53 protein-coding genes and 1 pseudogene (1 of these 54 cut by a window edge) are annotated in these 55,696 nt (G+C 66.3%); 29 read left to right on the forward strand and 25 right to left on the reverse strand.

From position 1 onward, the window contains the following. Window positions 1-438: 438 nt before the first annotated feature. The 7 genes from AB3X98_RS31220 to AB3X98_RS31250 form a co-directional block, all read right to left on the reverse strand. Complete coding sequence (locus AB3X98_RS31220; RefSeq protein WP_069261820.1) at window positions 439-993, reverse strand: phosphonate degradation HD-domain oxygenase; 555 nt, start codon at window positions 991-993, stop codon at window positions 439-441. Between the two features lie 73 nt (window positions 994-1,066). Further along, window positions 1,067-1,750, reverse strand: coding sequence for a GntR family transcriptional regulator (locus tag AB3X98_RS31225; protein WP_368607018.1), 684 nt, complete (start codon window positions 1,748-1,750; stop codon window positions 1,067-1,069). Window positions 1,751-1,823: 73 nt separating this feature from the next. Beyond that, on the reverse strand, window positions 1,824-2,699 hold the full coding sequence (gene phnV / locus AB3X98_RS31230; protein WP_254320699.1) for a 2-aminoethylphosphonate ABC transport system, membrane component PhnV: 876 nt from the start codon (window positions 2,697-2,699) through the stop codon (window positions 1,824-1,826). After that, window positions 2,689-3,603, reverse strand: coding sequence for a 2-aminoethylphosphonate ABC transporter permease subunit (locus tag AB3X98_RS31235; protein WP_069261817.1), 915 nt, complete (start codon window positions 3,601-3,603; stop codon window positions 2,689-2,691). Before AB3X98_RS31235 ends, phnV begins: the two co-directional genes overlap by 11 nt. After that, entirely contained in the window at window positions 3,581-4,699 is a 1,119-nt protein-coding gene (gene phnT / locus AB3X98_RS31240; protein WP_321931419.1) for a 2-aminoethylphosphonate ABC transport system ATP-binding subunit PhnT, read from the reverse strand. Before phnT ends, AB3X98_RS31235 begins: the two co-directional genes overlap by 23 nt. Window positions 4,700-4,917: 218 nt before the next feature. After that, window positions 4,918-6,000: a 2-aminoethylphosphonate ABC transporter substrate-binding protein gene (gene phnS / locus AB3X98_RS31245; RefSeq protein WP_069261816.1), complete on the reverse strand. Its 1,083-nt coding sequence runs from the start codon at window positions 5,998-6,000 to the stop codon at window positions 4,918-4,920. 428 nt (window positions 6,001-6,428) lie between these two features. After that, window positions 6,429-7,184, reverse strand: coding sequence for a DeoR/GlpR family DNA-binding transcription regulator (locus tag AB3X98_RS31250; protein ID WP_069261815.1), 756 nt, complete (start codon window positions 7,182-7,184; stop codon window positions 6,429-6,431). Window positions 7,185-7,364: 180 nt separating this feature from the next. Between AB3X98_RS31250 and AB3X98_RS31255 the strand changes: the two genes are divergently transcribed. Continuing rightward, window positions 7,365-8,942, forward strand: a complete 1,578-nt coding sequence (locus AB3X98_RS31255; RefSeq protein WP_368607019.1) for an ABC1 kinase family protein — start codon at window positions 7,365-7,367, stop codon at window positions 8,940-8,942. Between the two features lie 203 nt (window positions 8,943-9,145). After that, a complete protein-coding gene (locus tag AB3X98_RS31260; RefSeq protein WP_368607026.1) occupies window positions 9,146-10,060 on the forward strand; it encodes a DMT family transporter in 915 nt (304 codons plus the stop codon). A gap of 34 nt (window positions 10,061-10,094) precedes the next feature. On the opposite strand, the gene AB3X98_RS31265 is transcribed toward AB3X98_RS31260, so the two are convergent. Next, entirely contained in the window at window positions 10,095-11,237 is a 1,143-nt protein-coding gene (locus tag AB3X98_RS31265) for a L,D-transpeptidase (RefSeq protein ID WP_368607020.1), read from the reverse strand. Window positions 11,238-11,530: 293 nt separating this feature from the next. On the opposite strand from AB3X98_RS31265, the gene nadE reads away from it, so the two are divergent. Beyond that, window positions 11,531-12,409 (forward strand): ammonia-dependent NAD(+) synthetase, encoded by an 879-nt coding sequence (gene nadE / locus AB3X98_RS31270; protein ID WP_368607021.1) that lies wholly within the window; start codon window positions 11,531-11,533, stop codon window positions 12,407-12,409. A gap of 17 nt (window positions 12,410-12,426) precedes the next feature. Here nadE and AB3X98_RS31275 read toward each other — a convergent pair whose 3' ends face one another. Then, window positions 12,427-12,696, reverse strand: coding sequence for an RNA-binding protein (locus AB3X98_RS31275; protein ID WP_069261810.1), 270 nt, complete (start codon window positions 12,694-12,696; stop codon window positions 12,427-12,429). Between the two features lie 352 nt (window positions 12,697-13,048). Then, window positions 13,049-13,645, reverse strand: coding sequence for a hypothetical protein (locus AB3X98_RS31280; protein WP_368607022.1), 597 nt, complete (start codon window positions 13,643-13,645; stop codon window positions 13,049-13,051). A 351-nt stretch (window positions 13,646-13,996) separates the two neighbouring features. Between AB3X98_RS31280 and AB3X98_RS31285 the strand changes: the two genes are divergently transcribed. After that, on the forward strand, window positions 13,997-14,503 hold the full coding sequence (locus tag AB3X98_RS31285) for a DUF1993 family protein (RefSeq protein ID WP_069261809.1): 507 nt from the start codon (window positions 13,997-13,999) through the stop codon (window positions 14,501-14,503). A gap of 90 nt (window positions 14,504-14,593) precedes the next feature. Here AB3X98_RS31285 and AB3X98_RS31290 read toward each other — a convergent pair whose 3' ends face one another. Then, on the reverse strand, window positions 14,594-15,220 hold the full coding sequence (locus AB3X98_RS31290; RefSeq protein WP_342946668.1) for a LysE family translocator: 627 nt from the start codon (window positions 15,218-15,220) through the stop codon (window positions 14,594-14,596). A gap of 135 nt (window positions 15,221-15,355) precedes the next feature. Between AB3X98_RS31290 and AB3X98_RS31295 the strand changes: the two genes are divergently transcribed. Beyond that, entirely contained in the window at window positions 15,356-15,820 is a 465-nt protein-coding gene (locus AB3X98_RS31295) for an Lrp/AsnC family transcriptional regulator (RefSeq protein WP_069261807.1), read from the forward strand. Window positions 15,821-15,857: 37 nt separating this feature from the next. Then, window positions 15,858-16,091, forward strand: a complete 234-nt coding sequence (locus AB3X98_RS31300) for a hypothetical protein (protein ID WP_069261806.1) — start codon at window positions 15,858-15,860, stop codon at window positions 16,089-16,091. 38 nt (window positions 16,092-16,129) lie between these two features. On the opposite strand, the gene AB3X98_RS31305 is transcribed toward AB3X98_RS31300, so the two are convergent. Beyond that, entirely contained in the window at window positions 16,130-17,317 is a 1,188-nt protein-coding gene (locus AB3X98_RS31305) for a pyridoxal phosphate-dependent aminotransferase (protein WP_368607023.1), read from the reverse strand. Between the two features lie 198 nt (window positions 17,318-17,515). Between AB3X98_RS31305 and AB3X98_RS31310 the strand changes: the two genes are divergently transcribed. Further along, window positions 17,516-18,262 (forward strand): IclR family transcriptional regulator, encoded by a 747-nt coding sequence (locus tag AB3X98_RS31310; protein WP_069261804.1) that lies wholly within the window; start codon window positions 17,516-17,518, stop codon window positions 18,260-18,262. Window positions 18,263-18,297: 35 nt separating this feature from the next. Here the strand turns inward: AB3X98_RS31310 and AB3X98_RS31315 are convergent, their stop codons facing one another. Next, entirely contained in the window at window positions 18,298-19,332 is a 1,035-nt protein-coding gene (locus tag AB3X98_RS31315) for a LacI family DNA-binding transcriptional regulator (RefSeq protein WP_368610367.1), read from the reverse strand. Window positions 19,333-19,594: 262 nt separating this feature from the next. Here AB3X98_RS31315 and AB3X98_RS31320 point away from each other — a divergent pair, with 262 nt between their 5' ends. After that, window positions 19,595-20,428: an oxaloacetate decarboxylase gene (locus AB3X98_RS31320; RefSeq protein WP_368610368.1), complete on the forward strand. Its 834-nt coding sequence runs from the start codon at window positions 19,595-19,597 to the stop codon at window positions 20,426-20,428. A gap of 5 nt (window positions 20,429-20,433) precedes the next feature. On the opposite strand, the gene AB3X98_RS31325 is transcribed toward AB3X98_RS31320, so the two are convergent. Next, window positions 20,434-21,405: a LysR family transcriptional regulator gene (locus AB3X98_RS31325; RefSeq protein ID WP_368605703.1), complete on the reverse strand. Its 972-nt coding sequence runs from the start codon at window positions 21,403-21,405 to the stop codon at window positions 20,434-20,436. Between the two features lie 103 nt (window positions 21,406-21,508). On the opposite strand from AB3X98_RS31325, the gene AB3X98_RS31330 reads away from it, so the two are divergent. Then, a complete protein-coding gene (locus tag AB3X98_RS31330; protein WP_368605704.1) occupies window positions 21,509-22,195 on the forward strand; it encodes an NADPH-dependent F420 reductase in 687 nt (228 codons plus the stop codon). Between the two features lie 202 nt (window positions 22,196-22,397). On the opposite strand, the gene AB3X98_RS31335 is transcribed toward AB3X98_RS31330, so the two are convergent. Together AB3X98_RS31335 and AB3X98_RS31340 are read right to left on the reverse strand one after the other, a co-directional pair. Beyond that, window positions 22,398-22,832 carry a hypothetical protein gene (locus AB3X98_RS31335; protein WP_069261799.1) on the reverse strand — a complete coding sequence of 145 codons (435 nt, stop codon included), beginning with the start codon at window positions 22,830-22,832 and terminating at the stop codon, window positions 22,398-22,400. A gap of 145 nt (window positions 22,833-22,977) precedes the next feature. Then, the gene (locus tag AB3X98_RS31340; RefSeq protein WP_368605705.1) at window positions 22,978-24,459 is read right to left on the reverse strand and encodes a methyl-accepting chemotaxis protein; all 1,482 of its coding nucleotides are present in this window, start codon (window positions 24,457-24,459) and stop codon (window positions 22,978-22,980) included. Between the two features lie 263 nt (window positions 24,460-24,722). Here AB3X98_RS31340 and AB3X98_RS31345 point away from each other — a divergent pair, with 263 nt between their 5' ends. Then, window positions 24,723-25,304, forward strand: coding sequence for a cytochrome b (locus AB3X98_RS31345; protein WP_083245009.1), 582 nt, complete (start codon window positions 24,723-24,725; stop codon window positions 25,302-25,304). Between the two features lie 12 nt (window positions 25,305-25,316). Here AB3X98_RS31345 and AB3X98_RS31350 read toward each other — a convergent pair whose 3' ends face one another. Continuing rightward, a complete protein-coding gene (locus AB3X98_RS31350; protein WP_368605706.1) occupies window positions 25,317-26,216 on the reverse strand; it encodes a LysR family transcriptional regulator in 900 nt (299 codons plus the stop codon). A 145-nt stretch (window positions 26,217-26,361) separates the two neighbouring features. Here AB3X98_RS31350 and AB3X98_RS31355 point away from each other — a divergent pair, with 145 nt between their 5' ends. The 6 genes and pseudogenes from AB3X98_RS31355 to AB3X98_RS31380 all read left to right on the forward strand — a co-directional run. After that, entirely contained in the window at window positions 26,362-27,816 is a 1,455-nt protein-coding gene (locus AB3X98_RS31355) for a M20 family metallopeptidase (RefSeq protein WP_368605707.1), read from the forward strand. 24 nt (window positions 27,817-27,840) lie between these two features. Continuing rightward, the gene (locus AB3X98_RS31360) at window positions 27,841-29,139 is read left to right on the forward strand and encodes an MFS transporter (RefSeq protein WP_368605708.1); all 1,299 of its coding nucleotides are present in this window, start codon (window positions 27,841-27,843) and stop codon (window positions 29,137-29,139) included. Between the two features lie 195 nt (window positions 29,140-29,334). Next, complete coding sequence (locus AB3X98_RS31365) at window positions 29,335-29,658, forward strand: helix-turn-helix transcriptional regulator (RefSeq protein WP_069261793.1); 324 nt, start codon at window positions 29,335-29,337, stop codon at window positions 29,656-29,658. A gap of 100 nt (window positions 29,659-29,758) precedes the next feature. Continuing rightward, window positions 29,759-30,820, forward strand: coding sequence for an alkene reductase (locus tag AB3X98_RS31370; RefSeq protein ID WP_069261792.1), 1,062 nt, complete (start codon window positions 29,759-29,761; stop codon window positions 30,818-30,820). Window positions 30,821-31,089: 269 nt separating this feature from the next. Then, window positions 31,090-31,290 (forward strand): DUF3562 domain-containing protein, encoded by a 201-nt coding sequence (locus AB3X98_RS31375; protein ID WP_028202533.1) that lies wholly within the window; start codon window positions 31,090-31,092, stop codon window positions 31,288-31,290. 265 nt (window positions 31,291-31,555) lie between these two features. Continuing rightward, a pseudogene (locus tag AB3X98_RS31380) lies at window positions 31,556-31,786 on the forward strand (DUF2866 domain-containing protein); the annotation flags it as partial. Window positions 31,787-31,975: 189 nt separating this feature from the next. Here the strand turns inward: AB3X98_RS31380 and dapA are convergent. Both dapA and AB3X98_RS31390 read right to left on the reverse strand, forming a co-directional pair. Then, window positions 31,976-32,830, reverse strand: a complete 855-nt coding sequence (gene dapA / locus AB3X98_RS31385) for a 4-hydroxy-tetrahydrodipicolinate synthase (protein WP_368605709.1) — start codon at window positions 32,828-32,830, stop codon at window positions 31,976-31,978. A 137-nt stretch (window positions 32,831-32,967) separates the two neighbouring features. Beyond that, a complete protein-coding gene (locus AB3X98_RS31390; protein ID WP_256094458.1) occupies window positions 32,968-33,093 on the reverse strand; it encodes a hypothetical protein in 126 nt (41 codons plus the stop codon). 189 nt (window positions 33,094-33,282) lie between these two features. Here AB3X98_RS31390 and AB3X98_RS31395 point away from each other — a divergent pair, with 189 nt between their 5' ends. Next, window positions 33,283-34,578 carry an aspartate carbamoyltransferase gene (locus AB3X98_RS31395; RefSeq protein ID WP_069261789.1) on the forward strand — a complete coding sequence of 432 codons (1,296 nt, stop codon included), beginning with the start codon at window positions 33,283-33,285 and terminating at the stop codon, window positions 34,576-34,578. A gap of 74 nt (window positions 34,579-34,652) precedes the next feature. On the opposite strand, the gene AB3X98_RS31400 is transcribed toward AB3X98_RS31395, so the two are convergent. Next, window positions 34,653-35,732, reverse strand: coding sequence for a zinc-binding dehydrogenase (locus AB3X98_RS31400; protein WP_368605710.1), 1,080 nt, complete (start codon window positions 35,730-35,732; stop codon window positions 34,653-34,655). 63 nt (window positions 35,733-35,795) lie between these two features. Between AB3X98_RS31400 and AB3X98_RS31405 the strand changes: the two genes are divergently transcribed. After that, window positions 35,796-36,764 carry a LysR family transcriptional regulator gene (locus tag AB3X98_RS31405; RefSeq protein WP_368605711.1) on the forward strand — a complete coding sequence of 323 codons (969 nt, stop codon included), beginning with the start codon at window positions 35,796-35,798 and terminating at the stop codon, window positions 36,762-36,764. Between the two features lie 292 nt (window positions 36,765-37,056). On the opposite strand, the gene AB3X98_RS31410 is transcribed toward AB3X98_RS31405, so the two are convergent. Further along, entirely contained in the window at window positions 37,057-37,248 is a 192-nt protein-coding gene (locus tag AB3X98_RS31410; protein WP_368605712.1) for a hypothetical protein, read from the reverse strand. A 20-nt stretch (window positions 37,249-37,268) separates the two neighbouring features. Between AB3X98_RS31410 and AB3X98_RS31415 the strand changes: the two genes are divergently transcribed. The 6 genes from AB3X98_RS31415 to AB3X98_RS31440 all read left to right on the forward strand — a co-directional run bounded on the left by AB3X98_RS31415 (window position 37,269) and on the right by AB3X98_RS31440 (window position 43,740). After that, on the forward strand, window positions 37,269-37,985 hold the full coding sequence (locus AB3X98_RS31415) for a 2Fe-2S iron-sulfur cluster-binding protein (protein WP_342946679.1): 717 nt from the start codon (window positions 37,269-37,271) through the stop codon (window positions 37,983-37,985). A gap of 16 nt (window positions 37,986-38,001) precedes the next feature. Next, window positions 38,002-39,018 carry a xanthine dehydrogenase family protein subunit M gene (locus AB3X98_RS31420; protein WP_368605713.1) on the forward strand — a complete coding sequence of 339 codons (1,017 nt, stop codon included), beginning with the start codon at window positions 38,002-38,004 and terminating at the stop codon, window positions 39,016-39,018. Continuing rightward, the gene (locus AB3X98_RS31425; protein ID WP_368605714.1) at window positions 39,015-41,246 is read left to right on the forward strand and encodes a xanthine dehydrogenase family protein molybdopterin-binding subunit; all 2,232 of its coding nucleotides are present in this window, start codon (window positions 39,015-39,017) and stop codon (window positions 41,244-41,246) included. The genes AB3X98_RS31420 and AB3X98_RS31425 overlap by 4 nt, the downstream gene beginning before the upstream one ends. A 142-nt stretch (window positions 41,247-41,388) precedes the next feature. Further along, window positions 41,389-41,976, forward strand: a complete 588-nt coding sequence (locus AB3X98_RS31430; protein WP_069261784.1) for an NTP transferase domain-containing protein — start codon at window positions 41,389-41,391, stop codon at window positions 41,974-41,976. Between the two features lie 121 nt (window positions 41,977-42,097). Next, a complete protein-coding gene (locus AB3X98_RS31435; protein WP_176732810.1) occupies window positions 42,098-42,247 on the forward strand; it encodes a hypothetical protein in 150 nt (49 codons plus the stop codon). 263 nt (window positions 42,248-42,510) lie between these two features. Beyond that, complete coding sequence (locus AB3X98_RS31440; protein WP_368605715.1) at window positions 42,511-43,740, forward strand: PepSY-associated TM helix domain-containing protein; 1,230 nt, start codon at window positions 42,511-42,513, stop codon at window positions 43,738-43,740. A gap of 17 nt (window positions 43,741-43,757) precedes the next feature. Here AB3X98_RS31440 and AB3X98_RS31445 read toward each other — a convergent pair whose 3' ends face one another. Continuing rightward, the gene (locus AB3X98_RS31445; protein ID WP_368605716.1) at window positions 43,758-44,858 is read right to left on the reverse strand and encodes a porin; all 1,101 of its coding nucleotides are present in this window, start codon (window positions 44,856-44,858) and stop codon (window positions 43,758-43,760) included. A 440-nt stretch (window positions 44,859-45,298) separates the two neighbouring features. Between AB3X98_RS31445 and AB3X98_RS31450 the strand changes: the two genes are divergently transcribed. From AB3X98_RS31450 to AB3X98_RS31460, 3 genes are read left to right on the forward strand one after another with little or no spacing between them, the layout of a single operon-like run. Beyond that, a complete protein-coding gene (locus AB3X98_RS31450) occupies window positions 45,299-46,186 on the forward strand; it encodes an N-formylglutamate amidohydrolase (RefSeq protein WP_083245007.1) in 888 nt (295 codons plus the stop codon). Between the two features lie 8 nt (window positions 46,187-46,194). Next, entirely contained in the window at window positions 46,195-46,965 is a 771-nt protein-coding gene (locus tag AB3X98_RS31455) for an IclR family transcriptional regulator (protein ID WP_368605717.1), read from the forward strand. A 23-nt stretch (window positions 46,966-46,988) separates the two neighbouring features. Further along, a complete protein-coding gene (locus tag AB3X98_RS31460; protein ID WP_368605718.1) occupies window positions 46,989-48,446 on the forward strand; it encodes a YfcC family protein in 1,458 nt (485 codons plus the stop codon). Window positions 48,447-48,509: 63 nt separating this feature from the next. Here the strand turns inward: AB3X98_RS31460 and AB3X98_RS31465 are convergent, their stop codons facing one another. The 3 genes from AB3X98_RS31465 to aepX are packed head-to-tail and all read right to left on the reverse strand — an operon-like array spanning window position 48,510 to window position 52,489. Continuing rightward, on the reverse strand, window positions 48,510-49,577 hold the full coding sequence (locus tag AB3X98_RS31465) for a 2-aminoethylphosphonate aminotransferase (protein ID WP_368605719.1): 1,068 nt from the start codon (window positions 49,575-49,577) through the stop codon (window positions 48,510-48,512). Between the two features lie 9 nt (window positions 49,578-49,586). Then, window positions 49,587-50,786 carry a phosphonopyruvate decarboxylase gene (aepY, locus tag AB3X98_RS31470; protein ID WP_368605720.1) on the reverse strand — a complete coding sequence of 400 codons (1,200 nt, stop codon included), beginning with the start codon at window positions 50,784-50,786 and terminating at the stop codon, window positions 49,587-49,589. Next, window positions 50,783-52,489, reverse strand: a complete 1,707-nt coding sequence (gene aepX / locus AB3X98_RS31475) for a phosphoenolpyruvate mutase (RefSeq protein ID WP_342946689.1) — start codon at window positions 52,487-52,489, stop codon at window positions 50,783-50,785. Before aepX ends, aepY begins: the two co-directional genes overlap by 4 nt. A gap of 417 nt (window positions 52,490-52,906) precedes the next feature. On the opposite strand from aepX, the gene AB3X98_RS31480 reads away from it, so the two are divergent. Both AB3X98_RS31480 and AB3X98_RS31485 read left to right on the forward strand, forming a co-directional pair. Then, window positions 52,907-54,454 (forward strand): methyl-accepting chemotaxis protein, encoded by a 1,548-nt coding sequence (locus tag AB3X98_RS31480; protein ID WP_342946691.1) that lies wholly within the window; start codon window positions 52,907-52,909, stop codon window positions 54,452-54,454. Between the two features lie 230 nt (window positions 54,455-54,684). Further along, window positions 54,685-55,696 carry the 5' portion of a peptidoglycan D,D-transpeptidase FtsI family protein gene (locus AB3X98_RS31485; RefSeq protein ID WP_368605721.1) on the forward strand. Its footprint extends 773 nt past the window's final position, so the window shows 1,012 of its 1,785 coding nt (coding positions 1-1,012); its start codon is at window positions 54,685-54,687; its stop codon lies off the right edge, out of view.

The following is a 55,696-nucleotide window of genomic DNA, read 5'->3' on the forward strand; positions in this document are numbered from 1 at the left end:
CAAAAACCTGACTTACTTTAGTGTGAGACTCTTGATACTTTTGCTGCTCCCGGCTTCATTCCGAAGAACAAGACCAGGTCGCCACCGCATCAAGCGCCCACACTTATCGGCTGTAAATTTTTAAAGATCGATCGCGAAGTTGCCGTTAAAACTGCTCAACTACCGGCTTCTTTCTGCGTTGCTGCGTCAGCAGCAGAGAAACGAGATTATGAAGACTGTCTGGCGATCTGTCAACAGGTTTTTTACTTCGTTCAACCTGCCGCTCAACTTCGAATCACCCGCAGACCCAGTCACCACAAGGCTTTCGCCCCGGGCTTCCCGTCTCCCCGCGCCTTCATCGAAAGCGCGAAAGACCGGAATTCTAGTCACGCAGATGACATCTTGCAAGCGGTTTTTTGACTCGCGTGAAAATCGGAAAAGCGCGGGAGCGCAATCGCCTCAAACGTGGCGTTGCATGACGCGTTCGACGAGCTGTAAATAGTGGTCGAGATCCGGCGTCGGTTTGCCCGCCACCTTCGCGAGATCGTCCCAGCGGCGCAGGCGCACCGCGTCTTCGGCGTGGGGGCGTGCAGCGAAATCGCGCGCCTCATCTTCATTGAAGATGCCACCCTGCAATTCGAGGCTGCGCACCGAGTCTGCGGAGAGGCAGCCGAAATACGCTTCATCGACGGCACAGAGGTAGCGCTTCGCATCCACATGCAGGCGGATCGGTTCCAGCACGCTATCGGGCAACACGGGCCGCAGGAACGGCAACGCATAGTACTGGTGCAGATCGTCGATGCCGCGTTCGGTCGGCGTTTCGCCCTGACGATTGAGCAGGTGACCCAGATCATGCAGGAACGCCGCGGCGGTCAGTTCTTCGGTCGCGCCATCTTCTTCTGCCAGCGCACCGCTTTGCAGCGCGTGTTCGAGTTGCGTGACCGGTTCGCCGCTATAAGCCAACGCACCATACGTCTCGAACAGCCCACGAATATCCGCGAGGCTCAGTGCCATCTTCTTCAACTCCTCTATGACGTGAATTCGGCGACGGCCCACACCTGAGCGCCGTCCATCGTTCCTTCCGCTCTCAGTCGCCGCAGGACTCGCGCATGCGCCTGGCCGATTCGTCGGCGTCGCGCGATGCGAGCGCGCTCAACAGCGCCCGATGCCCCGCATACGATGCATCCATTGCGCTGTGCGTCGGTGCTGCACGCTGCGAAGAGAGCCGCAATTCGCTCACGGTCCCCTCATAGGTCTCGCGCAGCCTGGCGTTGCCCGCCGCTGCGAAGAGCGACGCGCGAAACGCGTCGCGCGCTTGCAGAAACGCCTCACCCTTCTCGGCGACCACCGCGTCGCGCATCGCGTTGAGATGCTCGCGCAACTCCGCGACCTGCGCCGCGTCGATGCGCGGCGCCAGCATCCGGCACGCCGCTTCGCGCAACGCTGCGCACACTACGCCCAGTTCCTGAGCCTCAGCCGCGCCGACACTGCGCACGAACACACCGCGATGTTTCTCGTTGCGCACGAGACCTGCCTGCTCCAGCGCGCGAAACGCTTCGCGCACCGGTCCGCGCGAGACGGCGAGGCGTGCCGCCCAGTCGGCTTCGTTGAGTTTGTCGCCGGGTGCGAGCACGCCCGCCGCGATGCGTCGCTCGATCTCGTCGCGCACCAGGGCAGTCAGCGAATGCTGGCGCACCATGGCAAGCGGCGTCATGTCGGACAACGCCTCAGGATCGGCCGCGTTGCCGCTACTCGCACGCTCATCGCTCATCGGATCTTGCACGCCCTGCCTTGGCCGTCTGTTGCGCGCCTGCGGCGCATCGAACCGCATGGCATCCATCCGCTCAGTCCGCTCGCCGGCGCGGCACACGCGCCGCGATCAGCAGCAGCGCCCCCAGCGAGACGAGCAACAAGACCAGTGATAGTGCCGATGCCGGCAGGTAATAACCGCGCTCGACTGCGCCCACCACGACGATCGGCACCGTCGCGAACCCCGGCGGATAGACCGTGAGCGTCGCGCCCAGTTCGCCCAGCGACAGCGCGAAGCCCAGCGCGAGACTCGCGCGGATGGCCGGCACGAGCTGCGGCAGCACCACGCGGCGCAGCACCATCGAAGGCGGCGCACCGAGACTCGCTGCCGCTTCGCGCAGCACGGTCAGCTCGGGACGCAGCGCGGCCGAAGCGCATCGATAGCAAAACGGCAGCACCAAAGCCAGCTGCACGAACACGACGATCGCAGCAGAACTCGACAGATCCACAGGCGCCTTGTGATAGGCGATCAACACTGCGAGGCCGAGCACCACGCTCGGCACGCCGTTGGGCACCATCGCGAGCGTGTCGACGACCGCGCCCAAACCGCGCCGGTCGCGTCCTTCGAGCGCGAGTGCGAGCCACAGACCCAGCGCGGTGCCGAGCACCGCCACGCCGAAGCCGACTTCGAGACTCGTTGCGAGCGCATCGAAGTCTGTAGAGCCGAGGCGCTCGAACCAGCGCGTGCTGAAACCGTCGGGCAAGATCGTGCCCGACCAGTGCGACGCGACGCTCGACAGCGCGACGACGATCACCGGCAACACGAAGAGCCAGAAGCACAGCAGCGCCGCGAAGCCAAGCAGAGCCGCGCTGGCAATGCGCGAGAAGAGGCTGCGCTCGACAGGCCGCGCGCGAAGATGCTTGGGCGGCAGCGCGATACGGTCGGAACCGGCGACGGGATTAGTTGACATTGCGCGCGCCTCCATGACTGCGTCGATTCACGCGCCGATACAGCGCATACAGGGAAAGCGACATCGCGAGCATGACCACGGCGCCTGCGGCGGCCGTCGGCAGATCGAGGTCGACCGTGGCCGAACTGTAGATCGCCACCGGCAGCGTGATGAGGTGCGCGCTGCCGAGCACGAGCAGAATGCCGAACTCGTTGAACGTCAGCAGAAAACACAGGATCGTGCCCGCCGCGATACCCGGCCAAGCGAGCGGCAGGATCACGCGCAGGGCGACCATGCGGCTGTTCGCACCGAGACTGCGTGCGGCTTCGATCAGGCGCATGTCGAGCAGCGCGAACGCGGCGAGCGTCGGGCGCACGACGAACGGCGCGTAGAACACCACTTCCGCGAGCACTACCCCGCCGATGCCGAACAGGAAGTCGAGAGGCGGCGCCTGCAAATGAAAGAGCCGTTGCAGCCCGATGCTCACGGAGCCCTGCGAGCCGTACAGAAAGATCAGCGTGAACGCGACGAGAAACGACGGGAACGCCACGAACAGTTCCAGAAAACGCGTGACGAGCTGTGCGCCCGGAAACGGTTTGAAGAACAGCAGCGCGGCGAGCGCGACACCCAGCACGGAAGCCAGACCCGCACTCAGGAACAGAATCCACAGCGTCGTGGCGATCACGCCGCGCGAATCGGGATTGCCGAAGAACGTCTCGTACGCGTGGAAGCTCAAGCCATGCGCGCCAGAAAGACTCAGCAGCACGAGCCGCACGAGCGGATAGACGACCAGCGGCCCGAGCACGAACACGAGCAGAAACGCGATATGCCATTGCGCACGCCGTTCGCGGCGGCGCACGGCGGCCGCGTGCGCATCGGCGCCGGGCAGAGCCTGGGCGGAATCAGGGGTTGATAAGGACGACATCGTCAGCCTCGTAACGCAGGGACACACGCATGCCTTTCGCCGGCGTCATGCCGTGGCCGCGCTGCATGGTGACGAGCACCGGTTCGTTCGGCATCGCGTCGAGCAGCACCGGCACCGACAGCACCGAGCCATACCACTCGACCGATTCGATCGTGCCGTGCAGCGAGCCTTCGCCGAGCGGCACGATGCGCAGGCTTTCGGGACGCAGGCATGCGAGCTTGTCGCGCACGTCATGACGCGCATCGCCCACCGGGAACGCGACGTTCGGTGGCAGCAGGTTCGCCGCGCCCAGATAACGGGCCACGTAGGCGTCGTTGGGCGTGTCGTAGAGTTCCTGCGGCGTGCCCAGCTGCGCGATGTGGCCATCGCGCATGAGCAGCGTACGGTCGGAGAGCACGAGCGCGTCGTCCTGATCGTGCGTCACACAGACGATCGTCAGGTCGGGCAGCCGCTCGTGCAGCGCCTTCAATTCGGAGCGCACCGAGGCGCGCAGATTGGCGTCGAGCGCCGAGAGCGGCTCGTCGAGCAGGAGCACGTCCGGCTCGATCACGAGCGCACGCGCGAGCGCCACGCGCTGCTGCATGCCGCCCGAGAGCTGCGCGGGCATGATGTGCCCCGCGTCGCCGAGCTGCACGAGCTTGAGCGCGTCGGCCACGCGCCGCGCGATGTCGCGCGACGGTACGCGGCGCGCCTTCAACCCGAACGCGACGTTCTCGAACACCGAGAGATGCGGAAAGAGCGCATAGCTTTGGAACAGCAAACCCAGGTTGCGCTGATGCGGCGGCACATGGGTCAGATCGTGGCCCGCCACGGTGAGCGTGCCCGCGAGTCCGTCGGCTTCGATGAACCCCGCGATGAAACGCAGCAAGGTCGTCTTGCCGCAGCCGCTGCGGCCCAGCACGGTCAACAGTTCGCCGCGTCGGATCGTGAGCGACAGATCGTCGAGGACAGTACGCGCGCCGAAGCGCACGCTCAGGTGGTCGATCTGCACGCCCGCAGCGCCGGAGGCGTCCGTGGCGTCAGTCAGTCCGGACACATCCGGCAGCGCGCGGGCCATGCCGGCCGGCGCGAGGCTTGCGGTATTCACCGGGTTCATCTCCTATCGACCGGAGTGGGCGCTTTAACTGTCGACCAGAGTTGGCGCTTTAGCTGTCGACCAGAGTTGGCGCTTTAGCGCTTACTCTGGTCCCATGCAAAGCTCCTTACTCCGGTCCCATGCAAAGCGCCTGACTCTGGTCCTATGCAAAGCTGTCGATGGGACCTGGCGCGGAAGCACCAGGTCCCATCCCATACAAAATTACAAATTGCTGCTGCTTACTTCGGCTTCACGACTTCGAGCTGCTTGCCCGACGAGCCGATCACTTCGGTCTTCCAGCGCGTCGTCCAGTCGGCCTTCTTCGCCATCACCTGATTCCAGTCCACCGGGATCAGCTTCACCCCCTGGATGGCCTGCTTGACGGCTTCGCCGTTCTTGCCCGTGAGCGCCACGTCGGTGCGGCCCGGAATACCGAAGATGTCCGGCACCTTCGACTGCACGTCCGTCGACATCAGGTAGTCGATCAGCTTCTTGCCTTCAGCCTGGTTCGGGCCGTTCTTGATCAGGCCGATGGCGTACGGCAGCTGGAACGTCGTGGGATGACCGCCAGCGTCGGCCGAGAGGAAAATCGGCTTGAGCGAGAGGCCGCCGTTGGCTGCGTCGTCGAGATCCATCTGCAGGTCGCCGTTGGCCACCGCGATTTCGTTGCGCGAGAGCAGCACGTCGAGGTAGCCCGTGCCCTTGGTGTGGAACTTCGCGCTCTGCTCGAGCTTCTTGAGGTAGTCGAACGCCTTGTCTTCGCCCATCAGCGAGGTCGTGAGGATGATCACGGCCATGCCGTCGCCAGCCGTGGCCGGGTTCGAGTACGCGACCTTGCCCGAGTAGTCCGGGTGCAGCAGGTCAGCAAACGTCTTCGGCTCGTTCTTCACGACATCGGGATTGATCGCGAACGAGAAGTAGTTGTTCACGAACGTCGCCCACGAACCGTCGGTCGCCTTCGCGATCGTCGGCACGTTCTTGTAGTTCACGCTCTGGTACGGCTGGAGCAGGCCGCCCTGCTGCGCCGTCTGGATGAACGGCGGCAGCGTGACGATCACGTCGGCCTTCGGCGAGTCCTTCTCGACGTTCGCGCGGTTCACCACTTCGCCGCTGCCCGCCGTGACGATGTTGACCTTGACGCCTTCCTTCTTCTCGAAGGCCGGCAGCACGTCCTTGTAGAGATTTTCGAGGCCGTCGGCCGTGTACAGCACGACGGCGTCGGCGGCATGCGCGCTCGCTGCTGCGCCCAGAAGCGCCGCGGCGGCCGCGATCGGCAGCAGCTTGCGTGCAAAACCCGCGCGATGGGAATTCGTGTGGTTCATGTCACTCTCCGAAGGCAAAACCAGGTGCTCGGGATACCCGATGCGTTTGTTGAATGGATCGAACTGAGCTGAACAATCCGAACTTCGGCGGACTGCGCCGCCTGTCATTGCCCGCCCCGCGGTGGTCTCGTATCGCGGATTGCAGATTGTCTACAATCCGACACTTTCCACCTGAACCGACCGGCCGGGCGAAGCCGCGGAATTGCCGCTCGCCTCGCTGACCGGCCCATCTGGACGGGCCCCGCAAGAATCACAGGTTTTGATGACATGCGCATGACGATTGTGGCGTTTGTCAAAAAATTCCACAATTCGCCTATATTCGACAAGCCACATAGGCGTGCTAATTCTGCCGGGAAGGTGCTGACGGCAGCCATGCAGGCGTGTAGACGGGCAAGCGCAGCGCGCGCCGCGCCGCGCCGCAGGAAGAGTCAGGCGATGACGAGTTCGGGCCCACGCGCCGTAATCGCGCGCGCGATGCTCTTTTCGGGCGCAAGCTCGGTGATGACGTAGCGCGCCTGCTCGAAGCCGTTGATGCGCACGGGCGTGACGCGCCCGAACTTCGAATGGTCGGCGACGACGATCGCGCAGGCCGTGGCCGCGAGCATGCGGCTGCGTACCTCGGCGACCATGCGCGAGTAGTCGGTGAGCCAGCCGTCGGCGGTGATGCCGCCCGCGCCGACGAACGCGAAATCGGCGTGGTATTGGGCAAGCTGCTGCACGGTGTCGAGGCCGAAGGTGGCTTCCTCGTGGTCGGACAGCTCGCCGCCCAGCAGCGTGACGCGGTTCTCGTTGCGGCGGCCGAGCAACAGCGCGATGCGCCAGTCGTTGGTATACACCGTGAGCCGATGGCGGTCCGTGAGCGCGCGCGCGAGCGCATGCGTGGTGCTGCCCGAATCGATGATGACCGAGGCGCCGTCGGGCACGAACTCCGCCGCACGTTCGCCGATTGCGCGCTTGGCGCTCGCGTTGGCGGCTTCACGCACGTCTAGATCGGGCTCCCGGCGGTCGCTCGAGAGCGCGCCGCCGTGGGTCGTGACGAGCAGCCCTCGCTCTGCGAGCGTATTGAGGTCGCGCCGGATCGTCTCGCGCGAGACGCGCAGTTCGCGCACGAGATCCGCCACGGAAAGCGCGCCTGTCCGGTTCACTTGCGAGAGGATGTATTGGTGACGTTGTTCTGCGAGCATCTCGGTGGGCGCGGGGTCGTGCGTGGAAAAAACGCTGGGAATGATGTGAGTCCGACGTGAATCCGGGAAAAGCCGCCGTATTGTATTACGCATGCGCAGAACGAGACTGCCCTGCCATCGCGTCCCCATCCCTGCTAATCTCGTGGGGACCGCGCGCTCACGCGATGACCCTTGAAATTCATGCGTTCACGACTTCGTCAATTGCGTCTGCTGTTTTGTGCACTGCGTTATGGCTTCAGGCTGATCTGGCTCGCCGCGCCCGAGCATCACAAGCTGCACTGGTTCCTCACGCTCGCCTCGAACCTGCACGGCGACCCGCGCCTTGCCTCGCGCCTGCACGGTTCGCTGCCGCGTCTCGCGCCGCTTGCCGCGGCCTTCGCGCAAACGCTCGCCACACGCCCCGAACTCGCGGGCGCGACGTTGCACGACGCGATCGACGCCATTGAGCATTTCGAAGAGCCCCTCGCGGGCGAGGCGCTCGATACCACGCTGCGCGCCGCGCTCGGCAAGCCGCCCCAAACGGTGTTCACGTGGATCGACCCCAAGCCGGCCCATAACGGCTGGTGCGAGCAGACGCACATCGCGCGGCTCGCGCTGCCGGTGAACGGCCATCAGACGATCACGCTGCGCGTGCTGCGCACCAAACAGGTCCAGGAAGTCGACGACGACGCCGCGCTCCTGTGCGCCGTGGCGCGTTGGATAGAGCGCTTTTCCCGCGCCGCGCGCAAGCTGCAGTTGCACACGCTCGCGCAGGCGCTGCGCGACGATCTGCAGCACCGCTTCGACCTGCGCGCCCAGGCCGCCAACCTGAGCCAGAGCGGCCACCAGCTTGGCGACGATCCGCGCATCGTCGTGCCGGACGTGATCTGGGACCTCTGCACCCCCCAGACGATCGCGGTGCAGCACATCGACACCGTGCGCGCGACCGACATCGCCGGGCTTGCCGAACACCACATCAACGTCACGCAGGTGGCGGCCCATCTGATCGAAGTGGTCACGCGCCAGGCGTTCGAGCACGGGTTCTTCCATGCGGCCCTCGACGCCAGCCGGGTCGCGGTGAGCGTCGAACCCGAGACGCGCGGCCGCCTCGTGCTCGCGGGTGCGGCGTTGATGACGAGCCTTTCTTCGCCTGAACGCGAATTCTTCGTGCACGGTGCGACCGCGTTGTTCGAACAGGACTACGGCCGGCTCGCCACGCTGCATCACGTGGCCGGTCATGTGCCCACGCATGCACGCACCGAGCAGATCGAGGCCGAATTGCGCACGCGCAGCGAAGCGCATTTCGCGAGCGACACCGACGAGCGCAGCGCGGGTGCGCTGTTCCATCATCTGCTGCATTCGGTGCAGCCGTTCGGAGGCGAAGTCTCGCCGCGCCTCGTGGCGGCGCAGCGCGCGTTCGGCCAGGCCGAGCAGCTGGCCCGCTCGATTCATCCGGGCGTCGACGCGTGGGGCATCGCACGGCACACGCTCGCCGACATCGCGCGGCGAGATCTCGGCCACCAGGGCTGGATCCGGCGACTCTCGCAGGAGTTGCCCCATCTTGCGCAAATCGCCCCGCGCGTGCCGCAGATGGTGTTCCGCTTCCTCGAACATCAAGCGAAGGGCGGCGGACACGGGCCCGCTGCGGGACAGGCCGCGCAGCAGGCCGCCTTGCTCGATGCCTGGCGCCGCGAGCATCGGCGCACGCGCGCGCTGCTGCTCGCCTGCGCGCTCTGCGGCGGCTTGATCGGCGTGACCGCGGTATTGTTTGGAAGCTAGCGGCCGCTAGCGTTTCCGCCTTGACGTCGTTTGCATTGGCTGGCGTGGCACGGGCTAGGCAGTTAGTTGCATTCAACTCATCTAGCGGCGCCAGCCCGGACCAGTGCAGTCCTGAACAAGACCGCCACCCTCACGTTGCGCGATACTCCGAGCCTTTCGTGTTTCTCCGCGCGCAGCGTCAGCGCGCGTCCACTTCGACACCGATGCTCGCCACCTTCGCACCCACCCTTTTCGTCTTCCTGTGGTCGACGGGTTTCGTCGTCGCGCGCGCCATTGCGCCCTACGCCGATCCCAACCTGTTCCTGCTCGCGCGCTTCGCAGGCACGGCGGCGCTGTTCACGATCGTCGCGCTGGTCATGCGCGCGCCCTGGCCGCGCGGACGCGAAATCGGCAAGCATCTCTTCGCCGGCGCGCTCCTGCAGGGCGTCTATCTGGGCGCGGGCTACTGGGCGGTCGCGCAAGGTTTGAGCGCGGGCGTGATGGCGCTCCTCGGCGCGCTCCAGCCGCTCCTGACGGCCACCATCGCGGCACGCACGTTCGGCGAGCGCCTGCCGCCGCTGCGCTGGACCGGCATGTCGCTCGGGCTCGCCGGCGTCGTGCTCGTGCTGAGCCCGAAGCTGTATGCCGCGATGCACGCAGGCGGCGGCGCGATCGCGGACGCCGCTGCCGCGACCGCGCCCATGCACGCTCATGCGAATCCGCTGCTCGTGGTGGTGGTCGCGGTGGTATCGGTCGGATCGATCACGGCGGGAACGCTCTATCAGAAGACGTCGCTCGCGCAAGCCGACATCCGCAGCGCGAGCGCCGTGCAGAATCTGGGCGCGGCGATCGTCGCCGCCGTGCTCGCGCTCGTGCTCGGCGAGACGCGCTGGATCGCCACGCCGACCCTGTGGTTCTCGCTGGCGTGGGGCATCGCGATGCTCTCGGGCGTGGGCGTGACGCTGCTCGTATGGATGGTGCGCCACGGCGACGCCGCCCGCGCCACGGCGCTGCTCTTTCTCGCGCCGCCGCTTGCGGCGCTCGAAAGCTGGCTGCTGTTCGGCGAAACGCTCACGCCCGTGCAAATGGCGGGCTTCGGCGTCGCGCTAGCGGGCGTGCTGCTCGCGCGGCGCGCGTAGCGCATGCGCTGGCGCGACCGCCCGGATGACACGCTTAGTCAGCGGTGTCGGCGCCGGCCGGCACCTTCGCACGCGCCTTGCCGCCGGGTGCGGGCGACCACGCCGGACGCGTCTTGCGCTCCGAATCGACCACGACGACGAAGCGTCCCGCCCACGGTGTGATCTCGCGGTCCGAGTGGAGCACCCAGAGCGACTTGCCCGCATCGACCAGCGCCTGGTATTCGGCGTCGATGATGCCGTAGTGGTCGATGAACGCGTTGAGCGTCGCGGGTATCCGCACGCAGCCCTTCGAGTGGCGGATGCCGAGCAGCGGCTCGAGGCGGTCGGGGTCGGTGGCGTGCATCTGGAAGCGCATCTGCGAATAACCGCCCTTGCCCCAGCCGCGTTCGCCGTCCACCCAGCCGAAGTCATAGATGCGCATGTCGCGCCGGCCATAGCCGCGGATGTTGTTCTGGTTCATGGTGCCTTCCGCGCGGAAGTCCATGTTCAGCGGCGTGTGCTCGAACACGCCGAGCGGCGTGAGGAAGTGGTCGTACTCGCCGGGGCGTCCCGTCGCGACCGGCGACGCGCCGATCATGAGCCACGGCTCGTCGGGCATCGCGCGGAAGTAGATGAAGAGCGCCTGCACATTCGCGCTGCGATCGACGAGGATAACGAACTCGCCCGCCAGCGCGCCGAGGTTCTTCTCGTCGAGCGCAGCCTGCAGGCGCTGGCCGTAGGCGCGCTGCTCGGCCAGCGGCACATGCAGCCGCCGGTTGACGTCGCGCGCGAAGCGCTTGCGCATTTCGAGCGCGCCGCGGGTTTCCTCTGCGGCTTCCTCCGGCGTGAGCATCCGGTGAACGGGCAGCACCAGCGCGGGAGGCGCGGAAGCGGCCAACGCGGCCGAGGCCGCGGAAGCCGGCTGTGCCGACGAAGCGGCAGACGCACTCGAAACGCCCGAGGCCGCCGAAACAGGCTCGGGCGTGGAAGCAGCGGAAGCTGCCGACGCCGCTGTGGCAACCGGCCGAGCCGCCGGCGCGCCCGAAGCAGCCGATGCAACGGATGCACCCGAAGCGGCCGGCTTCGACGCCGACTGCGCCGGCGCGCTGCGCACGGTGCCAGAGGTAACGTGAGCGCCGGAAGCCGTCGCGGCATCGGAGGCGTAAGCGGCGCTTGCCGCCCACGAAGCGCAAGACAAGGTGCAGAGTACGGTCGCTATTGCGCGGCGCGCCGGTGCGCCCAACCACCGCGTTCTATGATGGGGAAGTTTCGGGGCGTCGCCCCGGACGCCACCGCGTACGCGAGCGCCCATGCGCCGCGAAAAATTGTCGTTCATCGTGAGTCCGGCCGATTGTGCGTCTTGTCTGAAGTCGGATACGTCGGGCGCCGTGCCATGCGGCGTCACTGACAGCGCCACGACCAGCCGACATTAGACCAGACAACGCAGACTGCGCGCGTATGTCGCGTGTGCAGCCAATTGAGGAACCGCTCATGCTCCCCCAATCGGACGCCAACCCGGAAGCCGATCGCCTCGCCCGCCAGCACCGCATCATCGCCGAGCTGAACGTCGCCGCACACTTCGACGCACATGCCGAAATCGAGCAGCGCGTGCGCTTTCTCGGGCAGCGCCTCCTGGCGAGCGGGCTGCACACGCTCGTGCTGGGCATCAGCGGCGGCATCGACTCCGCGACGGCGGGGCGCCTCGCGCAACTGAGCGTGGAAAGGCTGCGCGCGCAGGGCCAGACGTCGGCACGTTTCATCGCGATGCGTCTGCCCTACGGCACCCAGCGCGACGAAGCGGACGCCGCCGCCGCGCTCGCCTTCATCGCGGCGGACGAAATTCTGACCGTCGACATGCGCCCCGCCGCCGACGCGATGCTCGCCTCGCTCGCGGCAAGCGGCCTCGCCTTCGCCGACGGAAGCGAGCAGGACAAGCTCCACGGCAACATCAAGGCGCGCGAGCGGATGATCGCGCAGTACGCGGTGGCCGGCGCGCGAGCGGGACTGGTGATCGGCACGGATCACGCGGCGGAATCGCTAATGGGCTTTTTCACGAAGTTCGGCGACGGCGGCGCCGACGTGCTGCCGCTCGCGGGCCTGAACAAGCGCCGCGTGCGCGCGCTCGCGCGGGCGCTGGGCGTCCCGGCCACGCTGGTGGAGAAAACGCCAACTGCAGATCTGGAAACGTTGCGCCCGCTGCATCCTGACGAAGACGCCTACGGGATCGGCTACGACGAGATCGACGACTTTCTGGAAGGTAAGCCGGTGAGCGAACGCACGTACGAGACGATCTTTCGCTTTTACGAGTCGACGCGCCACAAGCGGGCGTTGCCCTATGCACCGTACGACCGCGCCGACGACGGCCGCTGAAGCGCGGCGCGAACGGCTCAGTTGCGTTGCGGCGGCTCTTCGTCTTCGAACGGCGGCGCGCTCACCCTCAGCGCAACGCCTGCGAGGCGACGGGATTGAAGCTCGCGCGCCACGGCATCGGCCACGTAGGGCACTTCGGAATCGAGTTCGACGTCCGCGTGCGCGTTGGGTGTGCCCGCGTCATAAACGGTAATGCCCTTGGCGTACTTGCCGAGTTCGCGCTCGAAAAAGCTGCGCACGTCCTGCTCGCTGCAGGTTTCGGGAACATTCCAGACGGTCAGATGCATGACGGCCTACCTCGCGGGATTTTCGGACCCGACGTGCAGCGTTTAGCGGAACCGGCGCGGTTGCGTCGCGCGTACGCGCACGGGCTGCAGGCTCGCACGAGCGCGAGCACGGGTCCACGCCACCTGGCCCAGCACGGCAGCGACGCCAAGCAATAAAAGGCTGGACGTAAGCATTGTTGTGACTCCCTGTTGTTGATGAATGTCAGCATAGTCGCATTTGCTGAGCGGTGCGCTGCGGCATATTGTCTGGCGCCAGATCGCTAACCGTTGCCGCCCGATTGTCTGCTGCCCATGTGTGCTCTGGCCGCAATCAGCGTGCCCGAGGGAGGAAAAGTGCGCGCGAAACTGCGCTTCAGGACCCGTCGTCGCGGCTTGCCGAGGTCGTTTCGTCCGCCGACCCGCCGCACTCCATGCGGGTGAGGCGATCGTACTGGTGCACCCAGTTGCCGGTGATCGCGGCCTGCGCCTGGGCCAGCGTCATGCGCCCCGCGCACACGCAACGCTTCAGGCGCACCGTGAGCAGCGACTTGCGGCGCTCGCCGGCGTGGCCGCCCCATGGGATGAGATCGAAGTTGGCGGTGGCGTCCGGCGACCCGCCGAGGACGATCGGCACGTGCCGGTCGAGCGCGTAGCCCACACCGTCGTCGGCGTCGATGCCGCGCGCCGCGAGCATGCGATCCTTCAGTGCCATGGTCTCGTCGAACGGCGGCGCCACGGTGTCGGCGTAGCCCGGACGGCAGATCGTGTCCGTCACCGATTCCTGTGTGACGCGCGTATCGAGTAGCCGAGGATCCTGCGCGAATGCGGACTGTGCCGCGCTGCCAGTCGCGAGCGCCAGCAGCGAGACACGCAACACTCGCGCGCGCCAGTGCGACGCGCCAGTGCGACAAACACTGCCTTCTGCCATGCGGCGCGCGATGCGGCGTATTGCTGCCTTTTCTGCGTTCATGGTTGATCGCATCGTGCAGCACGATGCGCAATGGATGGTTGGTGCCGGGCTATTAAACCACAATCAAATATTGTCAGGGCAATTGCGCACATCGGCCCGTGGGCATGCTGTTTCGCACATCGCGCGCCAGCCCCCAGCGCCTCGCCGCAAGCGCTCGCAACCTCGAGGTTTGACAAGGAATTTTTGCTCTGTAATCCCAGGTAATCCATGCGCCCGCCCAGATGCCTGGCCGTCGCGCTCATGCTGGCCATTTGGCCGATGGCAGCACGCGACGCGATAGCGCATAATGGGCCGCCCGGTCAGCTCCAAAGCGGAGCGTATCGCGCGCATTCGAAGAAACGAGGAAACCCCATGTCCATTTCCATGTATCAAGCATCGGTGCCCGTGCTCGTGCGCGGCCTCACCAATCTGCAAAACATCATCGGCAAGGCGCAGGCGCACGCGGCGGAAAAGCAGATCGACCCCTCCGTGCTGACGGGCGCGCGGCTCTTCCCCGACATGCTGCCGCTCATGCGTCAGATCCACATCGCCACCGACACCGCAAAGGGCTGCGCGGCGCGCCTCGCCGGTGTGGAGGCCCCGAAATTCGAGGACGTCGAGGTCACCTTCGACGAATTGCACGCCCGTATCCAGAAGACCATCGAGTATCTGAACACGTTCAAGCCGGAGCAGATCGACGGCACGGAAGCGCGCAGCATTACGCTCAAGATGCGCAGTGGCCCGATTGAGTTCACGGGCCAGAGCTATCTGCTGGGCTTCGTGCTGCCCAACTTCTTCTTCCATGTCACCACGGCCTACGACATCCTGCGTCACAACGGCGTGGAACTCGGCAAGCTCGACTATCTTGGCGGGCGCTAACGCGCGCCGCGAAACACGAGCAATAAAAAAAAGCGTGCGGCGCCTCGCGCGCCGCACGCCTTCTTGCAACCGCCTTTGCCGGCGGCGGCTTCAATCGAGCGAAAGCCGCAGCGCGAAGCCGATCAACGCGGACGAAAACGCCCACTTCTGGACCGTCTGCGCGAGCGGATTGCCGCGCAGCCACACCGCGATGCGCACGGCGCCCAGCACATAGATCACGTCGAAGAGCGCGCACACGGCAACCAGCAGCACGCCCAGCACCGACACCTGCAGCCAGACCGAGCCCGCCTCCGGTCGGATGAACTGCGGCAGCAGCACCGAGCAGAACAGTAACGCCTTGGGGTTCAGCAGGTTCGTGAGCAGGCCCTTGGCGAAATCGGCGCGGCGCGGGCGCGCCACCGCCCCGCCCTCGTGTTCGGGCATCGCGAACGCCGGCGCGCGGAAGATCTGCACGGCGATCCACGTGAGATACGCTGCCCCCACGTAGCGCACGACTTCATAAAGCCACGGCGCGTTGCGCAGCAAGGCCGCGAGACCACAGGCCGACAGCGTCACGTGGGTCGCGCGCGCGAGCCCCAGGCCGCAGGCCGCCGCGAAGCCGCTGCGCGTGCCGCGGCTCATGCTGGTCTGCATCACGAGCGCCATGTCGGCGCCGGGCAGCGCGCAGACGATAATCAGCGCGACAATGAACATCAACAGCAGGTGGGCGGAAATCATGGTGGGCTCGCGTGAAAGAGGCTCTATCTTGCCGCTACACGCAGAGCGATTTCTGGCGATTTTCATACCACTTTCGCCAGATATTGGTGGAATGCGCTAAGATTTCCGAATCTGCACCAGAATTCCCCAGCCATCATGAGCGACCTCGACAAACTCGACCGGGCGATCCTCGGCGCGCTGCAAACCGATGGGCGCATGCCGAACGCACGCCTCGCCGAAACGGTGGGCCTGAGCGAAACGCCGTGCGCGCGGCGCCTCAAACGCCTCGAGCAGGAGGGCTATATCGAGCGTTACCGGGCCGTGCTGTCGCGCCGCGCGCTCGGCTATGGCGTGGTGGGATTCGTCTCGGTGCGCTTCGCCGTGCACGACCGCGCGCTCGCCGACCGCTTCGAGCGCGAGGTGCTGGCGATCGAGCGCATTCTGTCGTGCCACAACGTATCCGGCACGGCGGACTATATTTTGCAGGTGGTGGCCCGCGATCTCGACGACTATGGCACCTTCATGCGCGACCAGCTGCGCAGCTTGCCCGGTGTCACCTCGGTCGAATCGGCGCTGTCGCTGCGCGAAGTGAAGGCCGAGGGCGGACTGCCCCTGCCCTGAACGCACCCAACCCATTCACGCAATAACGGAGCTTTCGATGACCCCAGAACAGGCACGAGCCGAAGAAGCCGCCGCCATGGAGCGCGTCCTGACCGCGACCCAGCGCGTCAAGTCGGCGTTCACCTCGCTGCAATCGCAGTTTCCGCCGGAAGGCGACGGCAAGCCGTCGCAGTTCGCACTGCAGACCTTCGACATGGCGCTCCAGGAACTGGAAGACGCCCAGGCCGCCTTCGACGAGATGCTCAACGATCTTTTCGACGGCGAACGCTGAGCTTGCCCGCGTTTGCTGCGTGCCCGGCGAAAGACCCGCTAGCGCGTCGCGGCTGCGGCGCGCTCCCGGACAAACGCCGCGATCCGCTCGCAGGCCTCGACGAGCCTCGCTTCGTCCACGACGAAACCCAGCCGCACATAGCCGTTTGCGGTCTCTCCGAACGCGCTCGCGTCGAGCACGGAAACCTTCTGCGCTTCGAACAGCTGCCAGGTGAACGCGTGCGTGTCGAGGCCTGTGCCGCGGATGTCGATCATCATGAACATGCCCGCTTCCGGCAACAGGCACTCGAGCCCCGGTACGCCCGCCAGCCGCGAGTAGACGATGTCGCGCCGGCGGCGATAGATCTCGCGCATTTCAGCGACGATCTGCGCGCGGTTGTCGAGCGCCGTGATCGCCGCCTCCTGGATGAAACCGGGCAACCCGTAGAGCATGCAGAGCGCGAGCCGCGCCAGATGCGCGATCATCGTTTCCGGCGCGATCACCCAGCCGAGGCGCCAGCCCGGCATGGCATGCGACTTCGAGAGACTGCCGAGCGTGACCGTGCGCTCCGCCATGCCGTCGAGCGCCGCGATGCTGACGTGCTCGCGCTCGAACGTGAGGTCGGCGTAGACCTCGTCGGAGAGCACCCACAGGTCGTGCCGCTTCGCCAGTTGCGCGACGCGTTCGAGGTGCGCGCGCGGCATCACCGCGCCGGTGGGGTTGCACGGCGTCGCGAAGAAGATCGCGCGCGTGCGCGGCGTGACCGCTGCATCGAGCGCGTCACAGTCGAGATGAAAACCGTTTCCGGGATCGACGGGCACCGGCACGAGCGTTGCGCCCGACGCGCGGATCGCGGCCTCGTAGGTCAGGTACATCGGCTCGGGCACGAGCACTTCGTCGCCGACCTCCAGCAAACAGAGCGACGATGCGAACAAGCCGTTCTGCGCGCCCGCGCAGAGAATCACGTTGTGCGCCCCGACCACGCGCCCGCTTTGCTGCGTATGCTCGCGAGCAATTGCTTCGCGCAGCGGCTCGCGGCCCATGATGGCCGAGTAGTGCGTATCGCCTTCGCGCAGCGCGGCCACGGCGCGCTCGACGATGGGCGCGGGCGTGCCGAAGTCGGGGTCGCCCACGCTCAGCACGATCACGTCCTCGCCACGCGCAGCGGCCTGCACCGCCGCGTGATGGATCTCCCACGCTGTCGTGCGACGGCCCTGCAACCGCTCGACCAGATTCGAATACTTCATCTTTCGCAACTCTCCCGAACATGCGGCGCGCCTCGCGCGCCATGGCGTTCAAACCGTTCCCGTTGATGCGTGTGTGCAACGATACCAAGGAACGATGCCGCTGAGAAATGTCGATGCGCTCATGCGCGCATCCAACATGGTGTTAGTATTTCCAGCCTGTTGGATGATCTTTTGCCGGCAAACCCGGCACGCAGCTCCATGTCCTCACCCTACGAAGTCCCGGCGCTCCGGCGCATACACGATATTCTCGACGTGCTCGCGCACGCTCAAGGCCCGATGCGCGCGGCGGCAATCGCGCAGGCCACCGGCCTCTCGCGCAGCACGCTCTACCTGATGCTCGACTCGCTCGAGCGCCGCCGCTGGATCGAAAAGCGCGCCGACGGCTATATCGTCGGTCTCACGTTGTTCGAGCTAGGTAGCGCTTACGTGCGGCACGATCGGCTCCAGGAAGTTTTCCGCCAGGAAGCGACCGTTTTCGTCGCGACGCATAACGAAGTGGTTCAGCTTGCGGTGCTGGACGGCGCGGAGGTCGTGTATCTCGCGCGCGAGGACCCCGCGCGACCCGTGCGTCTCGTCTCCGATCTCGGCTCGCGGCTGCCCGCGCACTGCAGCGCGCTGGGCAAGGCGCTGCTCGCCAGTCTTTCCGATGATGAGGTCAACGCCATCCTGCCGCGCCAACTGCCCGCTGTGACGGCCAACACCATCACGCGCAAGCAGGACCTCATTGCGGCGCTCGCGGCGATTCGGCGCTCGGGCCTCGCGCACGAGCGGGAAGAAGTGACGGCGGGCATCGCGTGCTTCGCGGCGTTCGTCGGCGTGACGGCGCTCGGCAAGCGTGTAGCGGTCAGCGCGAGCCTGCCGCTGGAGCGGCTGGACGCGCGGCGCGAAAAGCGGCTCGCCATCGCGGTGGTCGAGATGGCGCAGCGCATCGCCAAGGGACTTTAACGACGCGAGCGCTTGAGCACGCTCGCGTCGCGTGCTCAAGCGCTCTCGCGCGGCATGACGGCGTACTGGATGCGTGTCTTCAAGGGATGCGACGCGCTCGCGCCGTCCACTGCCGCGAGGGCCGCGACGATCGCCTCGCCTGTGCGCTGACCAATGCCGTAGGCATCGACCGAGATCGTGGTGATCGCCGGATGGCAGCACGCCGCGATCTCGAAGTTACCGAAGCCGGCAACCGCCATATCGCGGGGCACGCTGAGGCCGCGCCGCTGGCACTCCATGATCGCGCCGAACGCCGACATGTCGCTCACGCACATCACGGCCTGTGTGTCGGGCCAGCGCTCGAGCAGTTCCGCCATGGCGGGTGCGCCGTGGCTCATCGTGACCGGCGAGTCGCCGAGTTGCACGACGCGGTGCCTTTCGAGCCCGAGCGCCTTCATCTCCATCTGAAAGCCCTTGAGCCGGTCGAGGCCGCGCCGGTCCAGGTCGCCCGCGCCGCCAAGAAAGCCGATGCGGCGATGACCTTTGTCCGCGAGATAGCGCACCATCTCGCGCGCTGCGCTCACGTTGGAAAAGCCCACGGCCATGTCGATCGGCTCCGTCGGCAGGTCCCACATTTCGACGACCGGTACGCCCGAGCGCTGCAGCAGCGTGCGCGTGGCGTCCGTATGCTGCGCGCCCGTGAGCGCGATGCAGCGCGGCTGGTGGCGCAGCATCTGGCGCACGAGACGCTCCTCGCGATCGAGGAAGTAGTCGGTGTCGCCGATCAGCAGTTCGAGCCCTTGCGGTTCGAGCACGGCGGTCAGGCCGCTCACAGTGTCCGAGAAGTTGGAGCTGGAAAGCGACGGCACGAGCACGGCGACGAACGACGAGCGTCCCGAGGAAAGCGCGCCGGCGGCAGCGTCGGCCACGTAGCCCAGCTCGTCGATGGCGCGCTGCACGCGCTCGCGGGTCGCCTCCGACGCGCTGCGCCCTGCCATCACGCGGGACACCGTCATCTTCGAAACGCCCGCGAGACGGGCGACATCGGACATGCGGGGCGGCGTGGCTTTCGGAGCGCTGGTTTTGGACATCGCGGCTGGGCGGCAAAATAAAAAGAACGCATATCATAACGGCTGCGCCCTTCTTTTCCTCGTTTCGCGCCTTTGCATGCCATCGCCTTCGTAGGCGTTCATTTAATTCGCCATCCTTATCTTCACCGAAATCGCGGCGCAGGCGAACGCCGTTCGATTCGGGAATCCAGGAATTCGGTCACAATCGGTGACGGGCGCCAGAGAATACGCACGCCTGCGCAGACACCCCGCCGCCCACCCACGAGCCAGGAGGAAACTTGCCATGTCAGGACCCGCCCGCACCATCGCCGAGAAACGCGCCGAGTTTCGTGCGCTGCACGCCGCCGGTTGCTTCGTGCTGCCGAACCCGTGGGACGTGGGCAGCGCGCGTTATCTCCAGAGTCTCGGCTTCAAGGCGCTCGCGACTACCAGTTCCGGGTTCGCCTGGTCACGCGGCCACGCCGACAACACCTTGCCGCGCGACGCGATCCTCGCGCACCTGCGTGAGATCGTCGCGGCAACCGACCTGCCCGTGAACGCCGACTTCGAAAGCGGCTTTGGCGCCGATCCCGCAGGCGTCGAAGCAAGCGTCGGCCTCGCCGTCGAGACCGGCGTCGCCGGGCTTTCCGTGGAAGATTCGACTGGCGACGACGCAGCGCCGCTGCTGCCGATCGAGATCGCCGTCGAGCGCATGCGGGCGGCGCGGCGCGCCATCGACGCGCGCGGCGGCGACACCGTCCTCGTCGGCCGCGCGGAGAACTTCGTGGCGGGCGTGCCCGATCTCGACGACGCCATCGCTCGCCTGCGGGCGTACGCGCAGGCAGGCGCGGATTGCCTCTATGCGCCCGGCATCCAGACACGCGAGCAGATCGTGGCCGTCGTCACCGCTGTCGCGCCGAAGCCGGTGAACGTGCTGATCGGCGCGAAGTCGGCCTTCACGCTCGACGATCTCGCCGCGCTGGGCGTGCGCCGTGTGAGCGTGGGCGGCGCGCTCGCCCGCACCGCATGGGGCGGCTTCATGCACGCGGCGCAACGGCTCACCGAAGGGCGTTTCGACGGCTTCGAAGGCGCGGCCCCCGGCGCGACGCTCAATGCCGTCTTCCGTAGCGAGAGCTAATCACGCTATGTGCGTTCGGTGCGCGGCTTGCGCGCCGAACGACGAACGAGCGGGGACGCGGGCGCCCGCGCGCCGGCGACGCTGCCCGCTTCGCCAAAGCACGCCAGCGCCCACGCCACGAACGCGCGCTGCTTGGGAGCCTGCGCGCGGCGATCCGCGTAAAGCAGATGCATGGGCCGTACCGGCGCGGCATACGCCTCGAGCAGCGGCACGAGCCGCCCCGCCGCCACCGAAGGCGCGAGGTTCGGCTCGCCCGCCAGCACGATTCCCACTCCCGCCTCCGCCGCCGAGACCAACGCGCGGGTGTCGTTGCTGCGCAGCTGGCCGCGCGGCTCGACTTCGATCTGCGTGTCGCCGTCCTTGAAGATCCACGTTTGGGGCGCCGGAAAGCTGTCGAATGCGTAATCGAGGCACACGTGCTGCGCGAGTTCGCGCGGATGCGCCGGCGTTCCGTGCGCGGCGAGATAGGCCGGCGCGGCACACGGCACGAGCCGATATGGCGCGAGCGGCCGCGCGACCAGTTGCGAGTCGGGCAGCGCGCCGATACGAAACGCGACATCGAAACCATCTTGCAAGAGGTCGAATTGCCGATCGCTCAGCACGAGATCGACTTTCACGTCCGGGCAATCCGAGAGAAAAGCCTTGATTTCATGCGCAAGCCGGAAAGCGCCGAACGAGACGGGCGCCGTCACGCGCAGCGTGCCTTGCGGGTGGCCGGTCTGCGCGAGCGCGACGGCCTCCGCGGCGGCCGCCTCTTCGAGCACACGGCGGCAGGCTTCGAAATAGGCGCGGCCGGCCTCCGTGAGCGCGTGCTTGCGCGTCGAGCGCTGCAGCAGCCGCACGCCTAGCGTCTTTTCCAGCGCGTCGACGTGCTTGCCCGCCATCTGCGGCGTCATCGCGAGCATGCGTGCCGCCGCCGTGAACGATCCGGATTCGGCGGTCTTCACGAACACGGTCATGCTGGTCAATTTGTCCACGATTGGAAATCCCACGTTTCAAGTGTTTCACCCGGGTGTCCGATTATCGCATGACAGTTTCGGCGCTACGCTGGAGGCTCCATTGCAAACCACGGGGCTTCCCATGAACGAACATCGATTGGCTGTCGGCATTCTCGGCGCGGGCGAGATCGGCTCGACGCTGGGCAAACTGCTCGCGCAGGCGGGGCATGAAGTGATGCTCTCGTCGCGTGATCCGAAGGCGCGCGCGGCAGAGGCGGCGGCGCTGGGCTGCGAAATCGGCACGCTGGAGCAAGCCGCGGCGTTCGGCGAAATCGTGATCGCGGCGCTGCCTCTGGCCGCGCTTGGCGAGATACCGGTCAAATCGCTCGCCGGCAAAGTCGTCATCGACACCATGAATTACTATCCGGCCCGCGACGGTGCCATTGCCGCGTTCGACGAACACCGCGAGGCGACGAGCGAACGCGTTGCGCAGCAGTTGAATGGCGCACGGGTGGTCAAGGCGTTCAGTGCGATTCTTGCGTACGACCTGCCGCGCGAAGAGCGGCCGCCTGTTGAAGGCGGACGGCGCGCGCTACCCGTCGCGGCAGACGACGAAGCGGCGAAGGCGCTCGTGGCCGCGCTGCACGCACAGCTCGATTTCGATGTGCTCGACGCAGGTTCGCTTGCCGACAGCTGGCGTTTCGAGCGCGCGAAACCGGCCTATTGCATTCCGCTTAACCAGACGCAACTGCGCGCCGCGCTCACCGCGGCCGAGCGAGACAAGGAACTGCCACATGGCTCGTGGCGCCGCAAACCGCGACAGGATTGACGTTCACCGATACCGGGGAAATCGCCTGCCATACCGAATCAAACAGCACGAAGCCAACGCGGCCAGGCACCCGGATGCGGTCTAGCATAAGCAGGGAGGGAGTTGCGCGCGGGCCAGAACGGCCCGGCGAGCGCCGCGGGATACAGCGGCGCGAAATGACGAGGCGCAGCGGCGCTTAGCCGTTGCGCCCGGCAAGCTGTGCTTAGTCGTAGTGACGGTGCTTGTGGTGCTTGCCGTGATAGCCGCGCGAATAGTCGTCGGCGTACGAGTTCGATCGCGAGACATTGCCGCCGAGCGCCGAACCCGCGCCGCCGCCCACGGCCGCGCCGATCAGGCCGCCGGTGCGGCCGCCCATGGCATTGCCCGCGGCAGTGCCAGCGCCGCCGCCGAGCGCGCCGCCGATGATGGCGCCCGTGCGTTCGCGACGATTCGAGGTGACTGCGCCACCCGCGCCGCCGCCCACCGCGCCGCCGATCACCGCGCCGGTGCTGCCGCCCACGGCGCCGCCCAGAGCCGCGCCGGCGACGCCGCCCAGCGCGCCACCCAGTGCGTTGTTCATATCGCCGGCGAGCGCCGGCAGCGAGGCTGCAGCAGTCAGCGCAGCAACGGCAACCATCTGGATGATTTTCTTCGACATAGTTGTTCTCTTACGTTTTTGAGACGGAACCGAGTATAGCGGCCAACGTGAAAGGGCTTTGTAACGCCGGATGCCAAGCGCCGTAAGAGGTGTAACAAAATGGTCTGCTTCGGGGTCGCGCCCCGAAAACGCGTCGCGACGCCGCTCAATCCAGTCTGAACACCTTGACCGCGCTGGCGAGCAAGGCCGTCTGGCGATGCTGCTGCTCGACCTGCTCCACCGTGTCGGCGACATGCGCCGCGTTTTCGCGTATCGCCGCGTCGATGTGGGCGATGTTCTCGCCCATCTGGTCGATGCCCGCGCGCTGCGCGCCGGTGGCCGTCGCCATTTCGTGAACGATGGCCGACAGGCGCGTGACGCTTTCGAGCACCTCGCCCACCGTATTGCCCGCGCTTTCGACGAGACCGTTGCCCGTGCGTGCGCGCTCGACCGACTCCCCGATCAGCGCCCGGATCTCCTTCGCAGCCGAGGCGCTGCGCTGGGCCAGCGTGCGGACCTCCTCCGCCACCACGCCGAATCCCCGCCCCTGATCGCCCGCGCGCGCGGCCTCGACCGACGCGTTGAGCGCGAGAATGTTGGTCTGGAACGCGATGCCGTCGATCACGCCGATGATGTCGGTAATGCGTTCGCACGAACGATAAATGTCGCCCATCGTATCGATCACCGCCTTGATCGCCCCGCGCCCCTGGGTCGCGACTTCGCTCGCGGAGCCCGCCAGCTCGCTGGCCGCCATTGCGTGATCGACGCTCTCATGCACGCTTTGCTTGAGCTGCTCCATCGCCGCGACCATGCCTTCCAGAGAATGGCGCTGTTGCTCGGTCCGCTCGGAAAGGACGGCGTTACGCGCGCTGGTTCTTGCTACGGACTCCGAAACTTCACTCACGCTGTCGCGCACCTGCAGCAGCGTTTTACGCACGGCAGCGAGCGTGGCGTGGAATGCCCCGGCCACATCGCTCGCGGGCCGGCTCGTTTGCTCGCCCAGCGTGATGTAACCCGAGGCCTGGCCGATCCCCTCCGACATGGCCGCGAGTTCGCCCGCGATGTTTGCGTCGCGCTCCTGGCGCGCCGAAATCGCCGCGATGAACAAGGTTTGCAGCCAGAGAAACGCCCAGTGCTGCGCCACGACGTCGAAGCCCGTCTGCGAATAGACCCTGACCGGCCAGCCCCAAGCCTGAAAATAGTTGAACGCGAGTTGCTGGATGGAGATGAAGCCGGTAGCGAGCAGCACCACCTGCACGTCGCGATAGGCGAGCAGCAGCGAGAGCAGGATGAACACGACGAAGTGAAACTCGTCCTGCCCGCCTCCCACGTCGATCAGTACGGCCGCGCCGCCCATGAAGGTGAGCGCGGAACCCATTCTGGTGATCTTGAGCCCCGGCAACGCAAGCGCGAGCGCCGTGGAAACGAGCGCTAGCGGCAACCCGACGACGAGCACGGGCGTGAGCGCGTCGAAGTGCAAGCCGATCCCCAAGGCGCCCGCCAGAAGAATCCAGTTGACCAGCGCGCAAGCCCTGTCGGCTCGTTTGCGCGCGTTCATGAGCGGGCTTTCGACGGCCGCTACCCGTCGAGCGGCATTGGCTGGGGCGTAGGCCTCGCCAAACGGGGCTTCTGCGAAATTGCTGGGCATGGAATTCTCGACTCCTGATTGACAATGCAACTTATGGCCAGAGTGAGGCAGACAGGCCGAATCACATTACGCAGTTATCGGCAGGCGTACCGGCAGCTAGATAAGGGAAATCCATTGAGGAATTATGGTTGACTTATCATCCAATGTCATTTTGACGCCAGCCGTTGTAACGGGACCTAACAAAACTGCATCGCCCGGGGATGTTGCGCAGTGCTGTTTTTGTGGCAGGCTAGGTCAATTCGATCGCGAAAAGGCCCTCTACCATGTCCCGAAGCCCGCAATCCGTTTCTGCGTTGTCGTTCGCACGTCCCACTTATGGCTTGACGCTGCGCGTGCTGCACTGGCTGAGCGCGCTATGCATGTTCGTAGTGATCCCGGTGGCGTGGTACATGACGACGATGGACCGTCATGACCCGTCGCACGGCAGCTGGGTGAATTTCCACAAATCGATTGGCCTGACCGTCCTGCTGCTCACGCTGATCCGCGTGGTGACGCGGCTTGCGGGCAATGCGCCGCCGCTGCCGCAACGCATTCCAGCGTTCGAGCAGAAGCTCGCGCATATCGGCCATGGCCTGCTGTATCTGATTCTCTTTGCCATGCCGATCAGTGGATATATCAACTCGTATGGCGGCGGCCATCCGGTGAACTGGTTCTGGCTGTATCAGGTCCCCGCCGTCGTGCCGGCAGACAAGGCGCTCGGCCATCTCGGCTCGAAGATCCACTATTGGCTGGCGTACCTGACTTACGTACTGATCGCCGGGCACGTGCTCGCGGTGATCTACCATCAACTGGTGCAGCGCGTGGACATCCTGGGACGCATGACGGGGCGCGCGGGCAAGCGCTGAGGCGCCGGTCCTTCACAACGCCCGTTCGATCGCACCGATCAGCGCCCTCAGCACCCCTTCGATGGGGCGTGAAAGCCGCCGGTCGCGCATCGTCATCACACACAGGTTGCGCTGGTTGAGCGTCGGTTCGTCGAAGCGCTTCGCCACCAGCGAAAGATCGTCCGCGAGTCCCGACAGCGAGAGCCGGCTGCCGAGCGTGATCGCGCCCGCCAGCGCAGCGAACGCGTGCAGCGCGCTCGAATTGTTGCTCGTGAGAATGGGTTCGAGCTTGATGCCGTGCCGCGCGCAGCATTCGTCGAATAGCTGGCGCGCCGTGTTGCCGCGTTCGAGCAGCGCGACGGGATAATCGCGCAGGTCCGCGAGCGTGAGCGAGCGGCGCTGCGCCAGCGGATGCCCCGGATCGAGCAGTGCGCAGACCGGCGCCTGTGCGCTGTACTGCACGTAGACCTTCGCGGGGTCTCCGCTCGAAAACGCCAGCCCCAGGTCCGCCTCGCCCGTGGCCACCCACTGCTCGACCTGTGAAGGCGTACCCGAGCGCAGATTGAAATGCACGTGCGGCGCGGCGGCGTGATGCTGCGCGAGCACGTGGGGCAGAAACGAGCGCGTAAAGCCCTCCGTGCAGCCGATTCGGACGATGCCGTGCCCGAGCGCCTTGGCCGTGGCGATCTCGGCGAGCACCGCGTCACCCTCCAGCAGCGCGCGCCGCGCGTGCTCGGCCAGCCGCTCGCCCGATTCGGTCAGCACCATCCCACGCGGCATGCGCTCGAACAGCGCCGTCCCCACGTCCTCCTCCAGCTTGCTGATTTGCCGGCTGATCGCCGAGACGGCGACGTGCAGGTTCTCCGAGGCCGCGGCTAGCGACCCGGTGCGCGCGACCTCGACGAAGTAGCGCAAGGCGATTCCATGAAGCATCGGCTTATCCGTTCAGTGGGCGCTCAGTGGGCGTTGTTTGTGTTGCCGTTTCGGCAATGCTATCCGCAAATTTTGAAATTGTTGCGAATTTTTGGCATTCCTAGACTGCTTTCATTCCCTGCACCCAGGCATGAGAGGAGCCCTTTTGAACGAGACCCGACAAACCGCCATCGACCGCGCCGTGCGCGTCTATGATTCCGGCGCTTTCTTCGCCGACCTCCAGCGCCGCGTGGGCTTTCGCACTGAAAGCCAGAATCCCGAGCAGGCCCGCGCGCTCGTCGCCTATCTCGCCGACGAGGTAATGCCCTCCCTCTCGTCGCTCGGCTTCACGTGCCGCGTGGTCGAGAATCCCGCAGGCGCGCGCGCGCCGTTTCTGATCGCCGAGCGCATCGAAGACCCCGCGCTTCCGAGTGTGCTGACTTACGGCCACGGCGACGTCGTGCGCGGCTACGACGAGCAGTGGCGCGAGGGTCTCGCGCCCTGGACCGTCACCGTGGAAGGCGACCGCTGGTATGGCCGCGGCACCGCCGACAACAAGGGCCAGCACTCCGTGAACTTCGCCGCGCTCGCCGCGGTGCTGGACGCGCGCGGCGGCAAGCTCGGCTACAACGTGAAGGTGATCTTCGAAACCGGCGAGGAAATCGGCTCGCCGGGCCTCGACGCCGTGTGCGCCGCCCATCGCGACACACTTGCGGCGGACGTGTTCATCGCCTCCGACGGCCCCCGCGTGCTGGCCGAACGCCCCACGTTGTTCCTCGGCTCGCGCGGCGGCGTGACGTTCGAACTGCTTGTCGATCTGCGCCGCGGTGCGCATCACTCGGGCAACTGGGGCGGCGCGCTGCGCAATCCAGCCATCGTGCTGTCGCACGCGATCGCGAGCCTCGTCGACCGGCGCGGCGCCATCGCCGTGGACGGGCTGCGTCCGCCGCCCGTGTCCGCAAGCGTGCGCGAGGCGCTTGCCGACATCGTGCTCGGCGGCGACGACGACGCCCCCGCGATCGATCCCGACTGGGGCGAGCCCGGCCTCACGCCCACCGAGCGCGTGATCGCCTGGAACACACTCGAAGTGCTCGCGTTCAAGACCGGCAACCCCGACGCGCCCGTCAACGCGATCCCGCCCACGGCCAAGGCCACTTGCCAGTTGCGCTTCGTGGTGGGCACGGACGCCGCGCGCGTGGGCGAGCATCTCGAAGCGCACTTCGCGCGGCTAGGCTTTGACGATGTGCAGGTGCGCGTCACGCAGACGTCCGCCGCGACGCGGCTCGACCCCGACGATGCCTGGGTGCACTGGGCGCTCGATTCGCTGCGCGCATCGACCGGAAAGAAGCCGGCGCTGTTGCCGAACCTCGGCGGCACGGTGCCGAACGACGTATTCGCGTACACGCTCGGCCTGCCGACGCTCTGGGTTCCGCACTCGTATCCGGCCTGCGCGCAGCACGCGCCGAACGAACACCTGCTCGGCTCCGTCGCACGCGAGGCGCTCGCCGTGATGGCCGGACTCTGGTGGGACCTCGGCGACGACGCCGCGCGTCTCGCCGCAAGCCGCGCATCGGCGCAAGCGCAAGCACGCGCGACGCAACCCGCCGACGCCTTCGCCTGACGACCCAATAAGGTGCATGCCGCCATGTCCGCAAAACAACCCGTGAGCCTTGCGAGGCTCGTCATCGCCACCTCCGCCGGCAACGCGCTCGAATGGTTCGACATCGCCATTTACGGGTTCTTCGCGGTGTATATCGGCAAGCACTTCTTTCCGGCGGTCAACGAGACCGTTTCGATGCTGCTCACGTTCGGCACCTTCGGCGCATCGTATCTCGTGCGGCCGCTCGGCGGCGCGGTACTGGGCGCCTATGCCGACCGTAGCGGACGCAAGGCCGCGCTGATGCTCTCGGTCAGCCTCATGATGGTCGGCACAGCGATCATCGCGCTGATTCCCGACTACGCGACGATAGGCCTTGCCGCGCCGCTCGCGGTGTTCGCCGCGCGGCTCATCCAGGGCTTTTCGGCGGGCGGCGAGTTCGGTGCGTCCACGGCCATGCTGATCGAGCATGCGCCGCACCGTCGCGGTTTTCTCGCGAGCTGGCAGTTCGCGACGCAAGGCCTCGCCACGCTGCTCGCGGCCTCGTTCGGCTATGGACTCGCCCGCCTCATGGCGCCCGCCGACCTCGCCGCCTGGGGCTGGCGTCTGCCGTTTTTCTTCGGATTACTGATTGGTCCGGTGGGCCTCTATCTGCGCCGCTTCATTGAAGACGCCGAGGACTTCAAACGCAGCGCGCGTACCGAAACGCCCGTGCGCGAAGTGCTGGGCCAGCAAAAGCGGCTCGTGCTCACGGCGATCGGCCTGATGACTGTCTCGACGGCGGTCAACTATCTGCTGCAATACATTCCCACGTTCGCGATCCGCCAGTTGCATCTGCCTGCGGCAACCGGCTTCGCGGCGACGATGGCGGGCGGCGTGATCCTCACCGTCGTCACGCCGTTCGCGGGGCATCTGTCCGACCGCATCGGGCGGCGCACGCAGATGACTTGTGTCGCGCTGCTCTTCCTCGCGAGCGCGTACCCGGGCTTCGCCTGGGCGACCGGCCATACGAGTGCGGTTGCGCTCTTCGTGCTGATTGCGTGGCTCGCGCTGCTGAAGTCGATCTATTTCGGCGCCCTGCCCGCGCTCATGGCCGAGATCTTCCCGGCCGCGACGCGCGCCACCGGCATGTCGATCGGCTACAACATCGGCGTGACCGTGTTCGGCGGCTTTACCCCAGCCATCGTCACGTGGATGCTGAGCGCCACCGGCGACAAGAGCGCGCCGAGTTACTGGCTGATTGCGACCGCCATGATCAGTTTGTCCGCGCTGGCGTATGTGAGCCGCGTGCGCGGCAGGCGACGGCTTGAATCGAATGCGTGCGGGTCGCTGCTAACGCAGCGGTGATCTACGCGATGCAATGGGCTCGGGCCGGCGAATTTACCGACTGCCAGGCGTTGTTTCCCGGTGTTTTGCATCGCGCTAGACCACGCGAAAGCGGGGAGCGAACGCGAGATGTACGGACAACCCTATTGAAATCAGTGCCATCGCCCATATCGTAGAAATCCGATATATGATTCGGACAGTTACGATGCAGCCGCGATGAAGAATTCCCCTACCACTCCCGCTCTAGACGTCGACGCGATCTGCAAGGCGCTCTCCAATCCGGTGCGCCGCGAGATTCTTGCGTGCCTGCGCGAGCCGCAGGTGCACTTTGGCGACCAGGAGCTGCCGCTCGAAAACGGCGTTTGCGCGGGCAAGATCGACGCGCATTGCGAGCTTTCGCAATCGACGGTGTCCGCGCATCTGGCCGTTTTGCAGAAGGCGGGACTCGTCACGTCCAAACGCGTGGGGCAGTGGGTGTTCTTCAAGCGCAACGAGCCGGTCATCGAGGCGTTTATCGCCCATATGAACGCGCAGTTGTGATGCTTCAGCGACGAAACATCTGCTGAATACGCATCGTCCGTTTCGATTCCTGTATCGCTTTTCAGCCCGCGGGCCGCGCCCGCAGACAAGGTGACCCTACATGGCAACGCTTTTCGACCCCATCCAGATCGGCGACCTCACGCTGCCGAACCGCATCATCATGGCCCCGCTCACGCGTCAACGCGCCGGTGAAGTGCGCGTGCCCAACGAACTCATGGCGAAATACTACGCCGAACGCGCCACGGCCGGCCTCATCATCAGCGAGGCGACCTCGGTGACGCCGCAAGGCGTCGGCTATGCCGAAACGCCGGGCATCTGGTCGCAGGAGCAAGTGGAAGGCTGGAAGATCGTGACCGATGCGGTGCATGCCGCGGGCGGCCGCATCTTCTTGCAACTGTGGCACGTCGGTCGCGTGTCCGACCCTGTGTTCCTGAACGGCGAACTGCCGGTGGCGCCCAGCGCCATTGCGCCGCAAGGCAACGTGAGCCTCGTGCGTCCGCAACGCGGCTTCGTCACGCCGCGCGCGCTCGCAACCGAAGAGATCGCCGGCGTGATCGCCGCGTTCCGCCAGGGCGCGATCAACGCGAAGGCGGCCGGTTTCGACGGCGTGGAAATTCACGGCGCGAACGGCTATCTGCTCGACCAGTTCCTGCAGGACACCACCAACCAGCGCACGGACGCCTATGGCGGCTCGATCGAAAATCGCGCGCGCCTGCTGCTTGAAATCACCGACGCCTGTATCGATGTGTGGGGCGCGGATCGCGTAGGCATGCACATCGCACCGCGCGGCGACGCTCACACGATGGGCGATTCGAATCCGGCGGCGACGTTCGGGTATGTGGCGCGCGAGCTTGGCAAGCGCAAGATCGCGTTCCTGTTCGCGCGCGAATCGCTTGGCGACAACCGTCTCGGGCCGCAGCTGAAGGCCGAATTCGGCGGTCCGTTCATCGCGAACGAAAAGTTCTCGCTCGAATCGGCGCAAGCGGTGCTCGCGGCAGGCGAAGCCGACGCGGTCGCGTGGGGTCAACTCTTCATCGCCAACCCCGACCTGCCGCGCCGTTTCGAATTGAACGCGCCGCTCAACGCGCCGAATCCGTCGACGTATTACGCGCGCGGCGAAACGGGCTACACGGACTACCCGTCGCTCGAAACCGCGGCGTAAGGTGACATAAGCAGAGCGCGTGCGGCCCATGGCCGCATGCCATCTGGCGGCCACGGCGCAGACATTCTGTCTCGCCGTGGCCGTTTTTGCGCTGGAGGCCCCGAAAATACAGGGCTCGCGCGAGCAAGCGTCAATGCTCAGACAGTTCACGCTTGTGATGCGCGTATGGCGGTTTTGCGCGATAGGTGGATTCAATTGGTATCCCGCGTCCGGATGTCCTTGAATTGAAACCCGCCTGCCAACCCCACCTCGCTGACCGGAGCCAAGTCATGCCGAAGACCGCCGATGCTTCCGAGATCGTCCATACCATCGCCGAAGAAACCAACACGCCGGAGGAAACGGTCGCGCGCATCTACGCCGACACGCTCAATGAATATCGAGCGCAAGCGCGCATCCAGGACTATCTGCCGCTTTTCGCCGCCCGCAAGACGCGTGCGACGCTGCGGCAAAATGGCACGAAACCGCACTAATCGCCGTCTGTCAGCTTGTCTTTGCGCCGGCCACACGCAGGCCGGCCGCTCCGCCCCCACAGCATTTTTCTGGCTGGTGCGCGCCCGCATAGGGCTCGCGCCGGCGCCGCCATCGGCCGTGCCGGTCACACTCGGGCTGCCGGCGCCCAAGCCCCTCTCTTAAGGTTGGTTTAATTCTTTGCTGCAAACATAGGCTCAACCCCTGTTGAGCCGCCGGAACATCGGCGGCGTTTTTTTGCGCGGCAAGCTTAGGAGGAGCGAGGTCATGGTTGAAGACGATGTACTAGTGCACCTGCAGTCCCTGCTGCGCGACGGCGCCGCTTCGACGGTCGCGTCGTGCCGTGTGTCCACGCCGCTCCAGCATCCGTGGGGCCGCGCTTACCGGCTCGTCGAATGGACGACGCCGCTCGATGACAGCGCCCGCCGTCAGGTCGTGCCCGCCGAGAGCACGGCGCTCGATATCGCCCGCCTCGTTGCGCAGCATGTGCCCGGCCGCCGAATTCTGCTGAACGGCGAACCCGCTGCAGTCGAACGCCCTCGCTCGCGCCGCCGCCGCGCGTCCGGCGCCGCAAACGCACGCGCGGCGCGCTAGACGCGCCGCTTCCGGGCGGCGCACAAGAAGCAGCGCACGCCGCACCTGCCCCAGCGTCTCATCCCACCACACACCCTTCCCGCACGGGCAGCGTCAAACCACGAGGCGCGCCAGCGCCGCCTCCAGCTCATCGCTCACACGCGTCATCGGCGCGCGCAGTTCATTGCGGATACGCCCGCACGCAGCGAGCCCCGCCTTCACCGGGCCCGGATTCGGCTCCGCGAACGCCGCACGCACGAGCGGCACGAGTGTGTGCCAGATCGCGCGCGCATCGGCGAGACGCCCTTCCTGCAACGCGCGCGCCATCCCCACGAAACGCTCCGGCCGCCAATGCGCCGACGCCGCAATTGCCCCGCTCGCGCCCGCGCACATCGCGCCGAACATGTCGATGTCCTCGCCGCAGAGCACCTGCAAACGGCCGTCGAGAATCAGCGCGAGCGTCTTGTCGAGCGAGCCGCCGCAGTCCTTCACCGCGACGATGCGCTCGTGCGCGGCGAGTTCGAGCAGGCTCGGCAACTCGATGCGCACGCCCGTGCGCGCGGGAATGTCGTAGACGATCAGGGGCTTGCGGCTTGCATCGGCGAGCGCCGCGAAGTGGCCGATCACACCCGCCTGCGATGGGCGGATGTAGTAAGGCGCGGCCGCCAGCACGCCCGCGACGGGCTGCTCGTTGAGCGCCGCGATCCGCTCGCAGACGGCCGCCGTGTGATTGCCGCTCACGCCCGCCACGACCGGCAGGCGGCCCGCCGACGCCAGCACGGTGGCGAGCACGTCGTCCGCTTCCGCGTCGCTCAGCGCGGCGGGTTCGCCGGTCGTGCCGAGCGCGACGAAGCCGGCCACCCCGGCCTCGACGTAGTGGCGCACAAGCGCGTCGAGCGACGCATGATCGATTGCACCGGCGTTGAACGGCGTGATGAGCGGAATCCAGATACCCGAAAACTCAGACATGACTTTCCCTTGAACTCGACCGTATGGAAGGTCCGTTCAGCGGTGCGCAGGAGGGAAGCAAGCCGTGAGTGAGGCGGAAGGCAGGGCGCCTTCGACTGGCCGTTCCGTCGCACATCTGACGGAACAGCAGACTCCGGTCAGATGAGCGGCTGTTTTTTGGCTTTGGCTTTCACCCACACCGAAGTGGCCTGCGCGAGCGACGACACCGCGCGCGTGGCGGCGGTGAGATTCGGCAGGTCGTGGCGGAGCGGGTTACGTAGCATGTCGCGCAGTTTAACCCGAGATCGCGCAGTTGCGGGCGGGTGCCAGCAAGCGGCGGGCTGCGCGCGCGGTGCAGTCTCACGCGCGCAGAACGGTTTCTCGAGCGCTCCTCCGACAAAAGAACTTGACTTCTCACACCACCGAACTAATATACGCACCGCGTACATTAACCAGAAATCACGGGTGCCAGCATGAGCGTTCCGCAACAAGCCTTCCTCCGTGACGCCATGCGGCGTCTGAACATGACCCGCGACGCATTTGCGAGCCGCATCGGCGTGTCGCGTCGTGCGCTCGACACGTGGCTGCTGCCCGAGGAGTCGCAGGAATCGCGCGCCATGCCGGAGATCGTCGAGCGCTTCGTTTCGGAAATCGTCGGCAACGGCGAGCCGCGCGAAGACTATACGCAAAGCGTAGACTCGGCGCGCTCGCTCGCCAGCCAGATGCAGTTCGAGGGCAAGCCGCAACTGCTTTCCGTGGACCAGTTCTCGCGCGACTCCGTCGAGGCCTTGTTCCGCGTCGCCGACATCATGCAGCCCATCGCGCGCCGCCGGAAAATCTCGCGCGTGCTCGAAGGCGCGGTGCTCGGCAACCTGTTCTTCGAAGCCAGCACGCGTACGCGCGTGAGCTTTGGCGCCGCGTTCTGCCGCCTGGGCGGTTCGGTGTGCGACACGACCGGCTTCACGTTCTCCTCGATGGCCAAGGGCGAATCGATCTACGACACGAGCCGCGTGATGGCCGGCTACGTGGATGCGATGGTGATTCGGCATCCTGATCAAGGCTCGGTGGCCGAATTCGCGCGCGCCGTGAACATCCCCGTGATCAATGGCGGCGACGGTCCCGGCGAGCACCCGAGCCAGGCACTGCTCGATCTCTACACGATCCAGCGCGAGTTCTCGCGTCTGGGCAAGATCGTCGACGGCGCGCATATCGCGCTCGTGGGCGACCTCAAGTACGGCCGCACGGTGCACTCCCTCGTGAAGCTGCTCGCGCTGTATCGCGGCATCAAGTTCACGCTCATTTCGCCGCCGCAGCTCGAAATGCCGGCGTACATCGTCGACAAGATCTCGACCAACGGCCATGTGGTCGAGCAGACGCACGACCTGCGCGCGGGCCTGCGCGGAGCGGATGTGGTGTACGCCACGCGCATCCAGAAGGAGCGCTTCGCCGACGAGTCGTTCGAAGGCTACACGCCCGAATTCCAGATCAACCAGGCAACGATGGACGAGTGCTGCAGCGCTGAAACGCTCGTGATGCACCCGCTGCCGCGCGATAGCCGCCCTGGCGCCAACGATCTCTCGACCGATCTGAACCACGATCCGCGCCTCGCGATCTTCCGCCAGACCGACAACGGCATTCCGGTGCGCATGGCGATCTTCGCGGTGCTGCTGGGCGTGGAAAATCTCGTGCAGCACTCGATGCGCGACGCTGTCTGGCGTCCGCCTGCCTACCTCGGCCCGGACGACGCCGTGTTCCACGGCATCGACTGAACCTCGCTGCACTCGCAACGTCATCGGCCCGCAAGCGTCAATCGCGCTTGCGGGCCGATTTGTTTATGGCGCGCTCAAGCGCCTTGCGAGGTGCAGACCGTCACGCAGGTCAGCCCTTCCGCCTTTTCCGCCGCGTCGATCGCGGTCTCCAGCGCATCGAACGGGTGACGTTGGACTTCGATCGCATCGAGCGGCAGTTGCCCGGACTGCACGAGCGCGATCAGCGCACGGTAGTCCGCACCGCTGTACATGAAGTGGCCCATCAACTCCCAGTTGTTGATGAGCATCTCGCCATACTTGATCGGCAGATCCACCTCCATACTGCCCATCAGCACCATGCGGCCGTTGCGGCGCAGGCTGCGCAGCGCAGCGAGCGTAGCGCCCGGGTCGGTGGCGTGGCCCACCATGTCGAAGGCGAGATCGGCGCCGCCGTTCGCGGCCGCACGGATGGCCTCCACGTCGCGCGCCATCTCACCGCTGAGCGCGACGGTGACCACACGCCCGCCGCCGAGCTTCGCGAGCGGCGCCAGCGCCGCCGCGCGCCGTCCGAGCGCCACCACACGGCCTGCGCCGAGTGCGAGCGCATCGAGCACGGCCGCCGAGCCGAACGCGCCGGCCGCGCCGTTCACCACCACGGTTTCGCCTGCCGCGAGCCGGCCGCGCCGCAGGCCGCCGAACGGCACCACGAGCTTGCCGAGCGCCGCGAGCTGCGCCGAAAGAACATGATCGAGGCCATCGAGCGGAAATACCGTCGAGGCCGGAAACTCGACCGCCTCGCGCAGCGTGCCGTGCGGATAATCGCCGAGCATCGGCCCGCTGTCCGGGCTGATCGCCGTGAGCCCGAGCAGCGCCTGGGCGGGCTCGCGCAGCGCTTCGTCGGCGATCCAGTAGGGGCTCAGCGCCACGCGCTGGCCGACGCGATAGCCGTACACGCCTTCACCGACCGCGAGCACCCGACCGATGCCGTTGGTCCCCGGCGAAAACGGCCCCTGCGGGTAGCCGTAGGGCAGCTTGCCCTGCACGTACTGGCGCGTATAGCTCAGGAGCGGCACGGCCTCCACGCGCACCAGCAGCGCGCCGCGGCGCGGTTCGGGTTGCGGCACGTCGCGCAGTGCGAGCGGTTGACCGGGTTGATCGAGCATCCAGGCTTTCATGGCTTCTCCTAGTGGAAAGGTGTTCATCTGACGGATTGAACTCTAGGCGAGCGAGACGTATTCTTGAAATCAATTGCCGACATTCCACCCATCACCGTGATTGATCTCTCCGGTATCGACCTCAACCTGCTCGTATCACTCGACGCCCTGCTCGCCGAGTTGAACGTGACGCACGCCGCCGCGCGCTTGAATCTCACGCAGCCGGCTGTTTCGGCGCAGCTTGCCCGGCTGCGCCAACTCTTCGACGATCCGCTGCTCCTTCCCGCCGCCAATGGCCGCGGCATGACCCCCACGGCGCGCGCGCTCGAACTGATGGAGCCGCTGCATGCGGCGCTCAAGACGCTCGAAACGGTGGTGCGCCGCGAGAGCGCCTTCGATCCGTTCACGGGTACACGGCGCTTCGTGGTCGCCGCGAGCGACCAGTGCGTGGCCGTGCTCGGCCTGCCGCTGATGATCGCGTGGCCGCGTCTGGCTGGGCCCGGCCTGCAACTGGCGTTCATCGCGATTGAATCCGGCTCGCTCGCCGAGCGCTTCGAGCGCGGCGAAATCGATTTGCTGCTCGGCTCCGCGCAACAGGTGCCGCCAACGCTCAAGGCCAGAAAGCTCTACGACGAACACTTCGTCGTGGCGCAGCGCAAAGGGCACCCGCGCGGCGCAGCCCCGTTCGACCTGGACAGCTATTGCGCGCTCGAGCACGTGCTCGTTTCGACCAGCGGCGCGAGCTTCTTCGGCTTCATGGACGAACATCTCGAAGCGCTCGGCCGACGCCGCCGCGTGGCGCACTCAGTACAGCACTTCACGCTCGTGCCCGAGGTGCTCACTCGCACAGACTACGTGGCAACGCTGCCTTATCGGCTCGCCGCACGCTACCAGGACCGCGTGGATCTGTTCGCGCTGCCGTTCGAGGCACGCGGCTTTTCGATGCATGCGGCATGGCACCCACGCAATCACGCCGATCCGGCGCTCGTGTGGCTGCGCGAGGCCGTGGCTGCGCTGAGCACCGCCGGCATGGTTAGCGATCCTCTCGATTGACTCGTGCGCAATTCCTCAGTCGATCGATAAGGCGAATGTCTGCAAGCGCACCGCCGCTGCGGTCTACGGCGTGTCGGAAGGACTCCGTACCATTGTGGTCGAGCGTGAAGCACCAGATAGCCAGGCCGACACCTCAACTTTCAGGAAGACCGCGCATAGCGTAGGCGTTGCGCGGAACGACTCGTCGCGCAATCATCTTTCAATACCCTTTTCCCGCCTGCCGCATTGCATTTCTGTCCATGGCGCCAGCTTCGCGCCGGAATGGCGCCAGTCATGCGACAGCGTTGCGCCATCAAGCAATATGCAGCGAAAAATTCACACGTAAGCGCTTTACTTTCGTGTTCGAGAAGTGCACTTTGCAGTTCTGCAGTGCCCGGCCGAGCAACCGCGGCATCGGAATTGCTTCACGAAAGAGGCGCGCCGCTGCGCGACGAAGCCCCCGCGCGGCCAGCGCTTGAAGTCCCGGTTTATGTACTGTCTTCATCCTGGAGTCCGCAGATCGCCATGTCCAACGAACGTCCCCTCGATGCGCCGTGCGATTGCGACGACGCCTCCCAAGTTTCCCCCTCCCGCGCGCCCGCCGACGTCACCCGCCGCCGCTTCCTGCAATCGGCGGCCGCCGCTGCCGCGTTGAGCGCGACGCCTCATCTGCATGCACAGAATGCGCCGCCTGCCACCGCCCCCACCGAAGCGCCGCCGCCCGCGCCCGCGCAGCCGGTCAGGCTCGACATCAACGGCCGCGCCTACACGCTGCATATCGAACCGCGCGTCACGCTGCTCGATGCGCTGCGCGACTACGCGGGACTCACCGGCACGAAGAAGGGCTGCGATCGCGGCCAGTGCGGCGCTTGCACGGTGCTCGTCGAAGGACGGCGCATCAACAGTTGCCTCACGCTCGCTGTGATGCACGAAGGCCAGCGCATCACCACGGTCGAAGGGCTCGCGGGCGTGGCCACGCTCAGTCCCGTGCAGCGTGCGTTTATCGAGCACGACGCCTTCCAGTGCGGCTTCTGTACGCCGGGCCAACTGTGTTCGGCCACGGCATGCCTGAGCGAATTCGCGGCAGGCGCAGCGAGCGCCGCTACGCCCGACGTGCGCACGCGCCCCGCCCAACTGAGCGATGCCGAAATACGCGAGCGCATGAGCGGCAACATCTGCCGCTGCGGCGCCTATGTCAACATCGTGGCCGCCGTGCGCGACGCGCACACGGCCGGCGCCTGAGTACGGAGGCACACAAATGGATGCCATCTCGTACCAGCGCGCCGCCGATGTGAACGGCGCGATTGCCGCCGCGCAGCGTCCCGGTGCGGCGTTCATCGGCGGCGGCACGAATCTGCTCGATCTCATGAAAGGCGGCATCGCGCATCCGGTGACGCTCATCGATATCACGCGCATCGAGGCGCTCGATCAAGTTCAAACGCTGCCCAACGGCGGCCTGCGCATCGGCGCGCTCGTGAGCAACAGCGACGCGGCCAATCACACGCTCGTGCGCACGCGTTACCCGCTGCTCTCGCAGGCGCTGCTCGCCGGCGCGTCGCCGCAGCTGCGCAACATGGCCACCGTGGGCGGCAATCTCATGCAACGCACACGCTGCCCGTACTTTTACGACACCGCGTTCACCCAATGCAACAAGCGTGCGCCCGGCAGCGGCTGTGCAGCGATTGAGGGCTTTAACCGCATGCATGCGATCCTCGGCGCAAGCGCGCAATGCGTGGCCGTCAATCCGTCCGATATGAGCGTTGCGCTCGCGGCGCTCGACGCCACCGTGCAAGTGAGCGGACCGGGCGGCGCACGCACCATCCCGTTCGCCTCGTTTCATCGCCTGCCCGGCGACAGGCCCGATCTCGACACGACACTTCAATCAGGTGAACTGATTACCTCGGTCGACCTGCCGCCGCCGTTGTTCAGCGAGCACGCGCACTACCTCAAGATCCGCGACCGCGCGAGCTATGCGTTCGCGCTCGTCTCGGTCGCGAGCGCGCTGCAACTCGACGGCCACCGCATCCGCGCGGCGCATATCGCGCTGGGCGGCGTGGCGCACCGACCGTGGCGCGCGAGCGTGGCGGAACAGCATCTCGCCGGAAAGACGCTCAGCGCGTCGACGCTACGCGAGGCCGCCGCGGCGGAACTCGCGCAGGCGAAGCCGCTGAGCGGCAATGCGTTCAAGGTCGGACTCGCGCAACGCGCGATCATCCGCTCGACGCTGCTCGCCGCCACCGGCACGCAAGGCAACAACACCGGAGATTTCGCATGAGCGCGCTGACCGGACAACCGATGGACCGCATCGACGGCATGCTCAAAGTCACGGGCGGCGCCCTCTACGCGAGCGATTTCCCGGAAACGCGGCTCGCCCATGCCGTGCTCGTGACCAGCACGATTGCGAGCGGCACGATCACGTCGATCGACTCGAGCCCTGCCCAGTCCATGCCCGGCGTGCTGCTCGTCATGACGTACCAGAGCGCGATGCGGCTGCCCAACGGCGGGCGCTCGCCGCTCAAACCACCAGCGGGACGGCACCTCACGCTGCTACAGGACAACGTCGTGCGCTACAGCAACGAGCCCGTTGCAGTCGTGGTTGCCGACACGCTGGAACACGCCACCGATGCCGCGCGTCACGTCGACATCGCCTACGCGCCGACGCAGGCCACGCTCGACTTCAATCGCGCGAAAGGCGACGCGCACGCGCCGCCCAGCCCAATGGGGCGCCCGGTCGAATCGACGCGCGGCAACGTCGAAGCCGGGTTGCATGAAGGCGCGGTGCGCTTCGATGCCGTCTACACCACGCCCACGCAATTCCATAACCCGATGGAGCCGCACGCGACGATGGCGCACTGGGACGGCCCGGATCTCACGCTCTACGACGCCACCCAGGGCGTGAGCGGCGCGCGGGACGCGGTGGCGGCCGTGTTCGGCATCGCGCCGGACAACGTGCGCGTGATCTCGCCGTTCCTCGGCGGCGGCTTCGGCTGCAAGGGTTCGTCGTGGTCGCACGTGAGCCTGTGCGCAATGGCCGCGAAGCAGACGGGACGCCCCGTGAGGCTCGCGCTCGCGCGGCCGCAGATGTTCGGCCCCGTCGGCTCGCGCCCGCACACGGAGCAGCATCTGTCGCTCGCCGCGCGCCCGGACGGCACGCTCACGGGCCTGCGCCACGACACGCTGGCCCACACATCCACGTTCGAAGACTGGCTCGAGATGTGCGGCCTCGTCACGCGCGTGATGTACGCGGTGCCCAATTGCAGCACGGGTCATCGTGTCGTACCCCTGAATGTCGGCACACCGACCTTCATGCGCGCGCCCGGTGAAACCACCGGCTCGTTCGCGCTCGAATCGGCCATGGACGAGCTGGCGTGGCAACTGAAAATGGACCCGGTTGCGCTGCGCCTGAAGAACTACGCGGAAAGCGAGCCGCAGGACGGCAAGCCGTGGTCGTCGAAAGCGCTGCGCCAGTGTTACGAGGCGGGCGCGCAACGCTTCAACTGGTCACGGCGCATCGCCACGCCGCGCGCCATGCGCAACGGGAACACGCTCATCGGCCTCGGCATGGCGAGCGCGACCTATCCCGCGAACCGCAGCGAAGCCGCCGCCGTGGCGCGCATCCTGCCCGACGGCAACGCCATAGTCGCGTCGGGCACCCAGGACATCGGCACCGGCACCTACACGGTGATGACCCAGGTGGCCGCCGACGCGCTGGGCTTCCCGCCCAACCGCATCCGCTTCGCGCTGGGCGATTCGACCTTGCCGATCGCGCCCGTTTCGGGCGGCTCGCAGTCGGCGGCGAGTGTCTCGCCCGCCGTGCAGGCCGCGTGCATGGCCGTACGCGACAAGCTCATTGCGCTCGCGCGCGCCGATCGCGGCTCGCCCGTCTACGGACTCGCTGCCGACGACGTGACCGTGCAGGACGGCTGGGTCGTAAGCCGCAGCGACAGCTCGCGACGCGACCCGGCCGCCGCCGTCATCGCACGCGCGGGCGGCCAGCCGCTCGAGGCGCAGGCCGCGACGAAGCCAGGCGCGGAGAAGCAGCAGTATGCGTTTCACTCATTCGGCGCGGTATTCGCCGAAGTGCACGTCGATGCCGATACCGGCACGATGCGCGTGGCGCACATCGTCGGCGCGTACGACGTGGGACGCGTGCTCAACGAAAAAACGGCACACAGCCAGTTGATGGGCGGCATGGTATGGGGCGTGGGCACGGCCCTGCACGAAGAGGGCCTCTTCGACACGCGCATGGGCCGCATTGCGAATAACAATCTCGCGGAATATCACGTGCCCGTGAACGCGGACATCGGCGAGCTGGACGTGCTGTTCGTCGGCGAACCCGATCTGCGCTTCAATCCGCTTGGCGTGCGCGGCATCGGCGAGATCGGCATTACCGGCGTGCCGGCGGCGATTGCGAATGCCGTGTATCACGCCACGGGCGTGCGCGTACGCGATTTGCCGATCACGCTCGACAAGGTCGTTCCACAGATGAATTCGCTTGCGTGACCGGCACCGGTCTGCACCCGCATAGTGCATGCGCAGTCGGCAAACGCAGGACAGAGCAAGGCCTATGCCGCGCGCGGGGCTTGCCTCACGCGCGCTTGCGCCGCACAATCACTGCTCACCCTCTTCGCGGCGTATCACAGCCATGGCCTATGCTTCGTTCGCCACCGGCGTGTTGCTCGCCGCCGGCACCGGTTCGCGCTTCGATCCCAACGGACTGCGCAACAAGCTCCTCGCCCCCCTCCCTGAAGGCACATGCGTCGCGCGCGAATCCGCGCAACGGCTGCTACGCGTCGTACCCAAAGTGATCGCCGTTGTCCGTCCCGGGGCGGAAACACTCGCGCATGTGCTCAACGACGCGGGCTGCGAGGTGGTGTTCGCCCCCGACGCCGCGCGCGGCATGGGCGCGAGCCTCGCTGCGGGCGTGGAAACCGATCACGAAGCGGAAAGCTGGATCGTCGCGCTGGCCGACATGCCCTGCATTGCCGTCGAATCGATCGAAGCCGTGGCGCGCACACTGGATGGCGGCGCGTCGCTCGTCGCGCCGTTCTATCGCGGGCAGCGCGGACATCCGGTGGGCTTCGGCTACGCGCATCGCGCAGCGCTCGTCGCGCTCGACGGCGACGCGGGCGCACGCGCCCTGCTGAGCACCCACCCGCTCACACGCATCGAAGTCGACGATCCGGGCATTCTGCGCGACGTCGACACGCCGGCCGACCTCGACGGGCTCTGATTCGCACGCACTCGCGCGCGGCGATTGTTCAATTGCGAGTGCCAGGCATGCAATCGATCGCCTACGCTATAGGTTGACGCGCACCACACGTCCGCACGCTTTAGCGCAAGAGGACCTCGCGATGATCTGCTCGCACACGAATCCGCTTCCCGATCCACTCGCCGATCCGACACGGGACCCCGAACGCGACCCGCTCACCCCACCGGCACCGGGCCATCACAAGGACGAACCTCAGCAGCCCGAGGGGCCGCCGGACAAGGACCCCGTGTGATCGCACGCCCGGTCGCCGCGGCCGGGCATCGCGTCTCATGGTCGTAGCGGCGCTCGCGGCGACATCTCGCAAGCGCCGCGTCCGCTTCTGCGCGCTCCGCGCTTCTTCCGCCCCCATATCCTCGCCTTTCGCAAAGCTTGCGCCTTCGACGGTCGATCCGTAGAATGCAAACGATTCCTATTTGCAGTATTTTTCAGGATTGCCGTGAGCCCAATCGTGATTGCGTTCGCCCCCGCGCGCCGGCCGGCGAGCCGAGGTTTTGCATGAGACCGATGCTGGTCCGCCTGCACCGCTGGTTCGGTCTTGGCACCGCAGCCTTCCTGTTCCTCGCCGGACTGACCGGCGCGGTGATCGCGTGGGACCACGAACTCGACGCGCTGCTCAATCCAACGTTCTTCCGTAGCGCGACGCCGGGCACCCCGCTGCCTGCGCTCGAACTCGCGAAGCGTCTCGAGGCCGAAGAACCGCATGCGGTCGTAACCTTCATGCCGCTTTCCGTCGAGCCCGGCCATACCTGGATCGCGCAAGTCGCGCCGCGCCTGAACCCCGGGAGCCAGGCGCCCTATGCGCTCGACTTCAACCAGGTCGCGCTCGACCCCGTCACGGGCGCGGAGCAAGGCCGCCGCATGTGGGGCAAGGCTTCGCTTGCGCGCCAGAACCTGATCCCCTTCCTCTACCAGCTCCACTACACGCTATTCATGCCGACGAAGATGGGCATCGACTTCGGCGTGTGGACGATGGGCGTGGTGGGGATGGTATGGCTGCTGGACGGCTTCATCGCGATCGTCCTCGCGTTCCCGAACCTGAAAAGCTGGCGCAAGTCGCTCGCCTTTCGCGTGAAGCGCGGCGGGTATGCGCTCACGTTCGATCTGCACCGCTCGGGCGGCGTGTGGCTCTGGGGACTCCTGATCGTGGTGGCCGTGACATCGATTTCGATGAACCTCGGCACGCAGGTCGTGCGCCCCGTGGTGTCGGTGTTCTCGACGCTCGCGCCGGACCCGTTCCGCATCGTCGCGCCGAGCCCCGCGCTCACGCCCGCTGAAGCCACCGCCGCGCGCGAACGCATCGTGGCGGAAGCCGCCGGGATGGGCCGCCGGGAAGGCATCACAGCGCCGCCGGGGGGACTCTTCGGGCTGCCCACCTCCGGCGTGTATGGCGTGGGCTACTTCGAGGCGGGCAACGATCACGGCGACGCGGGCCTCGGCAATGCCTGGCTCATCATGAACGCGCGCACGGGCCAGGTGCTCGGCAGGCAGATTCCGGGCCGCGGCAGCGCAGGCGATATCTTCATGCAGGCGCAGTTTCCGTTGCACTCGGGCCGCATTGCCGGGCTGCCGGGACGTATCGCCATCAGCATTACCGGCGTTGTCGTCGCGATGCTCAGCGTGACCGGCGTGCTCATCTGGCTCAAGAAAGCGCGTGCGCGGCGCAAGCCCGCGAAGCAGGCGAAGGCGGCCAGCACGATCGGCACGCGCGAGCGCGCCGCGAACTGACCGCCCGGGTCAGCCACTCAGAACTTGTGGCGGATGCCCGTCACCGCGAGGAACTGGTTGACGTTGCTCGATGCGCCAGACGTCCCTTCGATCTGCGCCACGGCGTTCGTTGCGCGCTGATAGATGAGGTCGAGATAGACATCCGTGCGCTTCGAGAGGAAGTATTGCAGCGCGCTGGTCGTCTGCCAGTAGTGCCAGCTATCCTTCTGGCCGTTCGCATTCACGCCCGTCCAGGTTTCGCCGATCGCGGCATGAATGGACGGCGTGATCGCATAGCGCAGGCTGACTTCCGCGTTCTGATAGTGCTGGTATTGACTTTGCGGCGTCAGCTCGAACGCGACGTTCGTGTACATCGCGCCCACGCCGAGGTTGCCGAAGGTGTACACACCGCCCGCGCCCCAGATGCGCTGCTGCGTAATGCCCTTCAGGAACGTGAAGTAGTTGTCCGAAGGAATCGCGCCGGTCGTGTCCGTGGCCGGATGATCGAGCTGTACATACGCTGCGCCGAACTGCAGCGGCCCGCCCGCATAGCTCGCGCCTACGCTCCATGAACGGTTCGTCCCGAAGTTGCCCGCGTTGTTGCTGAAGCCGTACATCGAGTTGATCGTCAGGCCGTGGAAATTGGGCGTGACGTACTTGACCGAGTTGTCGGTGCGGAACGTGTTGTTCAGGTCGTCGGTGTCGAACGGGTGCGTACCGTACTGCGACGTCTCCACGGCCATTTGCAGCGGTTCGAGCGAGTCCTGCGCCGCGTTGTACTGGCGCCCGAACGTGAGCGAGCCCCAGCGGTCGCTCGCGAGGCCCACCCACGCCTGGCGGCCGAAGATGCGACCGTTCGCACTCGCGGTGCCGGTCTGCAGGTTGAAGCCGTTCTCGAGGCGGAAGATCGCGCGATTGCCGCCGCCCAGATCTTCGCTGCCGAGCAGGCCCCAGCGGGAGCCCTGCTCGCTGCCGGCCGTCGCCTGGAAGTTCGACTTGCCGCCCTGGTTGCTCGTGTAGGTGAAGCCGCCGTCGGCGATGCCGTAGAGCGTGACGCTCGACTGCGCGTTAGCGTGCGAAGCCGCGAGACCGAGACCGCCGATGACGAGTGCGAGGGTGTGCCGGGATGCGTGAAACATGCGTTTTTCTCCTTCTGGCATTCGATGTGCCGTGAATTGACGTTGATCTCCAGATGCGCGCCGCGAGGTGCGATCTATCTTTTGCAGTCCTGATGAAACGGCATCGCTGTGCAGCGCAGAGCGACGGTTGCCTGCTCGTAGTCCCCGTTAGCGATGCTTGCCCCACCCGCTTGTTTTATTGTTTAAAACAGCGTATTATTAATTATTCGGGCCGACTTTCCGTCCCGTCAAGAAGCTGTCAAAAACCCGCGACACGACCCAAGGCGTCGCGGCGTCCGTCAAAATCGCTGTAATCCTTTACAGTTGGTTCGTTTCACCGTTTTTACCGAGCCATTCCAGGGGAAACCCCAATCGGCCCAATTTTTACCGCGCGCTACGCTGTCTCTTGAAATTAAAACGCTGTTTTATTCATTAAAACACGCGACAAGTGACTGACTAGGATGACGAACACCAGCCTTCTTTCCCCCCAGGCAGACGAACACGCGCCCTGCTTCACCGTTGCGGCACAGGCTGCGCCGCTGCCTATCGTGTTCGACTCCCCGCATAGCGGCATTACGCTGCCGGACGACTTCGGCACCGTCGCGCCGCGCGAGGCGATCCTCACCTCGTGGGACGCGTTCGTCGACGAACTGTGGGGCGGCGTTCCCGCGCGCGGCGGCGTGCTGATCGGCGCACGCTTTCCGCGCGCCTATATCGACCCGAACCGCGCCATCACCGACATCGACGCCGAACTGCTCGCCGAGCCCTGGCCCGAGCCGCTCGCGCCCGAGCCGTACACGCGACGCGGCATGGGACTGATCCGCCGCTACGCGCTGCCCGGCATGCCGCTCTACGATCGCAAGCTTTCTGTCGATGAAGTCCGGCACCGCATCGACGCGTATTACCGCCCCTACCGCGCGGCGCTCGCGCAGGCGGCCGAAACGGCTTACGCACAACACGGCGCGCTATGGCACGTGGATTGTCACTCCATGAAATCGCGCGGCAACGAAATGAACGTCGACTCGGGCGAGGCGCGCCCCGATTTCGTCATCAGCGACCGGCGCGGCACGACGTCGGATCCGGCCTTCACGCAATGGGTCGCCGAGCACTTTGCGGCCGCCGGCTATCGCGTGCAGATCAACGAGCCTTACCAGGGCGGCGACCTGCTGCGCGCCGTGAGCGATCCGGCGCGCAACCGGCACAGCATCCAGATCGAACTGAACCGCGCGCTCTACATGGATGAGGCGACGTGTTCGAAGCATGCGGGTTTCGACACGCTCAAGCGCGACCTCGACGCCTTCGCCGACGCCCTCGCCGATTGGGCGCGCGCGCGACTCAACGCAAAGTGAGCATAACCATGACCTATATCGTCGATGCCGTCGACAACGCGCTCAAACTGCTCAGCTACGTGGCCGAGCATCCCGGCCTTGGCGTAACGGAGCTGTCCACGCAGCTGGGTATCAACAAATCGCGTACCTACCGCATGCTCTGCACGCTGGAGCTGCACCGCTATGTCGTACAGGACGCACAAACCTCCACCTACGCGCTCGGTCCGCAAGCCTTCGTGTTAGGCGTGGCGGCCACGCAGCAAAACACGCTCGTACGCTCGGCCTCGCGCCACATGCTCGCGCTCAACCAGGCGATCAACGAGACGATCGTGCTGCGGGTGCGCGAGGGCCTCGAGACGGTTTGCGTCGCGCGTTGCGAGACCACGCACCAGGTGCGAGCAGTAGGCGCGGTGGGCAACCGCCGGTCGATCAACCACGGCGCTTCGGGCAAGGTGTTGCTCGCGTTCGCACCCGGTGCCGTGCGCACCGACTATCTCGCGCGCATGAAGAAGATGCCCGAGGCGCCGGACCTGATCGCGCTTGTCGAGGAACTCGATGCGATCGCGCGCAAGGGCTACGCCGTGAGTCTCGCCGAAGTGACGGCCGGCGCAGTGGCGATCTCCGCGCCGGTGCGCGATATGTCGGGCGCGACGGTGGCGGCCGTCGCCATTTCAGGGCCGGAAATGCGCATCGGCCGCGCCGAGATTCCCGACTACCTCGAACGTCTTCAAGCCTGCGCCGATGCGATCTCCGCCGAACTCGGCTATGCGGGCGCACGCGCCGCGGCGCTTTCCGCCTGAGTACGCACAGAGGAATCCTTATCATGATCGCCGCTCCGCCCTCTTCCCCGCGCGAAGACACGACGCCCACCGAAGACGCAAAACCGGAAACCAGGCCGCACGGCAAGATGCTGCACCCTGTCGTTATGATGCTCTGGGTACTCGCCGCCGCATTGGCGATGACCTGGTTCGTCGACGCGGGCCGCTTCGAGCGCCACGACAAGCTGGTGATTCCGGGCACCTACCACGTGGTGCCGAAAAGCAGCGATCTCGCCACGCTGGTCGCGCCGTCAGTGACAAAGAGCACGCTGGATCATGCGGCGCCCGCGAGCCTCGTCTCCGTGTTCGTCGCCATCCCGAACGGGCTCATCAAGAACGCGCCGCTCATCGTCATGGTGATGTTCGTGGGCGGCATGTTCGGCGTCATGAAACGCACGGGCGTAGTGGACGCCGGCATCGACCGCCTGCTCCAGCTCACCGCCGGCAACGTCTACGTGCTCGCGCCGCTGCTCATGATCCTGATCGGGCTTGGCAGCACCCTGCTCGGATTCATTTCCGAGTACCTGGTCATCATCCCGATGGTGATGCTGCTCGCGAAGCGGCTGGGCCTCTCGAATCTGTTCGCAGTGGCGCTCGTCGCGATCGCGGCGAAGATCGGCTATATCGCGTCGGTTACGAATCCGCTTTCTCTCGCGGTGGCGCAGCCCATCGTCGGCGTGCCGCTCTTCAGCGGGCTGGCGCTGCGGCTCGGCGTATTCGTGGTGTTTCTGACGATCGGCGTCGCGTATCTGCTGCTCTATGTGCGTCGCAGCGGCTATCGGCGCGAGGCCGCCGTCGAGGCGCTGCATGCGCCTACGCCGCTCTCGCGCCGCCACAAGGCGACGCTCGTCATCCTCGCTTTTGCGGCCGCTGCACTCGTGTTCGGCACGCGCGAACTGAATTGGGGCAACGTCGAGCTTTCCGCATTCTATGTGGCGATCAGCATCGTGACAGCGCTCGTCGGGCGGCTCGATTCGCGCAGCGCGTCCGAGGCCTTTGTCGACGGCATGAAGGGCATGGTGCTCGCGGGTCTCCTGATCGGGCTTGCGGCATCGGTCGAATTGATCCTCCAGAACAGCTTCGTGCTCGATACGCTGATCGACTACTTCACGCGCCTCGCGCACGGACGCTCGAGCGTCTGGGTCGCCAACGGACTCATGGCCGTGCAGATGCTGCTCGACGTGTTCATTCCTTCGGTTTCGGGCAAGGCAGCGGTGAGCATGCCGATCATCGGGCCTATCGCACAGCTTTCGGGCGTGAGCGGCCAGACCTCGGTGCTCGCATTCGTGCTGGGCGGCGGCCTCACGAACATGGTCACGCCCACCTCCGGCATGCTGCTCGCGTATCTCGCCACGGCGCGCGTGGGCTTCGGCGAGTGGATACGCTTCATTCTGCCGCTCTTTCTCGTGCTGCTCGTGCTGTCTTCTGCGACCCTTGCGCTTGCGGTAGTCACGGGATATTGAAGCTCGACCAAAAAAGCAAACGGGCGGCCGAAGCCGCCCGTTAGTCGCTTGCGAAATACGCCCTTAACGCGTCACTTCATCGAACGCCGCCAGCAAGCACTCGACATCGGCGGCGTGAATGTCGCCCATCGTCGAGATGCGGAACAGTTCCGCCGACAAGCCGCCCTGCCCCGCATAGATCACGAAACCGCGCGCCTTGAGCGCGTCATGCAGCGCGGGATAATCGACGCCCGCGGGCAAGCGGAACGCGCGCAGCACCACCGACGATTCGTCCTTCGGCAGCACGCTTTCCATGCCGCGCGCAGCGAGCCCCGCGCGCACCTGCTCGGAAAGCGCCGCATAGCGCGCGTGACGCGCCTGCCAGCCGCCTTCTTCAGCGAGTTCGCGCAGCGCCTCGACGAGCGCGTAGTACGCGTGCACCGAAGGCGTGAACGGCGTATTGCGCTGGTCCTGCAGCGTGGCAAGACGCTTGAGATCGAGATAGTACGTGCGGCTATGCGCTTGCGCGAGCGCGGCGCGCCGCACCACGACGAAGGCCGCGCCCGGCACGCCGTGCAGGCACTTGTTCGCCGTGGCCGCCACCGCCGCGATGCTCGCGTCGCCGAAATCGATCGCTTCGGAACCGAAGCTGCTCACGCCGTCCACGAGCATCTGCACGCCGCGCGCGCAACACGCTTCGCCCAGTGTGCGCAGATCGTTCAGGCGCCCCGTGGTCGTTTCGTGATGAATGATCGCGACGTGCGTGACCGACTTGTCGGCGTCGAGCGCGGCCGTGATGCGCGCGAGATCCGGCGCCTGCATCCAGTCGTGCTTAACCACTTCATGCGCGATGCCATACTGCTTCGCGATCGCGGTGATGCGCTCGCCATACACACCGTTCTCGACGATCAGCAGCTTGCCGTTCGCGGGCACGAGCGTCGAGATCATGCTTTCGACCGCAGCCGTGCCGGAGCCCGTTATGAGCACGGCCTGCCATTGCGCGGGGTCGAGATCGTAGACGCCCACGAGACGCGTGCGCGCCTCTTCCTGCACGTCGAAGAACTCGCTTTCGCGATGGCACAGGTCTTCCTGGAGGAGGCTCTGGCGCACGCGTTCGGTGAGCGTGACCGGGCCGGGATTGAGCAACAACATGGTAGTTCCTTATTCAGCGGACGTGACGACAGCGGCGCCGATGTGGCGCATGAGGCGCGTCTTGACATCGGGCGGCGTGATCGTGGGGCGCGGCAGGCCATCGGGCGTACCGCGGCGAATCGTCAGGCGTACGAAGCGCGTGCCTTCGACACCCGAAGCGCGCTTCGCACGTTCGCGCGCGGCGGTGAGCACGCTGTCGAGCATGGCGAGATCGTCGCCTTCCACGGCGTCGGCGTAACCGCACGCGGCGGCCACGTTCGCGAACGACACCTGCCCCGACACGGTGGCCTGGCCACCCGTCGAATCGTGCGCGCCGTTGTCGAGCAGCACGTGCGTGAGGTTCGCGGGGCCATAGGCGCCGAGCGTGGCGAACACGCCCATGCGCATGAGCGCCGCGCCGTCGCCGTCGAGCGCGACCACGTTGAGGTCGGGCCGCGCAAGCGCGAGACCGAGCGCGAACGGCGTGACGCAGCCCATCGAGCCCACCATGTAGAGCTGGTTCGAGCGGTCGTCGAGTGCGTAGAGTTCGCGGCCGCAGAAACCCGTCGAGGCGACGACCACCGTCGACTCGGCAGGCGTCGCCGCGATCACGCGCTCGAGCGCCTGCTGGCGCGTGGGCAGTTGATCAGGCGTCCGCCCGGTCCATTTGACCTGCGCGATCGGCAGCGCGTGCTTCGCCGGCATCGCGCCGCCGCCCTCGAGTTCGTACGGCGCCACGCTGCCCTTCTGCATGACGAGCGCGTACGGGCGGCCCGTTGCGTCCATGTGCTTGATGGCGCGATCGAGCGCCGCCGCGATCTGGTCGGCTTCCGTGGGGAACGTCTCCCACGGAATTTCCATCGTTTCGAGCATCTGCGGCGTAACCGGGCCCATCAGCGCGTGCTGCGGCTCGTCGGGCACGCCCGGCTGGCCGCGCCACGTCACGATCAGCAGTTGCGGCAGACGGAACGTCCATGTCAGCGAAGTGAGCGGGCTCACGGCGTTGCCGAGGCCCGAGTTCTGCATCATCGTGACGCCGCGCTTGCCCGCGAGCGCGACGCCCGCGATGACCGCAACCGCGTCGCCTTCGTTGGCCGCGCTCACGTAGTGCAGCGAGTCGTCCTGCAGCACGTAGTTGATGAACGGCGTGAGGTACGAGCACGGCACGCCGGCGTACCACTCGAAGCCGCGCGAGCGCGCCGCTTCGACGAATTGTGCGGCTTCGATCATGCCTGGCCCTCCGCGCCCAGCGGCGTTTGCGCGTGCGTATAGACGCCCTGAGCGAAATCTCCCGCGCGGCGGAAGTCTTCGAGGTCGTTCACGCCGCGCCAGTGGCCGTGCACGTACTGCACTTCGATTTTCTCGCCGTCTGCGATCAGTGCATTGAGCAGCGCCGGCATGTCGAGCGTGTCGAAGTCGGCGCGCGTCTGCAGCTGCGCGAGCTTCTTCGCGAGCTTCGCACGGCCCGCGCCTCGCACGTTCACGAGGCCGATCCAGCGGCCGTGCGGGGCCGCGCCGTTCGCGGCCGGGTCGCTCGCCACACGCTCGAGGATCACCTTGCTGCCGAACAGATCGCGCTCGTCGGCGGCCGAGCACCATGCGAAGTCGCGCGTGCTGCTGTTCTCCGACTCGGGCGACGAGTCCACCACCACGCTGAAGTCCGCTTCGCTTTCCACGAGATCGCGCAGGATGTAGCTGCGGAACACGAGGTCGCCGTACGAGATCACCGTGTCGTTGTCGAGCGCGCCGACCGCGCACGCGAGCGAAGCGAGTTCGTTCGTCTGCGCGAAGCGCTCGTTGCGCACGAGCTTGATGCCCGCCGTGTCGATGGCTTCGGCCTTGTAGCCGCCCACCACGGTGATGTCGTTGACCGACTGCTTCTTGAACGCGTCGACGAGCCAGCGCAGGAGCGGCTTGCCCGCGACCGGCAGCATGACCTTGGGCTTGTCTTCCGTGTAGGCGTCGAGACCCGAGCCGCGGCTCGCGGCCAGCACGATCGCCGAGCCCGCGCCGCGCGACGTGGCGCTAAGGTAGCGGTCTTCGGCTTCCGAGTATTCGTCGGCGTCCTGCAAGCGAAAAATTTCGTTGACCGTAGCAATGCGGTCTTCGATATCGACGAGCGTTTGCGTGTCGTAAATCGTTTTGGTGACGGCCTGCATGGCCGAAACGGCCGCGCGGATCTGATGGTTCGCCCAGATCACCGTGCTGATGCCCGCCTTGCGGAACACCTCGGTCGGCGTGCTGTAGTACTTGGTCGGCACGATCACGAGCGGGCCGCGGCCCGCCCACTCGCGCGCGAACGTGAGGATCTCGTCAGCTTTCGAAAGCTTGCTGTGGATGAGGATCGCGTCTGCGCCGGCCTGGCGATACGCTTCGGCGCGCTTGAGCGCTTCGTCCATGCCCCAGCCCGCGATCAGCGCCTCGACGCGCGCGACGATCGAAAAGTGCTCGTCGGTCTGCGAATCCTTGCCGGCCTTGATCTTGCCGCAGAACTCGTCGATGTCGGCAAGCGGTTGCGCTTCGCCGCCGATGAAACTGTTGGTCTTCGGGAACACCTTGTCTTCGATGCACACGCCCGCAATACCGCGCTGCTCCAGCTTGCGCACGAGACGGCGCACGTTGTTGAAGTTGCCGTAGCCGGTGTCGCCGTCGAGCAGGATGGGCAGGTCGCTCGCGTCGGCCATGAACTCGAGGTTGTCGACCACCTGGGTCCAGCTCGCCTCGTTGTTGTCGCGCACGCCGAACTGCGCGGAGATCGAGAGGCCCGAGCCCCAGATCGCCTTGAAGCCCGCCTCGCGCGCGATGCGTGCGGAAAGGCCGTTGTGCGCTTCCATCAGGAATTCGAGTTCGTTGCTGGTCAGCATCTGGCGCAGCCGCGCGCTGCGCGATGTGGCAAGAGCGGCGGGGACCAGGGCGGGTTCGCGTGCGTTCATTCTTGTTGCTCCAGTGGACGTCATGCGGGCCGCAGCGGGGCTGCGCCGTGTGCGTCGCATCGTTGGTAAAGGTCCTTCATCCCGGCTTGATCGCAAGCCTCGAAGTCAGACTGGCCGGGGGCAAAGTCGCGACTATATCGGAAATGATTCCTATCCGCAGTCGATCCCTGCAAAGAGTGGCAAATCATGGAGTTGCTGTGAAATTTGTGGCTTTTGTCGGCGCGTTCGCAGGCGTTTCAGCAGCGCGTCATATGCGCCAGATCAAGGACTTTGATTTGTATGAAGAAAAAGCTGCCTAAGCAGGGTTCCCCCTGGGTCTCGCGCACGTTTGCGTGGGCCGTAAACACAGTCTGGCGGCAACGCATCGCCAGTCGCACCGCTCCTGCCCTGTGAAATATCCGACCGACCATGCAGAACATGACCCTCAACAAAAAGCTCCGCTCGATGATCGCGATCCTCTGGATCGGCCTGCTGTTGATCGTCGCCTTTGGCGCCTGGCAAAGCCGCGAAGCGATGATCCGCGAGCGGCGCGCGCAGCTCACCACGCTCGTCGACGAAGCGACGAGCATCGCCAACTACTACTACGGGCTCTCGCAGCGCAACGTCATGCCCGAAGCCGACGCCCAGAAGCAGGCACTGACCGTGATCGGCTCGATCCGCTACAGCACCGACGGCTATCTGAGCATCAACAACTCGCAGTCGGTCATGCTGATGCATCCGATCAAGCCCGAGCTCGACGGCAAGAACCTGAGCGACTTCACCGACCCCGCGGGCACCCATGTGTTCACCGGGCTCGTGAACGCCGCGAGCGGCCCGAACGGCGGCTTCCTCGACTACCTCTGGGCCAAGCCCGGCCACAGCGAGCCCGTTCCCAAGCTGAGCTTCGGACGCCGCTTCGTGCCGTGGGACTGGGTGATCGTGACGGGCATGTACATGGACGACGTGCGCGCCGAGTTCTACGACAGCCTGCTGCGCTGGCTCGGCGTGACCTTCCTGCTGGGCGGGGCCGCCACGGCCGTGATGGTGCTCGTGGTGCGCAGCGTGCGCAGCAGCATCGGCGGCGAACTGGAAGGCGCGGTGGACGCGGCCAATCGCATCGCCGAGGGCGATCTCACCTTGCGGCTGCAGGTGCAGGGCACGAACGAGACCAGCCTGATGCGCGCGCTCGCGACGATGCAGACGGCGCTCGTGCAAACCGTCTCGCGCGTGCGCAGCGGCGCCGAAAACATCAACGTGGGCGCGAACGAGATTGCGGCTGGCAACACGGATCTCTCGCAACGCACCGAGGAGCAGGCGGCGGCGCTGGTGCAGACCGCGTCGAGCATGGATCAGATGACGGCGAACGTGCGCCAGAACGCGGACAGCGCCCAGCATGCGGCGTCGCTCGCGAGCCAGGCCGCCGACGTCGCGACGCGAGGCAGCGCCGTAGTCGACGACGTCGTGCGCACGATGGGCGACATCACGACGAGCTCGCAGCAGATCGGCGACATCATCGGCGTGATCGACGGCATTGCGTTCCAGACCAACATCCTCGCCCTGAACGCCGCTGTGGAAGCGGCGCGCGCGGGCGAGCAAGGCCGCGGCTTCGCGGTGGTGGCCGCCGAAGTGCGCAGCCTCGCGCAGCGCTCCGCCACCGCTGCCAAGGAGATCAAGGCGCTGATCGAAAAGTCGACCGGCACCGTGACCGAAGGTCAGCATCTCGTGACCAACGCAGGCGCGACGATGACCGAGATCGTGCAGTCGGTGCGACGCGTGCACGAGATCCTCGAAGAGATCAGCAACGCTTCGCGCGAGCAGAGCGCCGGCATCGAGCAGGTCAACCGCGCCGTGGGCGAGATGGATCAGGTGACGCAGCAAAACGCGGCGCTCGTGGAACAGGCCGCAGCCGCCGCCCATTCGCTCAAGGATCAGGTGAGCGTGCTGCGCGAGTCGATCGCGAGCTTCCGCTTGCCCGCGCACGCGTAACGCTGTCGCCACGCCGGCTCGCCGCCGGCTCGCCGCCGGTTCGCCGCCGGTTCGCCGCCGGTACGCATGTCTACCCGCCGGGCCGCATTCGCGGCCCGGTTCGCTTTGCGCCTCCCCCGCTCCCCTGCACCGCTCGCGCGCCCAATTGCCTCGCGGCCGTGCGCACCCATCATTTCAATTCAATTACATCATGTTTACAATGTGATTCTGCCTTCCACCCCGCCTTGCCGATGATCCGTTCCAGGAAACCGCCGCGCGACCCGCACGCCACCGCGACCCGTCACCCGATGCTTGCGCCGCGCCTGCCCGCGTGGCGCTCGAAGTTCATCGTGTTCATCACCTTCGCGGCCTTTGCAGCGCTGGCCGGGCGCGCGTTCTGGATTCAGGTCGCCAATCACGGCTTTTACGTGAAGCAGGGCCAAAAGCGCTACCAGCGCACGCTGGAGCTCGACGCGATGCGCGGGCGCATCGTCGACCGCAACGGCGCGCTGCTGGCCGTGAGCCTTGCGACTTTCGAAGTCTGGGTGAATCCGCGGCTTCTCGATGCCGCCGCGCACACGCCGCTCGCGCGCCTGCTCGACATGCCGCTCGCGGAACTGGACCGGCGCGTTGCCGGCGACCGCTCCTTCGTGCTGCTCAAGCGCCAGGTGGACGCCGACACCGCCGCGCACATCGACGAGATGGGCATGGGCGGCATCACCCTGATCGCCGACTCGAAGCGCTATTACCCCGAAGGTGAATCGGCGGCGCACGTGGTGGGCTTCACCGACATCGAAGACGCCGGCCAGGAAGGCGTGGAACTCGCCGCGAACGCACGCCTGCGCGGCACGCCGGGCCAGCGCGAGGTGATCCGCGACCGGCTCGGGCGCGTCGTTTCGGAGCCGAGCGAGCGCGTGCAGCCGCGCAACGGCGACACCGTGCAGCTCACCATCGACCGCCGCGTGCAGCAGCTCGCGTACACGCAGCTCAAGGCGGCCGTGGCGAAGAATCATGCGGAAGCGGGCAGCGTCGTCGTGCTCGACGCGCAGAACGGCGAAATCCTCGCGCTCGCGAACTGGCCGTCGTTCGATCCGAACGACCGCGCGCGGCTCACGGGCAAGCAGCTGCGCAACCGCGCCGTGGTCGACACGTTCGAGCCCGGCTCGACCATCAAGCCCGTGGTCGTTTCGCTGGCGATGGACCTGCACAAGGTCAACGCGAACACGCTCATCGACACCTCGCCGGGCACGTACCGCATCGGCC

The sequence above is a fragment of the Paraburkholderia sp. BR14312 genome (assembly GCF_040948675.1).
Lineage (GTDB): Bacteria > Pseudomonadota > Gammaproteobacteria > Burkholderiales > Burkholderiaceae > Paraburkholderia > Paraburkholderia nodosa_A.

Excerpts from the sequence above, each read along its gene's own strand:
- AB3X98_RS31220 (WP_069261820.1), bottom strand. The coding sequence starts at position 993 with ATGGCACTGAGCCTCGCGGATATTCGTGGGCTGTTCGAGACGTATGGT.
- AB3X98_RS31225 (WP_368607018.1), bottom strand. The coding sequence starts at position 1,750 with ATGAGCGATGAGCGTGCGAGTAGCGGCAACGCGGCCGATCCTGAGGCG.
- phnV (WP_254320699.1), bottom strand. The coding sequence starts at position 2,699 with ATGTCAACTAATCCCGTCGCCGGTTCCGACCGTATCGCGCTGCCGCCC.
- AB3X98_RS31235 (WP_069261817.1), bottom strand. The coding sequence starts at position 3,603 with ATGTCGTCCTTATCAACCCCTGATTCCGCCCAGGCTCTGCCCGGCGCC.
- phnT (WP_321931419.1), bottom strand. The coding sequence starts at position 4,699 with ATGAACCCGGTGAATACCGCAAGCCTCGCGCCGGCCGGCATGGCCCGC.
- phnS (WP_069261816.1), bottom strand. The coding sequence starts at position 6,000 with ATGAACCACACGAATTCCCATCGCGCGGGTTTTGCACGCAAGCTGCTG.
- AB3X98_RS31250 (WP_069261815.1), bottom strand. The coding sequence starts at position 7,184 with ATGCTCGCAGAACAACGTCACCAATACATCCTCTCGCAAGTGAACCGG.
- AB3X98_RS31255 (WP_368607019.1), top strand. The coding sequence starts at position 7,365 with ATGCGTTCACGACTTCGTCAATTGCGTCTGCTGTTTTGTGCACTGCGT.
- AB3X98_RS31260 (WP_368607026.1), top strand. The coding sequence starts at position 9,146 with ATGCTCGCCACCTTCGCACCCACCCTTTTCGTCTTCCTGTGGTCGACG.
- nadE (WP_368607021.1), top strand. The coding sequence starts at position 11,531 with ATGCTCCCCCAATCGGACGCCAACCCGGAAGCCGATCGCCTCGCCCGC.
- AB3X98_RS31275 (WP_069261810.1), bottom strand. The coding sequence starts at position 12,696 with ATGCATCTGACCGTCTGGAATGTTCCCGAAACCTGCAGCGAGCAGGAC.
- AB3X98_RS31280 (WP_368607022.1), bottom strand. The coding sequence starts at position 13,645 with ATGAACGCAGAAAAGGCAGCAATACGCCGCATCGCGCGCCGCATGGCA.
- AB3X98_RS31285 (WP_069261809.1), top strand. The coding sequence starts at position 13,997 with ATGTCCATTTCCATGTATCAAGCATCGGTGCCCGTGCTCGTGCGCGGC.
- AB3X98_RS31290 (WP_342946668.1), bottom strand. The coding sequence starts at position 15,220 with ATGATTTCCGCCCACCTGCTGTTGATGTTCATTGTCGCGCTGATTATC.
- AB3X98_RS31295 (WP_069261807.1), top strand. The coding sequence starts at position 15,356 with ATGAGCGACCTCGACAAACTCGACCGGGCGATCCTCGGCGCGCTGCAA.
- AB3X98_RS31300 (WP_069261806.1), top strand. The coding sequence starts at position 15,858 with ATGACCCCAGAACAGGCACGAGCCGAAGAAGCCGCCGCCATGGAGCGC.
- AB3X98_RS31305 (WP_368607023.1), bottom strand. The coding sequence starts at position 17,317 with ATGAAGTATTCGAATCTGGTCGAGCGGTTGCAGGGCCGTCGCACGACA.
- AB3X98_RS31310 (WP_069261804.1), top strand. The coding sequence starts at position 17,516 with ATGTCCTCACCCTACGAAGTCCCGGCGCTCCGGCGCATACACGATATT.
- AB3X98_RS31315 (WP_368610367.1), bottom strand. The coding sequence starts at position 19,332 with ATGTCCAAAACCAGCGCTCCGAAAGCCACGCCGCCCCGCATGTCCGAT.
- AB3X98_RS31320 (WP_368610368.1), top strand. The coding sequence starts at position 19,595 with ATGTCAGGACCCGCCCGCACCATCGCCGAGAAACGCGCCGAGTTTCGT.
- AB3X98_RS31330 (WP_368605704.1), top strand. The coding sequence starts at position 21,509 with ATGAACGAACATCGATTGGCTGTCGGCATTCTCGGCGCGGGCGAGATC.
- AB3X98_RS31335 (WP_069261799.1), bottom strand. The coding sequence starts at position 22,832 with ATGTCGAAGAAAATCATCCAGATGGTTGCCGTTGCTGCGCTGACTGCT.
- AB3X98_RS31340 (WP_368605705.1), bottom strand. The coding sequence starts at position 24,459 with ATGCCCAGCAATTTCGCAGAAGCCCCGTTTGGCGAGGCCTACGCCCCA.
- AB3X98_RS31345 (WP_083245009.1), top strand. The coding sequence starts at position 24,723 with ATGTCCCGAAGCCCGCAATCCGTTTCTGCGTTGTCGTTCGCACGTCCC.
- AB3X98_RS31350 (WP_368605706.1), bottom strand. The coding sequence starts at position 26,216 with ATGCTTCATGGAATCGCCTTGCGCTACTTCGTCGAGGTCGCGCGCACC.
- AB3X98_RS31360 (WP_368605708.1), top strand. The coding sequence starts at position 27,841 with ATGTCCGCAAAACAACCCGTGAGCCTTGCGAGGCTCGTCATCGCCACC.
- AB3X98_RS31365 (WP_069261793.1), top strand. The coding sequence starts at position 29,335 with ATGAAGAATTCCCCTACCACTCCCGCTCTAGACGTCGACGCGATCTGC.
- AB3X98_RS31370 (WP_069261792.1), top strand. The coding sequence starts at position 29,759 with ATGGCAACGCTTTTCGACCCCATCCAGATCGGCGACCTCACGCTGCCG.
- AB3X98_RS31375 (WP_028202533.1), top strand. The coding sequence starts at position 31,090 with ATGCCGAAGACCGCCGATGCTTCCGAGATCGTCCATACCATCGCCGAA.
- dapA (WP_368605709.1), bottom strand. The coding sequence starts at position 32,830 with ATGTCTGAGTTTTCGGGTATCTGGATTCCGCTCATCACGCCGTTCAAC.
- AB3X98_RS31390 (WP_256094458.1), bottom strand. The coding sequence starts at position 33,093 with ATGCTACGTAACCCGCTCCGCCACGACCTGCCGAATCTCACCGCCGCC.
- AB3X98_RS31395 (WP_069261789.1), top strand. The coding sequence starts at position 33,283 with ATGAGCGTTCCGCAACAAGCCTTCCTCCGTGACGCCATGCGGCGTCTG.
- AB3X98_RS31400 (WP_368605710.1), bottom strand. The coding sequence starts at position 35,732 with ATGAAAGCCTGGATGCTCGATCAACCCGGTCAACCGCTCGCACTGCGC.
- AB3X98_RS31410 (WP_368605712.1), bottom strand. The coding sequence starts at position 37,248 with ATGAAGACAGTACATAAACCGGGACTTCAAGCGCTGGCCGCGCGGGGG.
- AB3X98_RS31415 (WP_342946679.1), top strand. The coding sequence starts at position 37,269 with ATGTCCAACGAACGTCCCCTCGATGCGCCGTGCGATTGCGACGACGCC.
- AB3X98_RS31420 (WP_368605713.1), top strand. The coding sequence starts at position 38,002 with ATGGATGCCATCTCGTACCAGCGCGCCGCCGATGTGAACGGCGCGATT.
- AB3X98_RS31425 (WP_368605714.1), top strand. The coding sequence starts at position 39,015 with ATGAGCGCGCTGACCGGACAACCGATGGACCGCATCGACGGCATGCTC.
- AB3X98_RS31430 (WP_069261784.1), top strand. The coding sequence starts at position 41,389 with ATGGCCTATGCTTCGTTCGCCACCGGCGTGTTGCTCGCCGCCGGCACC.
- AB3X98_RS31435 (WP_176732810.1), top strand. The coding sequence starts at position 42,098 with ATGATCTGCTCGCACACGAATCCGCTTCCCGATCCACTCGCCGATCCG.
- AB3X98_RS31440 (WP_368605715.1), top strand. The coding sequence starts at position 42,511 with ATGAGACCGATGCTGGTCCGCCTGCACCGCTGGTTCGGTCTTGGCACC.
- AB3X98_RS31445 (WP_368605716.1), bottom strand. The coding sequence starts at position 44,858 with ATGTTTCACGCATCCCGGCACACCCTCGCACTCGTCATCGGCGGTCTC.
- AB3X98_RS31450 (WP_083245007.1), top strand. The coding sequence starts at position 45,299 with ATGACGAACACCAGCCTTCTTTCCCCCCAGGCAGACGAACACGCGCCC.
- AB3X98_RS31455 (WP_368605717.1), top strand. The coding sequence starts at position 46,195 with ATGACCTATATCGTCGATGCCGTCGACAACGCGCTCAAACTGCTCAGC.
- AB3X98_RS31460 (WP_368605718.1), top strand. The coding sequence starts at position 46,989 with ATGATCGCCGCTCCGCCCTCTTCCCCGCGCGAAGACACGACGCCCACC.
- AB3X98_RS31465 (WP_368605719.1), bottom strand. The coding sequence starts at position 49,577 with ATGTTGTTGCTCAATCCCGGCCCGGTCACGCTCACCGAACGCGTGCGC.
- aepY (WP_368605720.1), bottom strand. The coding sequence starts at position 50,786 with ATGATCGAAGCCGCACAATTCGTCGAAGCGGCGCGCTCGCGCGGCTTC.
- aepX (WP_342946689.1), bottom strand. The coding sequence starts at position 52,489 with ATGAACGCACGCGAACCCGCCCTGGTCCCCGCCGCTCTTGCCACATCG.
- AB3X98_RS31480 (WP_342946691.1), top strand. The coding sequence starts at position 52,907 with ATGACCCTCAACAAAAAGCTCCGCTCGATGATCGCGATCCTCTGGATC.